Annotated in this window: 58 protein-coding genes, 1 rRNA gene and 1 riboswitch (1 of these 60 cut by a window edge); of the genes, 40 read left to right on the top strand and 19 right to left on the bottom strand. The window is 59.4% G+C overall.

Annotation, left to right across the window (positions count from 1 at the left end; genetic code table 11):
* Together OJHNALOF_RS00295 and OJHNALOF_RS00290 are read left to right on the top strand one after the other, a co-directional pair.
* Positions 1-1170, top strand: partial view of a PIG-L deacetylase family protein gene (locus OJHNALOF_RS00295; protein WP_165660797.1) — the 3' portion only. Its footprint begins 114 nt before the window's first position; 1170 of the gene's 1284 nt are visible here — the last part of the coding sequence; its start codon lies off the left edge, out of view; the stop codon is at positions 1168-1170.
* A 79-nt stretch (positions 1171-1249) separates the two neighbouring features.
* Positions 1250-1810, top strand: coding sequence for a YrbL family protein (locus OJHNALOF_RS00290; protein WP_165660796.1), 561 nt, complete (start codon positions 1250-1252; stop codon positions 1808-1810).
* A 156-nt stretch (positions 1811-1966) separates the two neighbouring features.
* Here OJHNALOF_RS00290 and OJHNALOF_RS00285 read toward each other — a convergent pair whose 3' ends face one another.
* The 4 genes from OJHNALOF_RS00285 to OJHNALOF_RS00270 form a co-directional block, all read right to left on the bottom strand.
* Complete coding sequence (locus tag OJHNALOF_RS00285; protein WP_206063495.1) at positions 1967-3304, bottom strand: O-antigen ligase; 1338 nt, start codon at positions 3302-3304, stop codon at positions 1967-1969.
* A gap of 45 nt (positions 3305-3349) precedes the next feature.
* Complete coding sequence (locus OJHNALOF_RS00280; RefSeq protein WP_165660795.1) at positions 3350-4372, bottom strand: NAD-dependent epimerase; 1023 nt, start codon at positions 4370-4372, stop codon at positions 3350-3352.
* A 74-nt stretch (positions 4373-4446) separates the two neighbouring features.
* Positions 4447-5799: a UDP-glucose/GDP-mannose dehydrogenase family protein gene (locus OJHNALOF_RS00275; protein ID WP_165660794.1), complete on the bottom strand. Its 1353-nt coding sequence runs from the start codon at positions 5797-5799 to the stop codon at positions 4447-4449.
* Positions 5800-5929: 130 nt separating this feature from the next.
* On the bottom strand, positions 5930-6481 hold the full coding sequence (locus OJHNALOF_RS00270) for a serine acetyltransferase (protein WP_165660793.1): 552 nt from the start codon (positions 6479-6481) through the stop codon (positions 5930-5932).
* Positions 6482-6628: 147 nt separating this feature from the next.
* Here OJHNALOF_RS00270 and OJHNALOF_RS00265 point away from each other — a divergent pair, with 147 nt between their 5' ends.
* Together OJHNALOF_RS00265 and OJHNALOF_RS00260 are read left to right on the top strand one after the other, a co-directional pair.
* Positions 6629-7696 (top strand): glycosyltransferase, encoded by a 1068-nt coding sequence (locus tag OJHNALOF_RS00265; RefSeq protein WP_165660792.1) that lies wholly within the window; start codon positions 6629-6631, stop codon positions 7694-7696.
* Between the two features lie 10 nt (positions 7697-7706).
* Complete coding sequence (locus OJHNALOF_RS00260; RefSeq protein ID WP_165660791.1) at positions 7707-8408, top strand: lipopolysaccharide kinase InaA family protein; 702 nt, start codon at positions 7707-7709, stop codon at positions 8406-8408.
* Between the two features lie 14 nt (positions 8409-8422).
* Here the strand turns inward: OJHNALOF_RS00260 and OJHNALOF_RS00255 are convergent, their stop codons facing one another.
* From OJHNALOF_RS00255 to rfaD, 3 genes are read right to left on the bottom strand one after another with little or no spacing between them, the layout of a single operon-like run.
* Positions 8423-9529: a glycosyltransferase family 4 protein gene (locus OJHNALOF_RS00255; RefSeq protein WP_165660790.1), complete on the bottom strand. Its 1107-nt coding sequence runs from the start codon at positions 9527-9529 to the stop codon at positions 8423-8425.
* On the bottom strand, positions 9519-10262 hold the full coding sequence (locus tag OJHNALOF_RS00250; protein ID WP_165660789.1) for a glycosyltransferase family 2 protein: 744 nt from the start codon (positions 10260-10262) through the stop codon (positions 9519-9521). The genes OJHNALOF_RS00255 and OJHNALOF_RS00250 overlap by 11 nt, the downstream gene beginning before the upstream one ends.
* Positions 10263-10284: 22 nt before the next feature.
* Positions 10285-11241: an ADP-glyceromanno-heptose 6-epimerase gene (gene rfaD, locus OJHNALOF_RS00245; RefSeq protein WP_165660788.1), complete on the bottom strand. Its 957-nt coding sequence runs from the start codon at positions 11239-11241 to the stop codon at positions 10285-10287.
* On the opposite strand from rfaD, the gene OJHNALOF_RS00240 reads away from it, so the two are divergent.
* From OJHNALOF_RS00240 to glpG, 10 genes are all read left to right on the top strand, one after another.
* Entirely contained in the window at positions 11234-12079 is an 846-nt protein-coding gene (locus OJHNALOF_RS00240; protein WP_165660787.1) for a TetR/AcrR family transcriptional regulator, read from the top strand. The two genes, rfaD and OJHNALOF_RS00240, sit on opposite strands and share 8 nt — an antisense overlap.
* A gap of 96 nt (positions 12080-12175) precedes the next feature.
* Positions 12176-13366 (top strand): glycine C-acetyltransferase, encoded by a 1191-nt coding sequence (locus OJHNALOF_RS00235; RefSeq protein ID WP_094200888.1) that lies wholly within the window; start codon positions 12176-12178, stop codon positions 13364-13366.
* A gap of 11 nt (positions 13367-13377) precedes the next feature.
* Positions 13378-14403, top strand: a complete 1026-nt coding sequence (gene tdh, locus OJHNALOF_RS00230) for an L-threonine 3-dehydrogenase (RefSeq protein WP_206063493.1) — start codon at positions 13378-13380, stop codon at positions 14401-14403.
* Positions 14404-14840: 437 nt separating this feature from the next.
* Positions 14841-15956, top strand: a complete 1116-nt coding sequence (locus tag OJHNALOF_RS00225; RefSeq protein WP_370462282.1) for a branched-chain amino acid ABC transporter substrate-binding protein — start codon at positions 14841-14843, stop codon at positions 15954-15956.
* 81 nt (positions 15957-16037) lie between these two features.
* On the top strand, positions 16038-16961 hold the full coding sequence (gene livH, locus OJHNALOF_RS00220; protein ID WP_094200886.1) for a high-affinity branched-chain amino acid ABC transporter permease LivH: 924 nt from the start codon (positions 16038-16040) through the stop codon (positions 16959-16961).
* Positions 16958-18199, top strand: a complete 1242-nt coding sequence (locus OJHNALOF_RS00215; protein WP_165660786.1) for a high-affinity branched-chain amino acid ABC transporter permease LivM — start codon at positions 16958-16960, stop codon at positions 18197-18199. The genes livH and OJHNALOF_RS00215 overlap by 4 nt, the downstream gene beginning before the upstream one ends.
* A complete protein-coding gene (gene livG, locus OJHNALOF_RS00210; protein ID WP_094200884.1) occupies positions 18196-18960 on the top strand; it encodes a high-affinity branched-chain amino acid ABC transporter ATP-binding protein LivG in 765 nt (254 codons plus the stop codon). The genes OJHNALOF_RS00215 and livG overlap by 4 nt, the downstream gene beginning before the upstream one ends.
* Positions 18960-19664, top strand: coding sequence for an ABC transporter ATP-binding protein (locus tag OJHNALOF_RS00205; RefSeq protein ID WP_165660785.1), 705 nt, complete (start codon positions 18960-18962; stop codon positions 19662-19664). Before livG ends, OJHNALOF_RS00205 begins: the two co-directional genes overlap by 1 nt.
* A 44-nt stretch (positions 19665-19708) precedes the next feature.
* A complete protein-coding gene (gene glpE, locus OJHNALOF_RS00200) occupies positions 19709-20029 on the top strand; it encodes a thiosulfate sulfurtransferase GlpE (protein WP_165660784.1) in 321 nt (106 codons plus the stop codon).
* Positions 20026-20874 carry a rhomboid family intramembrane serine protease GlpG gene (gene glpG / locus OJHNALOF_RS00195; protein ID WP_094200881.1) on the top strand — a complete coding sequence of 283 codons (849 nt, stop codon included), beginning with the start codon at positions 20026-20028 and terminating at the stop codon, positions 20872-20874. Before glpE ends, glpG begins: the two co-directional genes overlap by 4 nt.
* Here the strand turns inward: glpG and OJHNALOF_RS00190 are convergent.
* Positions 20852-21253 carry a flagellar basal body-associated FliL family protein gene (locus OJHNALOF_RS00190; protein WP_165660783.1) on the bottom strand — a complete coding sequence of 134 codons (402 nt, stop codon included), beginning with the start codon at positions 21251-21253 and terminating at the stop codon, positions 20852-20854. The two genes, glpG and OJHNALOF_RS00190, sit on opposite strands and share 23 nt — an antisense overlap.
* A 115-nt stretch (positions 21254-21368) precedes the next feature.
* On the opposite strand from OJHNALOF_RS00190, the gene OJHNALOF_RS00185 reads away from it, so the two are divergent.
* The 7 genes from OJHNALOF_RS00185 to OJHNALOF_RS00155 all read left to right on the top strand — a co-directional run bounded on the left by OJHNALOF_RS00185 (position 21369) and on the right by OJHNALOF_RS00155 (position 27893).
* A complete protein-coding gene (locus tag OJHNALOF_RS00185; RefSeq protein ID WP_165660782.1) occupies positions 21369-21956 on the top strand; it encodes a chorismate lyase in 588 nt (195 codons plus the stop codon).
* A complete protein-coding gene (gene ubiA / locus OJHNALOF_RS00180; RefSeq protein WP_165660781.1) occupies positions 21953-22825 on the top strand; it encodes a 4-hydroxybenzoate octaprenyltransferase in 873 nt (290 codons plus the stop codon). The genes OJHNALOF_RS00185 and ubiA overlap by 4 nt, the downstream gene beginning before the upstream one ends.
* Before the next feature lie 78 nt (positions 22826-22903).
* Positions 22904-23518 carry a transcriptional repressor LexA gene (lexA, locus tag OJHNALOF_RS00175; protein ID WP_094200877.1) on the top strand — a complete coding sequence of 205 codons (615 nt, stop codon included), beginning with the start codon at positions 22904-22906 and terminating at the stop codon, positions 23516-23518.
* 205 nt (positions 23519-23723) lie between these two features.
* Positions 23724-24869, top strand: coding sequence for a cytochrome c oxidase subunit II (gene coxB, locus OJHNALOF_RS00170; protein ID WP_165660780.1), 1146 nt, complete (start codon positions 23724-23726; stop codon positions 24867-24869).
* Positions 24870-24887: 18 nt separating this feature from the next.
* Entirely contained in the window at positions 24888-26483 is a 1596-nt protein-coding gene (gene ctaD / locus OJHNALOF_RS00165) for a cytochrome c oxidase subunit I (protein ID WP_206063492.1), read from the top strand.
* A complete protein-coding gene (locus OJHNALOF_RS00160; protein ID WP_094200874.1) occupies positions 26483-27010 on the top strand; it encodes a cytochrome c oxidase assembly protein in 528 nt (175 codons plus the stop codon). Before ctaD ends, OJHNALOF_RS00160 begins: the two co-directional genes overlap by 1 nt.
* Before the next feature lie 13 nt (positions 27011-27023).
* A complete protein-coding gene (locus tag OJHNALOF_RS00155; RefSeq protein WP_094200873.1) occupies positions 27024-27893 on the top strand; it encodes a cytochrome c oxidase subunit 3 in 870 nt (289 codons plus the stop codon).
* A gap of 18 nt (positions 27894-27911) precedes the next feature.
* On the opposite strand, the gene OJHNALOF_RS00150 is transcribed toward OJHNALOF_RS00155, so the two are convergent.
* Complete coding sequence (locus OJHNALOF_RS00150; protein WP_094200872.1) at positions 27912-28115, bottom strand: DUF2909 family protein; 204 nt, start codon at positions 28113-28115, stop codon at positions 27912-27914.
* A 28-nt stretch (positions 28116-28143) separates the two neighbouring features.
* On the opposite strand from OJHNALOF_RS00150, the gene OJHNALOF_RS00145 reads away from it, so the two are divergent.
* From OJHNALOF_RS00145 to OJHNALOF_RS00095, 11 genes are all read left to right on the top strand, one after another.
* Positions 28144-28821 (top strand): SURF1 family protein, encoded by a 678-nt coding sequence (locus OJHNALOF_RS00145; protein WP_165660779.1) that lies wholly within the window; start codon positions 28144-28146, stop codon positions 28819-28821.
* Positions 28811-29242, top strand: a complete 432-nt coding sequence (locus tag OJHNALOF_RS00140; RefSeq protein ID WP_165660778.1) for a hypothetical protein — start codon at positions 28811-28813, stop codon at positions 29240-29242. Before OJHNALOF_RS00145 ends, OJHNALOF_RS00140 begins: the two co-directional genes overlap by 11 nt.
* Before the next feature lie 8 nt (positions 29243-29250).
* Positions 29251-30282, top strand: coding sequence for a heme A synthase (locus OJHNALOF_RS00135; RefSeq protein WP_094200870.1), 1032 nt, complete (start codon positions 29251-29253; stop codon positions 30280-30282).
* On the top strand, positions 30219-31115 hold the full coding sequence (gene cyoE / locus OJHNALOF_RS00130) for a heme o synthase (RefSeq protein ID WP_094200869.1): 897 nt from the start codon (positions 30219-30221) through the stop codon (positions 31113-31115). The genes OJHNALOF_RS00135 and cyoE overlap by 64 nt, the downstream gene beginning before the upstream one ends.
* Entirely contained in the window at positions 31108-31752 is a 645-nt protein-coding gene (locus OJHNALOF_RS00125) for an SCO family protein (RefSeq protein WP_165660777.1), read from the top strand. The genes cyoE and OJHNALOF_RS00125 overlap by 8 nt, the downstream gene beginning before the upstream one ends.
* A gap of 33 nt (positions 31753-31785) precedes the next feature.
* Positions 31786-33147, top strand: coding sequence for an MATE family efflux transporter DinF (gene dinF, locus OJHNALOF_RS00120; RefSeq protein ID WP_094200867.1), 1362 nt, complete (start codon positions 31786-31788; stop codon positions 33145-33147).
* A gap of 4 nt (positions 33148-33151) precedes the next feature.
* Positions 33152-33628: a tRNA (cytidine(34)-2'-O)-methyltransferase gene (locus OJHNALOF_RS00115; RefSeq protein ID WP_094200866.1), complete on the top strand. Its 477-nt coding sequence runs from the start codon at positions 33152-33154 to the stop codon at positions 33626-33628.
* 91 nt (positions 33629-33719) lie between these two features.
* Positions 33720-34013 (top strand): hypothetical protein, encoded by a 294-nt coding sequence (locus tag OJHNALOF_RS00110; RefSeq protein ID WP_094200865.1) that lies wholly within the window; start codon positions 33720-33722, stop codon positions 34011-34013.
* A gap of 94 nt (positions 34014-34107) precedes the next feature.
* On the top strand, positions 34108-35007 hold the full coding sequence (locus OJHNALOF_RS00105; protein WP_094200864.1) for a cation diffusion facilitator family transporter: 900 nt from the start codon (positions 34108-34110) through the stop codon (positions 35005-35007).
* Between the two features lie 26 nt (positions 35008-35033).
* Positions 35034-35816 carry a serine O-acetyltransferase gene (cysE, locus tag OJHNALOF_RS00100; protein WP_094200863.1) on the top strand — a complete coding sequence of 261 codons (783 nt, stop codon included), beginning with the start codon at positions 35034-35036 and terminating at the stop codon, positions 35814-35816.
* A 142-nt stretch (positions 35817-35958) separates the two neighbouring features.
* Positions 35959-36168: a cell division protein ZapB gene (locus OJHNALOF_RS00095; protein WP_094200862.1), complete on the top strand. Its 210-nt coding sequence runs from the start codon at positions 35959-35961 to the stop codon at positions 36166-36168.
* Between the two features lie 73 nt (positions 36169-36241).
* On the opposite strand, the gene rraA is transcribed toward OJHNALOF_RS00095, so the two are convergent.
* From rraA to argS, 5 genes are all read right to left on the bottom strand, one after another.
* Positions 36242-36727: a ribonuclease E activity regulator RraA gene (gene rraA, locus OJHNALOF_RS00090; RefSeq protein WP_094200861.1), complete on the bottom strand. Its 486-nt coding sequence runs from the start codon at positions 36725-36727 to the stop codon at positions 36242-36244.
* Between the two features lie 97 nt (positions 36728-36824).
* Positions 36825-38153, bottom strand: a complete 1329-nt coding sequence (gene hslU / locus OJHNALOF_RS00085; protein ID WP_094200860.1) for an HslU--HslV peptidase ATPase subunit — start codon at positions 38151-38153, stop codon at positions 36825-36827.
* 27 nt (positions 38154-38180) lie between these two features.
* Positions 38181-38711, bottom strand: coding sequence for an ATP-dependent protease subunit HslV (gene hslV, locus OJHNALOF_RS00080; RefSeq protein ID WP_094200859.1), 531 nt, complete (start codon positions 38709-38711; stop codon positions 38181-38183).
* A 266-nt stretch (positions 38712-38977) separates the two neighbouring features.
* Entirely contained in the window at positions 38978-39559 is a 582-nt protein-coding gene (locus tag OJHNALOF_RS00075) for an SPOR domain-containing protein (RefSeq protein WP_094200858.1), read from the bottom strand.
* 3 nt (positions 39560-39562) lie between these two features.
* Positions 39563-41317 carry an arginine--tRNA ligase gene (gene argS, locus OJHNALOF_RS00070; protein ID WP_165660776.1) on the bottom strand — a complete coding sequence of 585 codons (1755 nt, stop codon included), beginning with the start codon at positions 41315-41317 and terminating at the stop codon, positions 39563-39565.
* 237 nt (positions 41318-41554) lie between these two features.
* On the opposite strand from argS, the gene OJHNALOF_RS00065 reads away from it, so the two are divergent.
* Complete coding sequence (locus OJHNALOF_RS00065; protein WP_165660775.1) at positions 41555-42145, top strand: LON peptidase substrate-binding domain-containing protein; 591 nt, start codon at positions 41555-41557, stop codon at positions 42143-42145.
* 7 nt (positions 42146-42152) lie between these two features.
* Here the strand turns inward: OJHNALOF_RS00065 and priA are convergent, their stop codons facing one another.
* Positions 42153-44363, bottom strand: a complete 2211-nt coding sequence (gene priA / locus OJHNALOF_RS00060; RefSeq protein WP_165660774.1) for a primosomal protein N' — start codon at positions 44361-44363, stop codon at positions 42153-42155.
* A gap of 125 nt (positions 44364-44488) precedes the next feature.
* Between priA and rpmE the strand changes: the two genes are divergently transcribed.
* The 3 genes from rpmE (at position 44489) to OJHNALOF_RS00045 (ending at position 46920) form a co-directional block, all read left to right on the top strand.
* Entirely contained in the window at positions 44489-44704 is a 216-nt protein-coding gene (gene rpmE / locus OJHNALOF_RS00055) for a 50S ribosomal protein L31 (RefSeq protein WP_094200854.1), read from the top strand.
* A 113-nt stretch (positions 44705-44817) separates the two neighbouring features.
* Positions 44818-45555 carry a thermonuclease family protein gene (locus tag OJHNALOF_RS00050; RefSeq protein ID WP_240919601.1) on the top strand — a complete coding sequence of 246 codons (738 nt, stop codon included), beginning with the start codon at positions 44818-44820 and terminating at the stop codon, positions 45553-45555.
* Between the two features lie 120 nt (positions 45556-45675).
* Entirely contained in the window at positions 45676-46920 is a 1245-nt protein-coding gene (locus tag OJHNALOF_RS00045) for a malic enzyme-like NAD(P)-binding protein (RefSeq protein ID WP_094200852.1), read from the top strand.
* Positions 46921-47046: 126 nt separating this feature from the next.
* Here the strand turns inward: OJHNALOF_RS00045 and trmA are convergent, their stop codons facing one another.
* Entirely contained in the window at positions 47047-48147 is a 1101-nt protein-coding gene (gene trmA, locus OJHNALOF_RS00040; protein WP_165660772.1) for a tRNA (uridine(54)-C5)-methyltransferase TrmA, read from the bottom strand.
* Between the two features lie 135 nt (positions 48148-48282).
* Here trmA and OJHNALOF_RS00035 point away from each other — a divergent pair, with 135 nt between their 5' ends.
* A complete protein-coding gene (locus tag OJHNALOF_RS00035; protein WP_165660771.1) occupies positions 48283-48810 on the top strand; it encodes an ATP--cob(I)alamin adenosyltransferase in 528 nt (175 codons plus the stop codon).
* Here OJHNALOF_RS00035 and OJHNALOF_RS00030 read toward each other — a convergent pair.
* Positions 48804-49169: a hypothetical protein gene (locus OJHNALOF_RS00030; protein WP_165660770.1), complete on the bottom strand. Its 366-nt coding sequence runs from the start codon at positions 49167-49169 to the stop codon at positions 48804-48806. The genes OJHNALOF_RS00035 and OJHNALOF_RS00030 overlap by 7 nt on opposite strands.
* 9 nt (positions 49170-49178) lie before the next feature.
* Positions 49179-50519, bottom strand: a complete 1341-nt coding sequence (locus OJHNALOF_RS00025; RefSeq protein WP_165660769.1) for a sulfite oxidase — start codon at positions 50517-50519, stop codon at positions 49179-49181.
* A gap of 178 nt (positions 50520-50697) precedes the next feature.
* Positions 50698-50895, top strand: a riboswitch (cobalamin riboswitch).
* A gap of 34 nt (positions 50896-50929) precedes the next feature.
* Here OJHNALOF_RS00025 and OJHNALOF_RS00020 point away from each other — a divergent pair.
* Positions 50930-52729: a TonB-dependent receptor domain-containing protein gene (locus OJHNALOF_RS00020; protein ID WP_165660768.1), complete on the top strand. Its 1800-nt coding sequence runs from the start codon at positions 50930-50932 to the stop codon at positions 52727-52729.
* A 312-nt stretch (positions 52730-53041) separates the two neighbouring features.
* Entirely contained in the window at positions 53042-53845 is an 804-nt protein-coding gene (murI, locus tag OJHNALOF_RS00015; RefSeq protein WP_165660767.1) for a glutamate racemase, read from the top strand.
* Positions 53846-53851: 6 nt separating this feature from the next.
* On the opposite strand, the gene OJHNALOF_RS00010 is transcribed toward murI, so the two are convergent.
* The gene (locus OJHNALOF_RS00010) at positions 53852-54319 is read right to left on the bottom strand and encodes an RNA-binding protein (RefSeq protein WP_165660766.1); all 468 of its coding nucleotides are present in this window, start codon (positions 54317-54319) and stop codon (positions 53852-53854) included.
* 573 nt (positions 54320-54892) lie between these two features.
* On the opposite strand from OJHNALOF_RS00010, the gene OJHNALOF_RS00005 reads away from it, so the two are divergent.
* Positions 54893-54961: ribosomal RNA gene (locus OJHNALOF_RS00005) — 16S ribosomal RNA — on the top strand; the annotation flags it as partial.

Genomic DNA, 54961 nt, shown 5'->3' with positions numbered 1-54961 from the left:
TGGAGCTGGTTTCTGGAGGTTGAATACCAGGCCACGAGCCGCAATGCGTTGCCTGCTATTGTTACCTGGAGCAACGGGCAAGCACTTTATACCCAGTATTTTGAGGCTGGGCAGGCGGGGAAACGACTCCTGAGCCTGACGGGAGTGAGAGAGCCGGGTGATGTCCGTATTGAGCTGCAGCGTTGTTGTCTTATTGGCAAAACCACTCTGCTGGGGTTCAGGGCGCGGGCGCTGGAACAGGACGGCCCTGTGTTGATCGTTGCGCCGCATCCGGATGATGCAGAGCTGGCGGCTTTTGGTCTGTACCGCAAGCAGAAGGATAACGTCTGGATCGTGACCGTTACCGCGGGTGAGACGCAAAAGCGCCTGGATCGGCAGTATATTCCATCGCTGGACAAGGACTCCAAAAGCGCCGGGCGTCGCAAGGGCATGATTCGCAGCTGGAACAGTGCTACCACGCCGCTGCTGGCGGGGGTGCCTTTTGAACGTAATATCATGCTGGGGTACTTCAACGATACCCTGCCTGCGCTGTTGGCCGATCCCGCCAGCCGAGTGCCTTCGACCATGGATGAGCAACTCAGGCCCGGCGATTTTAGGGGGCTGAACCGAATGGCGCTGAGTACGGATCCTGCGCCGGAGAACTGTGGTGAGCATTTGCTTCGGGATCTGCAGGCGCTGATCGAGCACATCAAACCTGGAGTGCTGGTGGTCACTCACCCTGAAGTGGATCCGCACCCGGATCATGTCGCCACCGCGCGGGCCTGTGCCCTGGCCATGCAACAATCCAGTCACCGGCCGAGGCGGGTGCTGATGTACGCCAACCACCTGGCCGGCGAGCGTGGTTTTCCCCGCGGGCCGGCTCATGCGGCGGCAGGTATCTGGCCCTGGAACCGGAACGACTCGGTACTGGGGAGCTGGCAGTTGTACAGCGAGTATCTGGATATGGAGCTGCAACGTGAAAAAGTGCTGGCACTGGACAGCATGCATGACCTGCGGGCATCACTCAAATTGGATAAGCGGCTCAAGCGTTGGTTTCGGCGCCTGCGCAGTGGTGTGCCCCTTGCTGAATGGAAAGACTATGGCGCCCACGATTACTTCCAGACCCATATCAAGGCTCATGAGGTGTTTGCTGTGGTGTCGGCGACGGCCTTTATCGCTGGATTGGTGTAGGGGCTGCCAAATGCACCGGGTAATTATGATGAATAATGCCGAGTGGCGTAAAAACTGTTGAATTGATCGAGATTTAGAAATGCTTGTGTTGAAGAAAGAAAACTTTGTAGGTAAAGGTAACGAACGCGCGTGTTATATACACCCTGGCGATGCAAACAAAGCGGTGAAAATAACTTACGAAGGGAATAATAGAAAAAAGAGCAAGCAAACCAATCTCGAAATTAAGTCCTACCAAGAGCTGGCCGAGCGCGGCCTGTCCGACTGGAGCAGTTTGCCCCGATATTTTGGTACGGTAAACACCAATAAGGGCGAGGGTATCATTGTTGAGGTGGTTCGGGACTATGATGGAAAAATATCAAAGACGCTTGAATATTATCTGGATCGCGATGGGACGGCCGCTTATGCCAAGGAACTCAATGAATATCGGGATTTTTTCTTAAGAAACAAAGTCATATTTAATTATGGGATGATGCCCAACAACATTCTGGTGAGAAAGAACAGTGAAAATGATCGCGATCTGGTTCTGATTGATGGTCTCGGTGATGTTGCGTATTTCACTTTTCCTAACAAGATTGCTTATTTTGCCCGGCGTAAAATAAAGCGGCGCTGGAATAAGTTTGTTGGGAAATACCTGTCGTAGTAACGGCGAGGCGCTCAATGTCATAAAGATGGATCTAAAAGGATACCGTCTCGGCAACTTGTTCAACCGTTATCACTTCTTAAGAAGTGATAACGGTTTTATGTGTGACTGCTGAGCTATAAAAAGATCGGAATGATGCGTTTCATCCGGAATCAATTATGTGGAGGAGCCATTTTTCTGTGAACTTGGTCGGCGTGCCCGCCAAATGTGAGTCGTCAGGCCCGCAAGGATCAGGTTGAACACGAACACGCCGGAACCGAAGGAGTTGTAGGACTCAAACTGATTGACGATCACCCAGTAGACAAAAAAAGCGAGGGAGAATAACGCCATGTCATTGGGTAACACACCACTCCGCCAGGCCAGCCAGCTGCCCTGGCCGATCCAGAATGCCAGGGCGGCAAACAGACCAAGGCCGAGTGCACCGTAGGCAACCCACACTTCCAGAAAATAGTTATGGAGATGTCCAAAATCCTCACGCACAAAGTTCGGCAACCAGGCGGTTTCCTTGACGGCCAGGCTGCGGCCGTTGCTGCTCCAACCGGTGAGCGGGCGTTCGGCAATCCACTCGCTGGCTGCCCGCCATGTTTGTATACGAATGCCTACGCTGGTATAGGGTACGTCTGCAAGGTCGCCGGCCATCACGGCCTGGATCACTTCCGACTCCGCACTCAGGCGATGGGTGATGATTCCGTTCGCGGCCCAAAGTGAGCCTGCGATCAGGAGTATCAGCGCTCCCCCTCCCAGAGTCATGTTTCTGCCGGAAACGGTCTGGCGATATCTGAACCGGTGCAGCACCCATGCCAGCACCACAACTACCAGTGCAAAGCTGGTGGCCAGCCAGATCGCCCGAGTCTGGGTGATCAAAAGACCCGTCAGGCAGAGGATGGTTAGCAGTAACCAGACAGCCCGCCACATAAGGGCGGAATGACCCGCCTTCAACATGCGTGGACTGAAGCAGATCATGCCCAGCAGAACGGTGCCAAAAAACATGGCGGTATGCTGGGCATTGCGCATGTCAAAGTCGACACGCTGTCCGTTAAGGCCATGTAGCCAGTCGGTGGCATGACCCTGTACAAAAGTGGCCAGCATAAAGCCAAGAGCAGCGCTCAGCCACAGGATCAGGGTGTTGCGGGTACTTCCGCTCAACAGCCAGGCAAAGGCGATAAACATGAACAGTTTGCCCAGTCGGTCGAGCCTGGGGTTGTCGGGAATCCACTCCGGGTGGTGAAAGTAGCCCAGTACCCAGGACAGGCTTTGAATGCCTAGGGCGGCGATAAGCAGCCATACCGGAAAGGTGGCTCTGTGTTCCTTTCCCCAGGTAAAAAAAGCAATTAAGCCCAGAGCGACGGCGGGTATCTGCATTAGCTTGCCGGCATCTGGCCACAAGAGGTTAAAAAAACCATAAGCCAGCAGTGCCATAAAGCCGGCATATTCCATCCATCTGGGATGGCTTGAGAAGGCGTCCCTGCTCCAGTCGTTATAATTAATGATCATGACAATTCACTTCCGAGCGTAATCACGGCCTGTGCCGCATTTTTATTAGTGCTGATAAAAATCCTGGTACCAGGTGACAAAGCGTTTTACACCTTCTTCCACCGCGGTGGTCGGCTGATAGCCCACCAGGCGGTGAAGCTCCGAGCTGTCCGCAAAGGTATCGGGTACATCGCCGGGTTGCAGGGGCAGATACTCCTTAACGGCCTTGATGCCAAGTGCGTTTTCAATGGCTGCGATAAAGTTACCCAGGTGAACCGGGTTATTGTTGCCGATATTGAACAACCGATAAGGGGCCGAGCTCTGATGTGGCGCGGGGGCATTGCTGTCCCAGTCCGGAGCGGGTGTGGCGATGTGATCGCTGGCCAGCAAAATGCCCTGGACAATGTCATCAATAAAGGTGAAGTCACGGCTGTGGTTGCCATGGTTAAACACCTGAATGGGCTGTCCTTCGGCGATACGTTGGGTAAATTTGAAGGGCGCCATATCCGGGCGCCCCCAAGGGCCGTAAACCGTAAAAAACCGCAGCCCCGTGGTTGGCAAGCCGAACAGATGGCTGTAGCTGTGTGCCATCAGCTCGTTGGCGCGCTTGGTGGCCGCGTAGAATTGCAAGGGATGATTGACGCCGTGCTCTTCCCGGAACGGCATCTGGGTATTGGCGCCGTAGACGCTGCTGGTGCTGGCATAGGTGAGGTGGTCAACCTTGTGGTGGCGACAGGCTTCCAGAATGTTGGTAAAGGCGACCAGGTTGCTTTCCACATAGCTGTGCGGGTTTTCCAGCGAGTAACGCACACCGGCCTGGGCGGCCAGGTGAATGACCCGATCAAACCGGTGTTGTTCAAAGCACTCGTTCACGCGCGAGAGGTCGGCCAGGTTGGCTCGAATAAAGTGATAGCGGCCACCGGTACGCACCGCGGTTTCCTGCAACTGCGCCAGGCGGGCTTCCTTCAGCGCCGGGTCGTAGTAGTCATTGACGTTGTCAAAGCCGACAACCTCGTCGCCTCGTTCAAGCAGGGTGCTGGCAACATGGTAGCCGATAAAACCGGCGCTGCCTGTAACAAGTACTTTCATATCAATTCGTTCTCTTGCTGGCCGCAGTACAGCTCGGCCGGAATGACCCGGCCATCATGGGCCGGGTGTGGATATCAGGGCTGAGAGCTTGCTGTCTGACGACCGACTGAATGGTAGACGAAGCCTTTTTTATGCATGCGTGCCGGTTCGAACAGGTTACGGCCGTCAAAGATTAACGGCTGACGCAACTGCTGGCGCAGCAAGTCAAAGTCCGGGGCGCGAAAACTTTGCCATTCGGTGACGATCAGCAGAGCCTCGGCCTGGTTCAGGGTCGCTTCCTTGGTACCGCACAGGATCAACTGTCCGTTGCGGGTTTGCTCTCCATAGATGCGCTGGGTTTCCTCCATCGCTTCCGGGTCAAAGGCCTGAACTCGAGCGCCGGCCTGCCACAGGGCTTCCATCAACACCCGGCTGGGCGCTTCACGCATGTCGTCGGTATTGGGCTTAAAGGCCAACCCCCAGAGGGCAAAGGTCTTGCCGGCCACATCCCCGTCAAAATGACGATGAACTTTCTGAAAGAGGGTGGTCTTTTGCTGCTGGTTACGGGCTTCTACCGCCTTTAGTACTTGAGCGTCAAAACCGATGCCATCGGCGGTGCGGATCAAGGCCTGTACATCCTTGGGAAAGCAGGAACCGCCATAGCCGGCACCGGGGTAGATGAAGTGGTAACCGATACGGGGATCACTGCCGATGCCCTGGCGTACCATTTCGATATCGGCGCCCAGCTGCTCGGCCAGGTTGGCCATTTCATTCATGAAACTGATTTTGGTGGCCAGCATGCAGTTTGCTGCATACTTGGTGAGCTCGGCACTCCGCACATCCATAACGATAATTTTTTCATGGTTGCGATTAAAGGGGGCATAGAGTTCACGCATGACTTCTTCGGCATGAGGGCTGTCGGTGCCGATGATGATGCGGTCTGGTCGCATGCAGTCGGCCACTGCCGAGCCTTCCTTGAGAAATTCTGGGTTGGAAACCACGTCAAATGTCAGGCTTTCCTTGCCCATGCCACCGAGGCGCTGGTTAATTTGCGCCACGACTTTGTCTGCAGTGCCCACAGGCACGGTGGATTTGTCTACCACTATGGTGTGACGTTGCATATGGGTAGCGATGGTATCGGCCACCGCTAGCACATATTGCAAATCGGCAGAGCCGTCTTCGTCCGGCGGGGTACCGACGGCGATAAACTGAATATCACCGTGGGTGACGCCCAGGCCGGCGTCCACGGTGAAATCAAGCCTGCCGGCCTCATGATTCTGCTTGACCAGATTTTCAAGCCCGGGCTCATAAATGGGGATGACGCCGTTCTTAAGGGCTGCGACCTTTTGCTCATCCACATCTACACAAAGCACGTCGTGCCCGGCTTCCGCCAGTACGGCTCCCTGTACCAGGCCGACATAGCCGGTGCCGAATACGGTTACTTTCATATCTTTATACCGTTTGGTTTACGCCGCCGGTGAGCGGGCGAGTAATGGGTGTTGTGAGATTTTACGCTATTTGACTTTCATTGCCAGATTCTGCCGAGGTATCGGGCCCGGCATCACCACCCGACTGGTTTCACTGGCGGCCTTCCGAAGGAGAAAGGTGCTTTATAATGCGGGCAGGGGCGCCGGCAATCACCATATTGTCGCCAAAGGCCCTGGTGACCACAGAGTTGGCGCCAATGATGACATTGTTGCCAACTTTGCCTGCCCCGATGATCTTGGTGCCAGGATAAATGGTCACATTGTTACCCACACGGGGCATTAGCCCGGTGTGGGCATTGGGGGCGCCAGCCAAAGTAACCTGCTGGTATATACGGCAATTTTTTCCAAGACTCAGGCCGCCGCCGATGACAATTGAGGAGGGATGCGGCAAATGTAAACCTTCGCCGATTTCCGTTCTGGACGAGAGAAAAACGCCAAAACGAGTGGCAAGGATGAAATGCTGTCGTTGGGCAAGTCGGGTCAGTCCATGACTGCGGTAAAACTGGACAAGGCGCAAGCGTAACACGGCCTGTCTGGATGTGTCGGTTGCCCACAGGCATCGAAATAGCCGAAAAAACAGCAGGGAGTCACGTGAGCGAAGGACCTCGACGCGACAGTATTGAAGAAACTGTTTCCATGACATCACGTTAATTCATTACCGAAAGTAGAATTTTTATCTTTGTTGATACGGCTATCTTGCTGATTAAAAACAAGATAAACAGGTTTCTTGCCCGTGTTAGGCCTTTGCGCTAGCATGCCAGGTTATTTTATTCCGCCTCAGGAGCTTGCCGTGCACCACAAAAGATTTGCCTTTGTGATCGAAGATCTTTACGGCGGAGGCGCCCAGAAGTCGTTGATTTATACCGCAGACCAGCTGCGCCAGCGCGGTCACGCGGTGATCGTATTTACTCTTAGAGAGCTGGTTGAGCACAGGGTTCCCGAGGAGCTTGAAGTGATTAACCTGGCGGTGGTCACCCGTTTCACCAAGGCTACCAGCACGGTGCTGACCGAGAAATGGCAGGCTCGTCGGATTGCTCGTGCCCTGAAGGAATGGCGCCCCGATGTCACCATCTCCTGCTCCTGTGACAAAATTACTCGCCACCTGAACCAGCCCAACCTGTATTTCTGGATCAAGTCCGATGTATCCGCCAAGTTCAGCGATGTGGCAAAGCGGGAGAAGGCCTTTGCCAAGGTTCGTCGTTTCTACCAAGGGCGCCAGGTCATCGCCGTGTCCCACGGGGTGAAGGAAAACCTGGAACAGGTAGTGGGGCTGAAGGCCGAACGCATCATTCCCATCTATAACCCCTACGAGCGTGAGCCCTTTGTGGACATGGCCGGCGAAGCCGCCGTCCTGCCGGATCACGACTTCTTTCTGTGCGTGGCCGCGCTGGAGCCGCGCAAGTGCCACGACCGTTTGCTCAAGGCCTATAAGGCGAGCGGCGTGAACACACCCCTGCTTATCATGGGTAAGGGCAAGCCCGAAAACGAAGCCGCCATTCACCGCCAGATTGACGAACTGGGCCTGCAGGACAAGGTTCAGATGGTGGGTTACCACCATAATCCCTATCCCTGGATCGCGCGGGCAAAGGCCATGATATTGACGTCCGATGCGGAAGGCCTGCCGCGGGTACTTATCGAATCCCTATTGCTGCATACCCCGGTGATCAGTGTGGACTGCCCCAGCGGTCCAAAAGAGATACTGACCCAGGAGCTGGCCGATTTTCTGCTGGCTCGGGACGATACCGCCGGCCTGGCTGCGGCCATTCGCCGTATGGAAGAAACGCCCGTGGTGATCGAGCCCCGTCACTACCAGCAGTTCCTGAAGGAAACCGTGCTGCCCCAGTTCGAAGCGCTGTGACGACAACCTCATGCAGCGAATTGAAATTTTGTTAGGTGGGGAGTGCTGGTCGTACTGGCTGTTCGCCGGCCGGTTAACAGAAGCATTGCGGCTGGCATCCTCGACGGTGACCGCCCAGTTTGAAGCGGCGGGCAGTAGTCGTTTTTACCTGTCTGAAGACGGTGCCATTCTGGGCAAGGTGTGCACCGACAAGTACTCCCGTCATCAGCAGCCGGTCAAGTGGCTGCTGCACGATTACCTGGAAAAACGGTGGTTGTTGCAGACGGATGCGGCCAAGGAATATCGCAGCCTGCGAGTATTGCAGCGGGCGGGCCTGCGTACGCCCCGCTGTTTTGGTTGGGGCGTGTCGCTGCAGCCGGGCAATGTCGGCGGCTCCCTGTTGCTGATGGAGCGGGTGCAGGATGCCAGGTCTGGCGGCCACTGTTTCGAGGACATGAATGAGGCCGAACGGTTGGAGTTCCTGACCCGGTTCAGTCAAGAGGTTGCGGCCCTGGCTCGGGCCGGTTTTGTGCATCGCGACCTGCACTATGACAATCTGTTGCTGGACCCGCAGGGGAACATCATCTGGATCGATGCGCATGTACGCCGGCTGCCCCGTCGGCGGGACCGGCACTGGGCCGCCATTCAAGCATCACTCACGGTGAACAAGCTCAGGGGTGAGCACTATCGGGCCTTTGTGGAGCAGCGGTTACGCGAACAGCTGCCGGCCTGAGACCGGCACAGTGCTCACAAGCCGTCGAGCAGAAGACCCAGTTGCCGAAAATGCTTTCCGTTGTCGAACTGGCGCGCCGCCTTATCCCGTCCGGCGGCGGCCAGCCGGGTACGCAGCGCTTGGTCTGCATATAACTGCTCTATCTTGCTCGCCAGATCCTTGGCGTCACCGCTTTCAAATAACAGGCCGTCCCGGCCGTCCTCGATGATTTCCAACGGGCCGCCGCTGTTGGCGCCGATCACGGCGGTGCCGCAGCGCATGGCCTCCACCGTTACCAGGCCGAAGGTCTCGTTGCGGGAGGTGGTCAGCATCAGGTCGCAGGCCTGCATAAAGGCATGAGGCTGGTCGGTGAAGCCAAGGAAGCGAATGCGATCCTGCAGCCCGAGCGCCGCCACCCTTTGTTTCAGCCCTTCCAGGTATTCCTCGCGCATGGCGTGGCCAACGATCAGGGCGTGCAGCTCGGCGTGGCGGGGCGCCAGTTGCGCCATGGCCTCGATCAGCAGGTGCTGGCCCTTGGCCTGATTGATGCGGCCAACCAGGCCGATCAGAAAGGTATCTTCCCCCCCCAGTTGCCGGCGCAGGGCCTGCCGCTCGGCCTCGGCAAGGGGCTCGACCTCATCGGCTCCCGGGTAAAGCACAGTCGTGCCCGGGCGAATATCGGCGGGAATGAAGGTATTTATCTGGTCGGCCACCGCCTGGGTGACGCACAGCAGGTGGTCGACATGGCGGTACAGGAAGCGATGGAAAGGGTCGCCCTTGAACCGGGTCATGGTCATGTGGCGGCTCTGCACCAGCAGGGGCTTGCGGCGGGACAGCCGTTTGGCCAGCACGGCGATGGGCATGTCCTTGGTCCAGTGGAAATGGACCAGATCCACCTGTTGTTCGTCGATCAGGCGGGCCAGGCGCCAGGCGGTACGCAAAGAGAAGCGGCCGCCGGTTTTCAGCACTTGTGCCTCGCCGCCTTGCTCGGCAAAGCGTGCTACCAGGCGGGCGCCCTCGGCGATCACCGGCACGACCTGATGCTGCTCGCCGAGGGCCAGGCTGCAGCGGTGCATATAAAGCTCCAATCCGCCCAGGTCCGGCGACAGGCAGAGCTCGAGCACCTTTTTGTTACTGCTCATCTTTCTGCATGTCCAGCATGACGGCGTATTTCATGTAGGAGCTGAAGGCGGAAATAATCGCCACGTTCCAGCCATTGATGCCGTGAAACAGGCCACCCTTGAGGATCAGCGCCTTGAACAGGGCGGCAAGGCCGTGGGTAAAGGGATCCCAGGCCTTGGCTCGCTTGCCGTCTTCCAGTGCCAGCACGGCACCGCGCTTGATGAACTTCTCGGTGGTACGCACCATGTGGGCGTAGTCATCGTAGGAATAGTGCAACAGGTTGGCATTAAGCTGGTGAATGTTGCCGGCTTCCACCTTGGCATGTCCCTTCTTGGCCGAGAAGCCGCACCGGCGGCGATCGTACAGACGGGTAACCCTATCCGGGTACCACAGCCGAATAAAGTTCTTGCCCACAAAGGTTTTGCGGCAGAACGAAAAGGCGTCGTGGGGCGTATTGGCCAGATTCAAGGCTCGAATGGCGGCGATGGCATCGTCGTCGAGCCGCTCGTCTGCGTCCAGGCTCAGGATCCAGTCGTTGCTGGCGTACTGGACTCCAAAGGCCTTTTGTGGACCATCGCCGAGGTAGGCCTGCTTGATCACCCGGGCGCCCATGGACTCGGCGATCTCGCAGGTCCGGTCGGTGCTGAGGGAGTCGACCACGATGATTTCATCGCACACCGCCCTGACCGATTCGATCACGGCGGAGATGTTGTCTTCCTCGTTGAGGGTGATGATGTTGGCGGTAATGTTCAAGGGGTTGACCTCGCGATGCCCATCAGGCCTTGTTCAGCCAGCTCATGTACTCGGCCACGCCCTCGGCCACGGTCTTGAACTCGTGGGGGTAACCGGCGGCACGCAGCTTGGTGAGATCGGCCTCGGTAAAGCTCTGATAGCGGCCCTTCAGGTGGTCGGGAAAGGGAATGTATTCCACCTGGCCCTTGCCGTGAAAGTCGATGACGGCATCGGCCACGTTCTGGAAGGGTTCGGCACGGCCGGTGCCGCAGTTGAAGATGCCGGACACGTCCGGGTTTTGCCAGAACCAGAGGTTGACCTTGCACACGTCGCCCACATAGATGAAGTCGCGCATCTGGCCGCCGTCTCCGTAGCCGTCACAGCCGGCGAACAGCTTGGGGTTTTCGCCCTTGTGCAACTGGGTGTTGAGATGAAAGGCCACGCTCGACATGCTGCCCTTGTGCTGCTCTCGGGGGCCGTATACGTTGAAGTACTTGAGGCCGACGACCTGAGAGTTGATTTCCGGCATCAGGCGGCGCACATACTGGTCAAACAGCTGTTTGGAGTAGCCGTATACGTTGAGCGGCTGCTCGTATTGCGGTTCTTCGATGAAGTTGTCGTTGCGACCGCCGTAGGTGGCGGCGGAAGAGGCGTAGATAAACGGAATTTCCCGCTCCAGGCAGTAGTGCAGCAGATCCTTGGAGTACTCGTAGTTGTTCTCCATCATGAACTTGCCGTCCCACTCGGTGGTGGCGGAGCAGGCGCCTTCGTGGAAGATCACCTCAATGCCACCCCACTCCTCGAACTCGTCGCCGGACACGATGCGATGCAGAAACTCGTCCTTGTCCAGATAGTCGGCGATGGTCAGATCGACCAGGTTGACGAACTTGGTGCCGTCGGTCAGATCGTCGATCACCACCACGTCGGTGCGGCCTTGCTCGTTCAGGGTTTTTACCAGGTTGCTGCCGATAAAGCCGGCACCGCCAGTTACAATGATCATCGTTGTTCGCCTCTTGCTGGCCGAACCCGGGTTCGGCAATTCGAAGAAAAGTGGGCGCAAGTTTACCATGCCCTGCGGCCAGAAAACTAACCCGCTGCCGGCGACGGGTGTGGCGGCGGCACTGTGTTACTATTCAGTTATCATTTCGTTGTTATTGCGTGCCGTGGCTATCCCCAAGAAAACCCGGGACCGCATTCTGGCTGCCGCCCTTGAACTGTTTAATGAGCGGGGCGAAGCCCGGGTGACCACCAATCATATTGCCGCCTACCTGGGCATCAGCCCGGGCAACCTCTACTATCACTTTCGCAACAAGAACGACATTGTTCGCTGTATTTTCAAACAGTATTGCGCACATTTAACCAAAAGCTTCACGCCGGCCACCGGCTCGGCCAGCGCCAGCCCGGCACTTTGGTTTCATTACCTGGATGCGGTGTTTTATGTGATGTGGGAGTTCCGTTTTTTTCACGCCAATCTCGAGGACATTCTGCGGCGGGATCCACAACTGCACGCACAATACCTCGAGGTGCAGCGGCGGCTGGAGGGCCATTTGCAGGCGCAGCTGCGGGAATTCAATGCTCGGCAAGTGCTGGCCGTGCCCGAGCAAGACATCGCCACCCTGGCGCAAACCCTGACATTGATGGTGTCCTGCTGGGTGAGTTACCGGCGCATGCAGTTGCTTCAGCCCTGCATCATCCAGGCGGTGCTTTATGAGGGAATGGTGCGTGTACTGATCCTGCTCAAGCCCTATTTCCATGAGAATAAAGGACTCGAGCTAGACCAGATTCTGGCACATTATCACGCCCTGGCCGCCAGCCCCGGTGATCCCTTTCACAAATAGCCGAAGAAGGTGGAATAAGTTATGAGTATCACCCAATGAGGTAGTAAAATGGTCTGAATTGAACCCAGATAGCCACATGGAAAACGGGAGTTTGTTATGTCGTCGGCATTTTATGCTTACTTAACCGAGCAGTTGGAAAACACCAAGGCAGAAGGCCTTTTTAAGAAGGAGCGGGTGATCAGCTCTCCTCAGAGCGCCGCCATTCGCGTGGGCGAACAGGAGGTTATCAACTTCTGCGCCAACAACTATCTGGGACTGGCCAACCATGAGCAACTGGTTGAGGCGGCGCAGCAGGGCCTGCAAAGCCATGGCTTTGGCATGGCTTCGGTGCGTTTTATCTGTGGCACCCAGGATCTGCACAAGCGGCTGGAAACTGCCTTGTCTTCCTTCCTCGGCATGGAAGACACCATTCTCTACACCTCCTGTTTTGATGCCAATGCCGGCCTGTTTGAAACCCTGTTGGGCCCGGAAGACGCCATTATTTCCGATGCGCTGAACCATGCTTCCATCATCGACGGCGTGCGCCTGTGCAAGGCCAAACGCTACCGCTATGCCAACAACGACATGGCCGAGCTGGAAAGCCGGCTGCAGCAGGCCGAGGCCGACGGCGCTCGCTTCAAGCTGATTGCCACCGACGGCGTTTTCTCCATGGACGGTGTCATCGCCAACCTGAAGGGCATCTGCGATCTGGCCGATCAGTACAATGCTCTGGTGATGGTGGACGACTCTCACGCCGTCGGTTTTGTTGGCGAGCAAGGCCGGGGTACCCATGAATACTGCGAGGTGATGGACAGAGTCGATATCATTACCGGCACCCTTGGCAAGGCCCTGGGTGGTGCCTCCGGCGGTTACACCTCGGGCAAGAAGGAAGTGATCGACTGGCTGCGCCAGCGCTCCCGGCCCTACCTGTTCTCCAACTCGGTGGCGCCGGCCATCGTCGCCGCCTCGATCAAGGTGCTGGAAATGCTGGAGAACGGCGACGCTCTGCGGCAAAAGGTGCGGGAAAACAGCGACTACTTCAGAGAGCAAATGACCGCCGCCGGCTTTACCCTGGCCGGTAAGGATCACGCCATTATTCCGGTGATGCTGGGCGACGCCGCCCTGGCGGCGCAAATGGCCGACAAGCTGCTGGAAAAAGGCATTTATGTTATCGGTTTCTCTTTCCCGGTGGTGCCCAAGGGCCAGGCCCGCATTCGCACTCAGATGTCGGCGGCCCACAGTCGTGAGCAGCTGGATCGGGCCATTGCGGCCTTTACCGAAGTGGGTCGAGAACTGGGCGTGATCTGAGGAGAATCAACATGAAAGCACTGGCAAAACTCAAGGCCGAACCGGGCATTTGGATGACCGAGGTGGCCGAACCGGAACTGGGTCACAACGATCTGCTGATCAAAATCCGTAAAACCGCCATCTGCGGCACCGACATTCATATCTACAACTGGGATGACTGGTCGCAAAAGACCATTCCGGTGCCCATGGTGGTGGGCCACGAATACGTGGGAGAGGTGGTAGCCATCGGTCAGGAAGTGCGCGGCTTTGCCATCGGCGACCGGGTTTCCGGCGAGGGTCACATCACCTGTGGCCATTGCCGCAACTGCCGTGGCGGCCGTACCCACCTGTGCCGTAACACCGTAGGCGTGGGCGTGAACCGGGAAGGGGCCTTTGCCGAATATCTGGTGATTCCGGCCTATAACGCCTTCAAATTGCCCGATGAAATCTCCGACGATCTGGCGTCCATCTTCGACCCCTTTGGCAACGCCGTGCACACCGCGCTGTCGTTCGATCTGGTGGGCGAAGACGTGCTGATCACCGGCGCCGGCCCCATCGGCATCATGGCCGCCGCCGTGGCCCGCCATGTGGGCGCGCGCCACGTGGTGATCACCGACGTTAACGAATATCGCCTCGATCTGGCCCGCAGCATGGGCGTGACCCGGGCGGTCAACGTGGCCACCGACAACCTGAGTGATGTTATGGCCGAGCTGGGCATGACCGAGGGCTTTGACGTGGGCCTGGAAATGTCCGGCGTGCCGGCGGCGTTTCAGGACATGCTGGCCAAGATGAACCACGGCGGCAAAATCGCCATGCTCGGAATTCCCCCGTCCGACATGGCCATTGACTGGAACCAGGTGATCTTCAAGGGGCTGGTGCTCAAGGGCATTTACGGCCGGGAAATGTTTGAAACCTGGTACAAGATGGCCAGCCTGATCCAGTCCGGCCTGGATCTGAGCCCCATCATCACCCACCACTTCAAGGTGGACGACTTCCAGCAGGGCTTTGACACCATGCGCTCCGGCCAGTCCGGCAAGGTGATCCTTGACTGGCAGTAAGCCTGGCGTGCCTGACATACCGCAGTAAGTCGGCCAAAGGGCACTGCCTCACGACACGCCGTACACCCTTCCATGGGGGCTCCGCTGCGCCATCCCTGGCGCAGAGGGTCGTGATGCAGTTGCCCTTTAACTTCCTCGCCAGCACATCAGTTGTTTGTCCGGCTGGCTCTTGCCAGCTGAAGCTCGCACTGAATGATACTGCCCGTCTCCCGTCTCCCGTCTCCCGTCTCCCGTCTCCCGTCTCCCGTCTCCCGTCTCCCGTCTCCCGTCTCCCGTCCCCAGTTCACCTGTCCTCCAGCTCATCCATTCCGATTCACAAATCCACCCGGTCCCATACGAAGCATTTTCCCCTTGTGCTAATTTCGTACAAGGGTTAGAACAGAGAAGACGGCCGAAGCCCCTTCGGCGGTACCCGATTTCGAATAGAGGATGTTCGTATGGTGACAAGGAATAAAAAGGTGGTGGCCATGGCGGTGTTTGCCGCCCTGGGATACGGCGCGGCGTTTTCTGCCCAGGCCGACAACATCAAGATTGCCATTGCCGGCCCCATTACCGGCCCGGTGGCTCAGTATGGCGACATGCAGTTTACCGGCGGCCGCATGGCGGCGGAGCTGATCAACAAATCCGGCCGGCTGGGTGAGCACACCCTGGAAGTGGTGGAGTTCGACGACGCCTGTGATCCCAAGCAGGCGGTGGCGGTGGCCAACCGCATCGTCAATGACGGCATTCAGTTTGTGGCCGGTCATCTGTGCTCCGACAGTACCCTGCCGGCGTCCGACGTCTACGACGACGAAGGCATTCTCATGGTGACCCCGGCGGCCACCAGTCCCACCATTACCGAGCGGGGCCTGGAATTCGTCATGCGCACCATCGGCCTCGACAGTGATCAGGGCCCCACCGCGGCGCGTCACATCGTCGACAAGGTCAAGCCTGAGCGCATCGCCATTATTCACGACAAGAAGCAATACGGCGAAGGCCTGGCTTCCAGCGTGCGCGACGCCCTGAAAGACGCCGGCGCCAATGTGGTGGCCTATGAGGGCATTACCTCCGGCGACAAGGACTTCTCGGCGCTGATCGCCAAGCTGCAGCGGGAGCAGGTGGATTTCGTCTATTACGGCGGCTATCACCCTGAGCTGGGGCTGATTTTGCGTCAGTCAGCCGAAAAGGGCTTCAAGGCACGCTTTATGGGGCCGGAAGGGGTGGGCCACAAGGATATTACCTCCATCGCCGGTGACGCCTCGGAAGGCCTGCTGGTGACCCTGCCCAAGAAGTACGATCTGGATCCGGCCAACGCCGATATCGTGGCCGCCATTCAGGCCAAGGGCGAAGACCCCACCGGGCCTTTTGTGTGGACCACCTATGCGGCGGTGGAAGCCATTGCCGAGGGCATTAAACGGGTCGGCGCCGACCCGGAAGCGGTGGCCACCGCGCTGCGGGCCGAGCCGGTCGACACCGTGATGGGCCCACTGGCCTGGGACGACAAGGGCGATCTTACGGGCTTTGAGTTCGGCGTGTTTGAATGGCACAAGGACGGCTCCTCCACCCAGCTGTAACGGGCCGTTACTCCATCGTCAGCAGGCGGGGGTGCCCCGCCTGCTGACGGCGCTCATCGTGCTACGACAAGGAAAGGTTGTATGTCCGAGCCCCTTCTTTACTTTATTCAGCAGCTGCTTAACGGCCTGACCATCGGCAGCACCTATGCCCTGATCGCCATCGGCTACACCATGGTGTACGGCATTATCGGCATGATTAACTTCGCCCACGGCGAGGTGTACATGATCGGCGCCTACGCCGCCTTTATGGTGATGACGGCGCTGACCATGGCCGGCATCGACAGCACCGCCCTGCTGTTATGCGGTGCCTTCGCGGTGAGCATAGTGCTGACCAGCGTCTACGGCTATTCCATCGAGCGGGTCGCCTACCGGCCGCTGCGCCACAGCAAACGGCTGATTGCGCTGATTTCCGCCATCGGCATGTCCATTTTTCTGCAGAACATGATGCGCCTGGCGCAAGGTTCCCGGGATATCGCCATTCCGCCCCTGCTGCCCGGCGGCTGGAGCTTTGGCGGCGAGGGCTTTCAGGCCACCCTGTCCTATATGCAGCTGATCATCTTCGTGGTCACCTTTATTGCCATGACCCTGCTGTCGCTGTTTATTTCCCGCTCGCGCATGGGTCGGGCCTGCCGGGCTTGTGCCGAAGATCTGAAAATGGCCAACCTGCTCGGTATCAACAGCAACAGCATCATCGCCCTCACCTTTGTCATCGGTGCCGCCCTGGCGGCGGTGGCCGGGGTGTTGCTGGGTTCCTACTACGGCGTCATCAACCCCTACATCGGCTTTATCGCCGGGCTCAAGGCCTTTACCGCGGCCGTGCTCGGCGGCATTGGCAGCATTCCCGGGGCCGTACTCGGTGGCCTGCTGCTGGGGGTGACCGAGGCCATGACCGGCGCCTATTTCAGCACCGAATACAAGGACGTGGTGTCCTTTGGCCTGCTGATCTTCGTGCTGCTGTTCATGCCCACCGGCATTCTGGGCAAACCGGAGGTGGAAAAGGTATGAGCAAACTGAAACCTGCACTCATTGCCGCCGCCCTGTTTCTGCTGCTGGCGGGCTGGCTGCTTGGTCTGCGGTTGGAAACCGAAGGCACTCGGCTGGTGGTGGCCAACCGGCTCGACGCCAGTTGGCAGTGGCTGGCACTGGGCGCCGGCCTGGTGTTTCTGGCCCAGCTGTTTGCCGAGCAGTGGCGCAAACCCTTTCGTTTTCTGGCGGATCGCAAGGGCGGCTTTGCCCTGCCGGCGCCGGAAGAGCAGCCCTGGCTGTATCGCATTGTGTCCGTGCTGGTGCTGGCGGCCCTGCTGGTGTGGCCCTTTATGGGCTCGCGCGGCGCGGTGGATCTGGCCACGTTAACCCTGATTTACGTCATGCTGGGGCTGGGCCTCAACGTGGTGGTGGGCCTGGCCGGCCTGCTCGATCTGGGCTACGTCGCCTTTTACGCAGTGGGGGCCTACAGCTATGCCCTGCTCAATGCCTATTTTGGCCTGGATTTCTGGACCTGCCTGCTGCTGGGCGGCGCCCTGGCGGCGCTGTTCGGGTTTTTGCTGGGCTTTCCGGTGCTGCGGCTGCGGGGGGACTACCTGGCCATCGTGACCCTGGGATTTGGCGAGATTATTCGTATATTACTCAACAACATGACCGAGATCACCGGCGGCCCTAACGGTATTGCCGGCATTCCCAAACCCACGCTATTCGGACTGGAGTTCGACCGTCGCGGCGACAACACCTTTCACGAGTTTTTTGGCATCGCCTACAACTCGGGCTACAAGGTGATCTTTCTTTACCTGCTGGCGCTGGTGCTGGTGGTGCTGACCATTTTTATTATCAACCGGCTGCTGCGCATGCCCCTGGGACGGGCCTGGGAGGCGTTGCGGGAAGACGAAATCGCCTGCCGCTCACTGGGCCTCAACCCCACCCTTATCAAGCTCAGTGCCTTTACCATTGGCGCGGCCTTTGCCGGCTTTGCCGGCTGCTTCTTTGCTGCCCGGCAGGGCTTTATCAGCCCCGAGTCCTTTGTGTTTATCGAGTCGGCCATCATTCTGGCCATCGTGGTGCTGGGGGGCATGGGCTCGCAGATTGGTGTGGTGTTGGCGGCCATCATCATGACCATACTGCCGGAGCTGACCCGGGAATTTAACGAATACCGCATGTTGCTGTTTGGCCTGTTGATGGTGCTGATGATGATCTGGCGGCCGCAAGGGCTGCTGCCCATGCACCGCCCTCACATGGAGCTGAAATCATGAGTGAATTGCTGAACGTATCCGGCCTCACCATGCGTTTTGGCGGCCTGGTGGCGGTAGACGGAGTGGCGCTCACCATGGCGGAGCGGCAAATTGTGTCTATCATCGGCCCCAACGGCGCCGGCAAGACCACGGTATTCAACTGCCTGTCGGGATTTTACCGGCCGAGCGGCGGTACGGTGCGCTTTCGCGGCCAGGCCATTGCCGGCCTGCCGGGCCACAAAATCTCCCGCCTGGGCATGGTGCGTACCTTTCAGCATGTGCGCCTGTTCAGGGAAATGACGGTGCTGGAAAACCTGCTGGTGGCCCAGCATGCCCATCTCAACACCAATTTTCTCGCCGGCCTGCTGAAGACCCCGGGTTTTCGCCGGGCCGAGCGGGAAGGGCTGGAGCGGGCCCATTACTGGCTGGAGAAGGTCAACCTGACCGAGTTTGCCAACCGCGCCGCCGGCAACCTGGCCTATGGCCAGCAGCGCCGCCTGGAGATCGCCCGCTGCATGGCGGCACGACCGGCCCTGTTGATGCTCGACGAGCCGGCGGCGGGGCTCAACCCCAACGAGACTCAGGAACTGAACCGGCTGATTCAGGATCTGCGTGATAACGAAGGCGTCAGCGTGCTGCTGATTGAACACGACATGAAGCTGGTAATGGACATTTCCGACCATATTTACGTGGTCAATCAGGGCCGCCCCCTGGCCGACGGCGACCCCGACGCGGTGCGCAGCCACCCGGACGTGATCAACGCCTACCTGGGAGAAGCCTGATGCTGCATGTCGACAATATTTGCGCCCATTACGGCAAGATTCGCGCCCTGGAAGACGTTACCGTGCACATTGAGCAGGGGGAAATCGTCACCCTTATCGGCGCCAACGGCGCCGGCAAGACCACATTAATGATGAGCATCTGCGGCGATCCCCGGCCGTCTCGGGGCAGGGTGCTGTATGAAGGCCAGGATCTGTCCGGGCTGGATACCGCCGCCATCATGCGCCGGGACATCGCCATCGTGCCGGAAGGGCGGCGCATCTTCGCCCGGCTCACGGTGGAAGAAAACCTGCACATGGGTGCCTTTTTCGTGGACAAACGCGAGCACGCCGGGCTGATGGCCGAGGTGTTTGCCATGTTCCCCCGGCTCAAGGAGCGCCGCCACCAGCGTGCCGGTACCATGTCCGGCGGCGAGCAGCAGATGCTGGCCATCGGCCGGGCGCTGATGAGCAAGCCCCGGCTGCTGCTGCTGGACGAGCCCTCGCTGGGGCTGGCGCCCATTATCATCAATCAGATCTTTGACACCATTGCTCAGTTGCGGGAAGAAAAGGGCATGACCATCTTTCTGGTGGAGCAGAACGCCAATCAGGCGCTCAAGCTGGCCGACCGGGGCTATGTGCTGGAAAACGGCCGGGTGGTGCTGGCCGACACCGGCGCCGCCCTGCTGGTGAACGAACGGGTACGCAACGCCTATCTGGGCGGCTGAGGCTGAATTGGGTACACTGGCGCCACATTAATGAGGAGGAATTCATGGATCAGTTTGCCCATATTTCGGTGGATGAAGCCCACGTCATGCTGAGCGAGGGCCGGGCCCGGCTGGTGGATATTCGCGATCCCCAGTCCTTTGCCCTGGCCCACGCCGAGGGAGCCTTTCACCTTACCAACGACAGCCTGGTGAGCTTTACCAACGAGGTGGATTACGAGATGCCGGTGATCGTGATGTGCTATCACGGCATCAGCAGTCAGGGCGCGGCCCAGTACCTGATCAATCAGGGCTTTGAGGAAGTCTACAGCCTGGACGGCGGCTTTGAGGCCTGGCGGCGCAGTCAGGCGGTGGTCGGCCAGTCGTGAAGGCGCTGCTGGTGCTCGACGATCCGCGCCGGGCCCAGGCCTTTGTGGACTACCTGAGTGAGCTCGGCCTGCACTGTGAGCTCACCCAGGACGACGACGGTAATGTGCATATCTGGCTGGTGGACGAGTCTCGTTATGAGCAGGCCCACCGGGAAGTCAAACGCTTTCTCGCCGAACCCTTTCACCCCCGCTATCAGGAGGCGTCCTGGAAGCGGGGAGACAGTCATGCCCGCTTTGCCGATGGTCCCCGGCAAGCCGGCTGGATCAGCGATCTGCTGCGCCAGACCGGTCCGGTCAACCTGCTGGTGCTGCTGGCCTGCCTGCTGGTCTATGGCCTGAGCTGGCTGGGGCTGCCCATGTTCGGCGTGCTGTCTTTCCCGCCCCGGGCAGAATGGCTGCTGGGGGTGGAATTCTGGCGCGCCTTTACTCCGGCGCTGATGCATTTCTCCCTGATGCACCTGGTGTTCAACCTGTTCTGGTGGTGGTATCTGGGCGGCATGGTGGAGCGACGGCTGGGCAGCGGCAAGCTGCTGGTGCTGCTGCTGGTGGCGGCGGTGCTGCCCAACCTGCTGCAGTTCTGGGCCAGCGGGCCGCGTTTCGGTGGTCTGTCGGGGGTGGTGTATGCGCTGCTGGCCTACGTCTGGTTCAGCGGCCGGCTCAACCCGGCCCGGGGCATCGGCCTGCCCGACGGCATGGCGGTCTTCATGGTGGTGTGGCTGGTGCTGGGCTTTGCCGATCTGCTGGGCACGCCGGTGGCCAATATGGCCCACCTGGGCGGCGCCCTGATCGGCCTGCTTCAGGCCTGGCTCGACAACCGCCGCACTACTGGTAAAGAAAGGTCGTAAACAGCAGACGACGCACCGGGGTCTGGCCGGTTTCCTCGAGCAGCAGTTCGTTGAGCCGCTCCCGGCCCTGATCGGCCAGCTCGGTGCGGGCCGGCAGGGAGCGGATTTCCTGCCGGCTTTTCTGGGCCAGCAGATCATTCAGCGCGTCCCGCAGCAGCGGCATATTCTCTTCCACCACCGCCAGCTGATCCGGTCGTTCCAGCATCAGATCCACCGCCACTCGCACATAGCCCAGGTTTTGTCCTGAGTTCTGGTAGTTGGTAATAATGTCCGGTGTCATGGTGTAGTATATGGGCCCGGCAGGCGCCGCCGGTTCATCCTGGGCGCTGAGCGGGCCTGCGCTGACCAGCAGCAGGCAGAGGGCAACAAACCGAAACATGTGAGTCTCCGACGAGTAAGCGAGCGGGCATTGTTTAAATATTTGCCGGCCAAGTCAATCGGCGGGTGCCCGGTGAGGCCGGGCTGTGACCGGAGCAGGACCAGAAAGCAATTGTATGTCTTTGTTGTTTGATGAACAAAACACGGCCTCCAGCGCCGATCACCTCTGGCGCTGGGGAAGCGAAACGCCGGCTGCGCCGGTGCTGAATGCCTGGCTGCATGACACCGGGTCACTGACCCGGCTATTGCGCCGGCACTGCCGGCAGTTTGAGGTGCAGCTGTTGAGCGATGCCAGCCTGCGGTCGCTCACACCGACCCAGGCGGAACTGCTCGGCTGTGACCAGGCCTTTTGTCGAGAGGTATTGCTGTGCTGTGACGGCCGGCCCTGGGTCTATGCCAGCTCGCTCTATTCTTCCGCCACGCAACGGGCGCTGCCGGCGCTGGCCGGGCTGGGCTCCCGGGCGCTGGGTGAGCTGATGTTCGAGGCGCCGGATCTGGAGCGCACGCCCTTTGAGTTCGCGCGCCTGAATGCTACTGAATATCGGCGACTGGCCGAGCGTACCGGGCTGAACGCCGGCTTTGCCCCTGCGCCCTGGGCGCGCCGCTCCACCCTCAGCACCGGCGCCGCCCGAGTGCTGGTGACCGAACTCTTTTTGCCGGCTTCGGCTCTCTATCAGGACACAATGCAGGACACGACCTCATGACCACCCTGACTTCTCCTTCCCGACCGCGCTGGCGCGCCTACATGGCCCTGGCCCGGCTCGACAAGCCCATTGGCACCCTGCTGCTGCTGTGGCCCACCCTGTGGGCACTGTGGATTGCCGCCGACGGGTTACCGTCACCCTGGCTGCTGCTGGTGTTCGTGGCCGGGGTGTTTTCCATGCGCTCCGCCGGCTGTGTGATCAACGACTACGCCGACCGCCATATCGACGGTCATGTCAAGCGCACCCAGGCCCGGCCGCTGCCCGCCGGTGAACTCACCGAGCGCCAGGCGCTGGGCTTTTTTGCCCTGCTGGTGGGCATTTCCTTTGTGCTGGTGCTGACCACCAATGCCTTTACCATTGGCCTGGCCTTTGCGGGTCTGTTCTGGGCGGCGCTCTATCCCTTTATGAAGCGCTTTACCAACCTGCCTCAGCTGTTTCTCGGCATCGCGTTTTCCTGGGCCATTCCCATGGCCTTTGCCGCCCAGAGCAACAGCCTGCCCGCCGGCCTCTGGTTGCTGTTTGCCGCTAACCTGACCTGGACCGTGGCCTACGACACCATGTATGCCATGGTGGATCGGGACGACGACCTCAGAATCGGCGTCAAGTCCACCGCCATTCTGTTTGGCCGGCGCGACAAGCTGATTGTGGGCCTGCTGCAACTGGCTACCCTGTTGCTGCTGGTGGCGGCGGGCCGAGCGTTTGAACTGGCCGCCCCCTTTTACTGGGGCCTGCTGGCGGTGGCCGGCCTGTTTGTGTATCAGCAGCGCTTGATTCGCGATCGGGAGCGCATGCCCTGCTTTCGCGCCTTTCTCAACAACAACTACGCCGGCATGGCGGTGTTCGCCGGCCTGGTGCTGGCGCTGTGGTAAGTGGAAGGCTTTGGGGCTTGCTCTGGACTCATTACTGGATATACTGACAGTTAACTGTATAAACAGACAGGTTTCATCATGAAGGCCCTTACTCCCCGCCAGTCGCAGGTGCTGGACATTATCAAGGAACACATTCAGCAAACCGGCATGCCGCCCACCCGGGTGGAAATTGCCAAGGTGCTGGGGTTCAAGTCCGCCAATGCGGCGGAAGAGCACCTCAAGGCGCTGGCCAAGAAGGGCGTGATTGAAATCATGCCCGGCACTTCCCGGGGCATTCGCCTGGCCGGGGAAGAGGCGGAAGAAGAACAGGGCCTGCCGCTGGTGGGCCGGGTGGCCGCCGGTGAACCCATATTGGCGCAACAGCACATCGAGAGCCATTACCGGCTTGATCCTGGCTTGTTCCACCCCTCTGCCGACTTTCTGTTGCGGGTGCAGGGCATGAGCATGAAGAACATCGGCATCATGGACGGCGACCTGCTGGCGGTGCACAAAACCCAGGAGGTTCGCAACGGCCAGGTGGTGGTGGCCCGGCTCGACGACGAAGTGACCGTCAAGCGCTTTCAGCGTACGGGCAGCAAGGTCAGCCTGATCCCGGAAAACGAAGAGCTCTCGCCCATTGAAGTGGATCTGCGCAGCCAGGAGCTCACCATTGAAGGCCTGGCCGTGGGCGTGATCCGCAACGGTGATTTCTAACGTCGTCGTTTCAACCGGCAGGCCCCTGCCTGCCGGTCCTTTCTTCACTCAGCTCCCGTTACAACCCCTATTCCCCCATCCTCAGTCCTAAAATCTTTATATTTTACATTTCCTTGAGTGCTGCTTTACTTAGAGTCAGCCGAGCCTAAGGGATGTAGTCGTTCGGCACACATTCATTCCAGACTTGAGTACTCCGGGTGACAGGATGAAACGATTGGGGGTGCGCGTGAAGCCGATTCTGCTGTTGCTATTGTCCTTGCTGGTCTGCCTGCCTGCGCGGGCGCAGACCCGTCTTAACATGACCGAAGGGGTCACCGAGATCAGCCAGCAGGTTTACGGCCTGCACATGACCATCCTCATTATCTGTGCCGTTATCGGCCTGGTGGTGTTCGGGGTCATGTTCTGGGCCATTATTCACCATCGCAAGTCAAAAGGGGCCAAGGCCGCCCAGTTTCACGAAAGCACCAAGGTCGAGATCCTCTGGACCATTATTCCCTTTCTCATTCTGGTGGCCATGGCCATTCCCGCCACCAAAACCCTGGTGGCGATGGAAGACGCGTCCGAACCCGATCTCACCGTGCAGGTCACCGGCTCTCAGTGGAAGTGGCATTACCGCTACTTCGACGAAGACGTCGAATTTTTCAGCCTGCTGGCCACCATGCCCCAGCAGATTGCTGGCACGGTGACCAAGGGAGACAACTACCTGCTGGAGGTGGATTATCCCCTGGTGCTGCCCACGGATCGCAAGGTGCGTTTCCTGATCACCTCCGACGACGTCATTCACTCCTGGTGGGTGCCGGCCTTTGCGGTGAAAAAGGACGCCGTGCCCGGCTTTATCAACGAGGCCTGGACCCGCATTAACGAGCCCGGCCTGTACCGGGGTCAGTGCGCCGAGCTGTGCGGCAAGGATCACGGCTTTATGCCCATCGTTGTGGATGCCCGCTCACCCGAGGAATTTGATGGCTGGCTGGCTCAGGTCAGGGCCGAACAGGCCGAGGCCAGGGCCGCCGAGCAGGAACTGCTGGCCATGAACATGAGCCGGGAGGAGCTGATGACCCTGGGCGAGCAGGTTTACCAGAAAGCCTGCGCCGCCTGTCACCAGGCCAATGGCGAAGGCATTCCCGGTGCCTTTCCAGCCCTTACAGGCAGCGACATGGTGCTCAATGACAGGGCTGGCCATATCAACATAGTGCTGTACGGCAAGGCGGGCACCGCCATGCAGAGCTTTGACAAGCAGCTGGCGCTCAAGGAGCTGGCGGCGGTGATCACCTATGAACGCAATGCCTGGGGCAACGACACCGGGGATCTGGTACAGCCCAAGGACATTCATCAGGCCAGACAGGGACAATAGGGGGCAGTGATGGCGCAGATGGATCGCACTGAAACCGCGGACATTCACCTGGTGGGAGAGGAGCATCATCACGGCCCCGCCCGGGGACTGGGCCGCTGGCTGTTTACCACCAACCACAAGGACATCGGCAGCCTCTACCTGCTGTTCAGCCTGACCATGTTCCTGCTGGGGGGCGCCATGGCCATGGTGATTCGGGCCGAGCTGTTTCAGCCCGGGCTGCAACTGGTGGAGCCCAACTTCTTTAACCAGATGACCACCATGCACGGACTTATCATGGTGTTCGGCGCCGTCATGCCCGCCTTTGTGGGCCTGGCCAACTGGATGATTCCCATGATGATAGGGGCGCCCGACATGGCGCTGCCGCGCATGAACAACTGGAGTTTCTGGATACTGCCCTTTGCCTTTGTGCTGATGCTGAGCTCGCTGTTTGTGCCCGGCGGCGGCCCCAATTTCGGCTGGACCTTCTATGCACCGCTGTCGACTACCTATGGTCCCGACAGCACCGCCCTGTTTGTGTTTGCCATTCACATCATGGGCATCAGTTCCATCATGGGGGCGATCAATGTCATTGTAACCATATGGAATCTTAGGGCGCCGGGAATGACCTGGATGAAGTTGCCGCTGTTCTGCTGGACCTGGTTGATCACCGCCTTTCTGCTGATTGCGGTGATGCCGGTGCTGGCCGGCGCCGTGACCATGGTGCTGACCGACAAGTATTTCGGCACCAGCTTCTTTGAGGCAGCCGGGGGCGGGGATCCGGTGATGTTCCAGCATATTTTCTGGTTCTTTGGCCATCCCGAGGTATACATCATGATATTGCCGAGTTTCGGCATTATCTCGGCCATCATTCCCGCTTTCAGCCGCAAGCCGCTGTTTGGCTACGCCTCCATGGTGTATGCCACCGCCTCCATCGCCGGGCTCAGCTTTCTGGTGTGGGCCCACCACATGTTCACCGTGGGCATGCCGGTGGCGGCGGAGCTGTTCTTCATGTACTGCACCATGCTGATTTCGGTGCCCACCGGGGTCAAGGTGTTCAACTGGGTGGCCACCATGTGGCGGGGCTCCATCAGCTTTGAAGTGCCCATGCTGTTCGCCCTGGCTTTTATCGTGCTATTTACCATGGGGGGCTTCAGCGGCCTGATGCTGGCCATTACTCCGGCCGACTTTCAGTATCACGACACCTACTTCGTGGTGGCCCATTTCCACTATGTGCTGGTGTCGGGTGCCATCTTCTCCATCATGGCGGCGGCCTATTACTGGCTGCCCAAGTGGACCGGTCACATGTTCGATGAGCGCCTGGCCAAATGGCACTTCTGGTGCTCCGTGGTATCGGTCAACCTGCTGTTCTTTCCCATGCACTTTCTCGGCCTGGGCGGCATGCCCCGGCGCATTCCCGATTATTCGCTGCAGTTTGCCGACATCAATGCCCTGGTCAGCATCGGCGGCTTTGCCTTTGGCCTGTCCCAGCTGATCTTCGTGGCGGTGCTGGTGAAGTGCATTCGCGGCGGCGAGCGGGCCCAGGCCAAACCCTGGGAGGGCGCCGAAGGGCTGGAGTGGACGGTGCCGTCGCCGGCACCCTACCACACCTTTGAAACGCCGCCGGAGGTGAAGTGATGGATCACGGCAGGAAGGCCCTGCGGCTGGGCGGACTGGCCCTGGCCATGTTCGGCTTTGGTTTTGCCCTGGTGCCCTTGTATGACGTGTTCTGCGACATCACCGGGCTGAACGGCAAGACTGACACCACGGCGGCGGTAGCGGCGAAACGGGTGGATGAACAGCGGCTGGTCACGGTGGAGTTCATCACCTATCAGAACACCGGCCTGGGCGGTGAATTTTCCCCTTCGGTGCGTCGGCTGAAAGTGCATCCGGGCGAGATGCACAGGGTGGACTTTACCGTGACCAATCCGGGGGTGGACAACCGGGTGCTGCGGGCCATTCCCTCGGTGTCACCGGGGAGGGCGGCGGGTTACCTGCGCAAGACCGAGTGTTTCTGCTTTGAGGAGCAGCCCCTTGATGGCCTGGCGCGAGCGGTAATGCCCATGAGTTTTTACGTGGACGAGGCGCTGCCCGACGATATTGAGGTATTCACCCTGTCCTACACCCTTTACGACATCAGCGAGCAGGTGGCCAGCGAAGGCTGACAAGGAGGCTAGCATGGCGGTCAAGACGGAAAAATATTATGTACCGGCGCAAAGTCCCTGGCCCATTGTCGGCGCCGTTGGCCTGTTTTTGCTGGCCTCGGGGGCAGGTATGTGGGCCGCCGGCATTGCCGGCATTGCCGGGCCTGTGGTGTTTGCCGCCGGCACCCTGGTCATGACGGTCATGCTGTTTGGCTGGTTTTCCAATGTGATCAGCGAATCCCATCAGGGCCTGTACAGCGAACAGATGGACAGATCCTTTCGTCAGGGCATGACCTGGTTCATCTTTTCCGAAGTGATGTTTTTTGGCGCTTTCTTTGGCGCCCTGTTTTATGCCCGCATTCTGGCGGTGCCCTGGCTGGGGGGAGCCGGCAACAACGCCATGACCCACGAGGTGCTGTGGCCGCAGTTTCAGCCTATCTGGCCGCTGCTGACCACCCCGGGGGGCATGGAAACCACCGCCATGGGCTGGCTGGGATTGCCGCTGATCAACACCGTTATCCTGTTGACCTCGTCGGTGACGGCGCACCTGGCCCACCTGGCCCTGCTGCAGGAGCAGCGTGACCGAATCAAGGCCTGGCTGGGTGCCACCGTGCTGCTGGGGGTGTTGTTTCTGGCGCTGCAGATCTGGGAGTACGTGCATGCCTACCAGGATCTCGGCCTGCGGCTCGACTCCGGCATTTACGGCAATACCTTCTTTCTGCTCACCGGCTTTCACGGCGCCCACGTTACCCTGGGTACCCTGATGTTGTTCATTATGTGGCTCAGGGTTAACAAGGGACACTTTACACCGGCTCAGCATTTTGGCTTTCAGGCCAGCAGCTGGTACTGGCACTTTGTGGACGTGGTCTGGCTGTGTCTCTTCGTTTTTGTCTATATTTTGTAGTGTCTCGATTGAATCTTATTATGGCGTGGGGTTGGGGGTCAGCAGGCCGGTGGCCAGGGCAAGAATCAACAGTATGACGATGATCACCGCAAACAGCAGCCGCCGGCCAATGTAGCGCGCCATCAGTGCCGGGTCCCGCCGGCTGAGCAGGGCCCCCAGCCCCAGCGCCAGGTTACCGATCATCAGCAATAACAACAGCACAATCAGCAGTTTGAGCAGCATGTATCACGCGTATGAAAAGGATGGAACCTTGATTATAGGTAAGCGTGGCGGATTACTGGTGCTGACCGCGGCCATCAGTGCCCTGATGGTGTTCATGGGGATGTGGCAGTTGTCCCGGGCCGACGAAAAGCGCCAGCTATTGCAGGAGTGGCAGCAACGCAGCCAGATGGAGCTTGAGCTGAAAGAGGCCCTGGCCATGCACAGCCCCTTTGGCTACCGGCTGCGGACCAGCGGTGTCTATCTTGCCGGCGGCGAGTTGTTTCTGGACAACCAGATTGAGCAAGGCCGGGCTGGCTACCGGCTGATTCGGCCGTTGCAGACGCCTCAGGGCCTGCTGGCGGTGGACAGCGGCTGGTGGCCGGCCAGTGCCGATCGTTCCCGCCTGCCAGCGGTCAACCCTCCCGATGACCATGCCCTGGAGCTCACCGGCGTGCTGGTGCGTCCCTGGCAGCCGCCGCTGTCACTGGGGAGGGAGCGGGATGCCCATCCTCGGCGCATTTCCAGCCTGGAGCCGGCCCTGCTGACCGAGCGCTGGGGGCAGCCGGTGTTGCCGGTGGTGCTGAAAACCGACGGCGGTGGCGATGGTTGGCAGCCGGTGGTAATGGGGCCGGAAAAGCACTTGGGCTACGCGGTACAGTGGTTCACCATGACAGTAGCCATCTGGCTGGCAGCCTGGTGGTGGTATCGGAGGGGATATGAAGCATAAACCGGTATTGGCCCTGGTGGGGGTTTTTGTGTTACCTGTGGCGCTGGCCTGGCTGGTGCTGGCTCAGGGCTGGTTTACCCCCGGCGTGCGCGGTCACGGCGAATGGGTGGAAGGACATATCGATGCGGCGACGCAGTGGCGGCTGGTAATGGTCACGCCTGCGCACTGTGATTACTGCGCGTCGGCCACCGAGCTGCTCAATAACCTGGATCTGGCCTTGGGTCGGGACGGGGACCGGGTCCGAGTGGAACAACAGGCCGCCGGTGAAGGGCTGGTGCCGGGATTTGTCTATATTGCCGATCCACCGGGCATGCTGGTGATGCGCTACCCGATGGGTGCGAACGAGGTGCAAAACCGCGAGACCGGCAGAGATCTGCTGAACGATCTGCGCCGGTTGCTGAAATATTCCCGGGCCGGCTAGGAGGTGCCATGCAGAAGCTTTGTGGCGTTGCCTTTATTCTGACCCTGGTGGTGGTGGTGTTGGGTGCCTGGACGCGGCTCACCGACGCCGGGCTGGGCTGTCCCGACTGGCCCGGTTGTTACGGCTTCAATTATGTGCCGGCCACGCCGGGAGAGCATGCCCTGGCCGCCGAGCGTTTTCCCGATGCGCCGCTGGAAGTGACCAAGGCGCGTAATGAAATGATCCATCGTTATGCCGCCGGTACCCTTGGGCTGACCATACTGCTGATGGCGGTGGGCTCGCTCAGGCGGGCCCACCGCCACTACCGGGCGCCGGCATGGCTGTTGCTGGCCATGGTCACGGGGCAGGCAACCCTGGGTATGCTCACCGTGACCCTCAATTTGTTGCCCTTCGTGGTGATGGGACATCTGCTGGGCGGCTTCAGCATTCTGGCGCTGCTGTTCTGGCTCTTGTGCCGAGGGCAGCGCAGTGCCCAGAGGCATTCACTGGATCGTAGCCTGGCGCCCTGGTTCTGGGCGGCACTGCTGGCGCTGGTGGTACAGATTGCCCTGGGAGGCTGGACCGCGGCCAATTACGCGGCCATGGCCTGCACCGAGCTGCCGGTGTGCCAGGGAGACTGGGTCGGCCAGTGGCAATGGAGCGCCTTTCACCCCCACGGCATGCCCGCCGAGACCTATCAGTATGGCGTGCTCAGCCAGGCGGAGCGGGCCACCATTCATGCCGCCCACCGGTTGTGGGCCATGGTAACCGTGGTGCTGCTGCTGGTGCTGGCGTGGCGGCTACTGCGCCAACCCGGGTTGCGCAACTGGGGAGTTATGCTGGCGATTATGGTCATGGTGCAGCTGATGCTGGGAGTGGCCAACGTGGTGTTGCACCTGCCGCTGTGGGTGGCAGTGGCCCATAACGGCGGCGCGGCCGTGTTGTTGCTGATTTTGACGGGAACAGGAACACGCCTGTGGCGTGGCAGGGAGGCAAAATGGCACGAAGCGAGTTACTGTCCGCCCACCGGACCCTGGTCTGGCGGGATTACTTCGCGCTGACCAAACCCAAGGTGGTGGCGCTGATACTGCTCACCGCCGTGGTCGGCATGTTTTTAACCGAGGCGTTGCCGTCTGCGCTGACGGTGTTGGCGTCCACCCTGGGCATTGGCCTGATGGCGGGGGGGGCGGCGGCCATCAACCATGTGCTGGACCGACGTATCGATCTCAAGATGGCTCGTACCCACCACAGGCCGGTGGCCCAGGGTAGAGTGGCCACCGGGCCGGCACTGGCCTTTGCGCTGGCGCTGTCGGCCAGCGGACTGGCAGTGCTGCTGGTGCTGGTCAATGCCCTGACCGCCTGGCTGACCCTGGCGTCCCTGCTGGGTTATGCGGTGGTATACACCGTCTGGCTCAAGCGGGCAACGCCCCAGAATATTGTCATTGGCGGCTTGGCCGGAGCCATGCCGCCACTGCTCGGCTGGACCGCGGTCAGCGGCGAGTTTCACGGGCATGCGCTGTTGCTGGTGATGATCATCTTTACCTGGACGCCGCCCCACTTCTGGGCCCTGGCCATTCACCGCCGGGACGATTATGCCAAGGCAGAGATTCCCATGCTGCCGGTGACCCACGGCATTGAGTTCACCAAAACCTGTGTGTTGCTCTATACCCTGTTGCTGACCCTGGTGTGCCTGCTGCCCTGGGTGGTGAGCATGTCGGGGCCGGCCTACTTGCTGGGCTCGCTGGCGCTCAATCTGCGCTTTGTGCAGTGGGCCTGGCGGCTCAAGTTTAGACCCGGGCCGCAAACCGCATTACAATGCTTCCGCTTTTCCATCAGTCACCTGATGTGGCTCTTTGTCCTTATTCTGGCGGATCACTGGATCGATTATGGCTAACACAAGCAAGCTGATTTGGCTGCTGGCACTGACCCTGCTGGTAGTGGGGACCCTGAGCGGTACGGCCTGGTACCAGGGCAGGAATACCCTGACCGAGGCGGCAGTGGTCTATCCCGAACCCCGTCCCCTGGCGCCCATGGCGCTGACCGACGCCTATGGCCGGCCCTTTACCGAGCGGCAGTTTCGTGAACACTGGAGCCTGGTGTTTCTGGGTTACACCTTTTGTCCGGATATCTGCCCCACCACCCTGGCGGATCTGGCCCGGGTTTACCCGCAACTCAGGCAACTGAGTGACAAGGCCCAGGTGGTGTTTGTCTCCGCCGATCCCGGCCGGGATACGCCCGATCGGCTAAAAGCTTATACCGCCCACTTCAGCCCGGAGTTTATTGCCGCCACCGCCGACCACAGCACCCTGATGCCGGCGGTGCAACAGCTGGGGCTGATTTACGGTGTGCACGAGCGGGGTGAGCAGGACTACCTGGTGGATCATTCCGCTTCCATCGCCCTGATTAACCCTAACGGTGAGCTGCACGCGTCATTTCGTCCGGTGTTTGACGAGGGCAGCGGCATCCCGCTGGTGGATTCCCAACTGCTGCTGCAGGACTTCAAGCGTATCGTCGGCCGCTGGCGCGGCTGATGTTTTCACCTTCTTTTTCTGTTTGAGTCGTTCTTGAAAACCTCCTTTTTCAATGCCGCCCGGCATCGCCGGGTCTTTGCCCTGGCCCTGCCCATGGTGCTGTCCAACATCACCGTGCCGCTGCTGGGGCTGGTCGATACCATGGTGATCGGTCACCTGGAGCAGGCGTATTACCTGGGCGGCGTGGCGGTGGGTGCCACCATCATCAGCCTGCTGTTTTTTCTGCTGGGTTTTTTGCGCATGTCCACCACCGGGCTGGCGGCTCAGGCCTTTGGCGCTCGGGATGAGCAACGACTGCTAAGCGTACTGGCCCGGGCGCTGTTGCTGGCCTGGGGGCTGGCCTTGCTGCTGTTGTTGCTGCAAACGCCCATTATCGAACTGGCCTTTTCCCTGGCCGGCGCCAGTGCCGAGGTGGAAACCTATGGCCGCCAGTATGTGAACGTACGCATCTGGAGCGCGCCGGCGGCGCTCACCAACCTGGTACTGCTGGGCTGGTTGCTGGGCAACCAGAATGCCAGGGCGCCCATGTGGCTGCTGATCCTGGGCAACGGCGCCAATATTGTGCTCGATATCTGGTTTGTGGTGGGACTGGGCTGGCAGGTACAGGGCGCCGCCGCCGCCTCCGTGCTGGCAGACTACGCCGCCACCGCCCTCGGTGCCTGGCTGGTATGGCGTACCCTGGACCGGCGCGGGCTGCGGCCGGCCCCCGGGTTCTGGCGCGACGCCCTGAACGGCGCGGCCTTTCGCCGCCTGCTGGGGCTGAACCGGGACATTTTCATTCGGGCGCTGTGCCTGCAGCTGACCTTTGTCTTCATGACCTTTCAGGGCGCCCGGCTGGGGGACCAGGTGGTGGCGGCCAACGCCGTGCTGATGAACTTTCTGATGTTTATCTCCTACGGCATGGATGGCTTTGCCTATGCCGCCGAAGCCATGGTGGGCAAGGCCATCGGCCGGGGCAGCCAAGTGCGTTTTCGGCTGGCCTGTGGACTCAATCTGTTCTGGGGCGCCCTGGTGGCGGTGGCGTTTACCCTGGTGTTCGCCCTGGCCGGGGATGCCTTGGTGCATCGCATCACCACCATTGCCGAAGTGCGCGAACAGGCCGGCCGGTTCCTGCCCTGGCTGGTGGCCATGCCGCTGGTGTCCTGCTGGTGCTTTGTGCTGGACGGCATCTTTATCGGCGCCACTCAGGGCCGGGCCATGCGCAATATGATGCTGGTTTCCACCCTGGGGGTGTTCTTTCCGGTGTGGTGGCTGGGCCAGGGGCTGGGCAACCACGCCCTGTGGCTGGCCATGCTGTGTTTTATGGGGGCCCGGGGCTTGACCCTGGCTTGGGCCTGGTGGCAGCTGGATGGCCGACGCGCCTTTGTTCCCGACGTTTTGCCCGCGGAGAAATAACGCCATGTTTGAGATCGCCCTTTACGAGCCGGAAATCGCACCCAATACCGGTAATATCATGCGGCTGGTGCGCAACAACGGTTGCCGCCTGCACCTGATTGAGCCGCTCGGCTTTAGCCTGGATGAAAAGCGGCTGCGCCGGGCCGGGCTGGACTACGCGGATTACGGTCGGATTAGCGTGCATGAAAGCTACGGCGCCTTTTTGCAGGCCATGGCCGGGCGGCGCATCTTTGCCTGCACCACCAAGGGCAGCCGCCACCATCACGAGGTGGCCTATCAGCCCGGCGACGTGCTGCTGTTTGGTCCCGAGACCCGGGGGCTGCCCGAGGCCGTGCTGACGGAAGTGGCCCCCGACTTTCGAATTCGTATTCCCATGCAGGCCGACAGCCGCAGCCTCAACCTGTCCAATGCGGTGGCGGTGATCAGTTACGAAGCCTGGCGTCAGCAAGGGTTTGCGGGGGCCATTTCGGCCTTATCTTGAATAAAAATGACACGCAATTAATTGTGGTTGTTTATTGAGCAGTCTGGCCTACACTTGGTGACGGTATGTCGTCAACCAGGAGGAGAGTGCCATGCTGAACAGACGATTTAACTGTACCCTGATGGATGCCGAACACCCAATGGCAAAAATGGTATTGCATCCCACGGGCGAACTGGAAGTGGATGTGGCCGAGCGGCGGCAGCACTTTTCGGTCGATATCGATCATGTATTGTTTCGCCGCAGTGAACAAAGCATGGAGCTGGTCTGTGAGGAAACGGCCGGTGTTCCATTTTGCCTGGCGCTGTCGGCACAGGACGCCTTTGCGCTTTATCACCTGATGGAGGACAGCCGCGAAGAGCTGGAAGAGCTGATGAGCGACCTTTAAGGTTCATCGGCGCACAAACAACAAGCACCGGGAAAACATCACGGCCGGTGCAGGTGAGCGCTATAATGGCGCAAATCCCTGCACCGGCCGACTCATGTCTTCATCCTATTCTCGCCTGGTTACCACCGCCGCCACGGCGGCCACCCTGGTGGCCGGCCTGCTTATCATCATCAAACTGGTGGCCTGGTTTTATACCGGCTCCGCCAGCATGCTGGCCTCGCTAACCGACTCGCTGCTGGATATCAGCGCGTCGCTGATTAACCTGATGGCCATTCGCTACGCCCTGGCGCCGCCCGATGAGGAGCATCGTTTCGGTCACGGCAAGGCGGAGTCTCTGGCCGGCCTGGCCCAGTCGGCCTTTATCTGCGGCTCGGCGCTGTTTTTGCTGTTCAACGGCGTGGCCCACCTGCTCAACCCTGCTCCGGTGGCCAACGCGGCCACCGGCATCGGGGTAACGCTGTTTTCCCTGGCCCTGACCGGCCTGCTGCTGCTGTATCAGCGTTATGTGATTCGGAAAACCCGGTCACTGGCGATTCAGGCCGATCAGCTGCACTATCGGGCCGACCTGCTGCTCAACCTGGCGGTATTGCTGGCCATAATGCTCTCCGGCTGGGGTTGGTATCGCGCCGACGGCCTGTTTGCGGTGCTTATCGGTGGTTATATTTTGGCCGGCGCCCTGAGAATAGGTTACGATTCCGTGCAGATGTTGCTCGACAGACGGTTGCCGGATGAAGAGCAAAAGCGCATTATTGAATGCTGTCTGGCGGTGGAGGGAGTGCAGGGGCTGCACGCGCTGCGCACTCGGCGGTCGGGCCGGACCCGCTTTATTCAGCTTCACCTGGAGCTGGATGATCACCTGCCCCTGGTGCGCGCCCACCGCATCGCCGACACGGCAGAGCGAACCCTGAGACAGCAGTTCGCCGATGCCGACATTATCATCCATATGGATCCTGTCTCGGTAGTGCCTTTCGGAAGCCGGTCCGAAAGCAAGTGAACATACATTTTAAACAAGGTTTACCCATGGAAGACGGCATACAATCCAGAACCTGGCTGCGCATTCGTGAAGAAGCCAAACGCATGATTGTGGAAGAGCCCATGCTCGGCAGCTTTTTTCACTCCACCATCCTTAACCACGACACCCTCAAGTGTGCCCTGAGTTTCATTCTCGCCAACAAGCTGGAAAGCCTGGTCATGCCGGCGATTTCGCTGCGGGAAGTCATCGAGGTGGCGCTGGACGAGGAGCCCGCCATTCTGGACATGGTGGCCACCGATATCTGCGCGGTGCAGGAGCGGGATCCGGCGGTTGAGCTGTTTTCCACCCCTCTGCTCTATCTCAAGGGGTTTCATGCCCTGCAGGGCTATCGCATTTCCAACTGGCTGTGGCGCCATGGTCGCCGTTCCCTCGCCACCTATCTGCAAAACCAGATTTCCGTGGTGTTTGGGGTGGATGTGCATCCGGCGGCCCGTATCGGCAAGGGCATCATGTTTGATCACGCCACCGGCATAGTGGTGGGGGAAACCGCGGTGATCGAGAATGATGTGTCCATTCTGCAGGGGGTAACCCTGGGTGGCACCGGCAAGGAGTGCGGTGATCGCCATCCCAAGATTCGCGAAGGCGTGATGATAGGGGCCGGTGCCAAGATTCTGGGTAATATCGAGGTGGGCGAGGGCGCCAAGATTGGTGCCGGCAGCGTGGTGCTGGAGCCGGTGCCGGCCCACACCACGGTGGCCGGTGTGCCGGCCCGGGTGGTGGGTCGGCCGGGCTCGGACAAGCCTTCCCTCGACATGAGTCAGAATATCTGACGCAGGGATTTGACCTAACCGGCATAATTTTGCGGCAAACGACGTTCCGCCCGGTGCGGCGTCTTGTTGTCGGTGCGGGCCCAAGGTATGCTCGGGCTTGTGGGCCGGATGGCCGGTAAACGTGAATTACAGGGGTTAGCACATGTCTTTTGATGTACTGGAAAAGCTGGAAGCCAAGATCCAGACCGCGGTTGACACCATCTCTTTGCTGCAGATGGAAGTGGACGAGCTGAAAGAACAAAACGGCAAGCTGGACGACGAAAACCAGCAACTGCGTCAGCAGCATCAGGCCTGGCAGGATCGCCTGCAGGCACTGCTGGGCAAGATTGATCAGGTGGAAGAAAGCGCCTGAGCGGGCATCACGCACGCATAAAAAACGCCGGCGCTTGCCGGCGTTTTTTATGCGTGCGCATTCATGTCGAACACTATTCGATATCCAGCGCTTCCGGCGACAGAATAATGCCGGTGGTATCGGCGTAAAGGTGATCTTCCGGCAGGAAGGTGACGCCGCCGAAGTTGACCGGTACGTCCATCTCGCCAATGTCGTTGTCGTCAGCCCCCACCGGAATGGAAGCCAGCGCCTGAATGCCAATATCGGTGTCTTCCAGTGCGTCCACCTCGCGCACGCAGCCATAGCAGACAATGCCTTCCCAGCCGTTTTCCGCCGCGGTCTCGGCGATTTCGGCATCGATCAGCGCCCGGCGCAATGAGCCGCCGCCGTCAACCAGCAATACCCGGCCCACGCCGCTTTGCTTTACCGCCTCGAGGATCAATCCGTTGGACTCAAAGCATTTGATGGTGGAGATCATGCCACCAAAGGAGCTGCGGCCCCCAAAGGTGGAAAACATGGGCTCGACCACGTCGACCATATCAATGTAGGTATCGCACAGTTCAGAAGTATTGTATTCCATGGAGTCAGCCACGTCTGAAGACAAGGTATCTTCCAGTATAAGGGGGCGGGAGCGGTTTTCAATCACAATGATGTGACCGCTCCCGGAATCATATGAATCAGAGGATAAAGCGACTCAGATCCTCGTCTTCCACCAGATCCTTGAGGTAGCGATCCACGTAATCCGCGTCCACGGTGATGGTTTCACCGGACTTGTCTGAAGCCTCGAACGACAGCTCGTCCAGCAACCGCTCCATCACGGTGTGCAGGCGGCGGGCGCCGATGTTCTCGGTGGTCTCGTTGACCCGCCAGGCGGCATCGGCCAGGCGGCGAATGCCTTCGTCGGTAAACTCGACATGCACATTCTCGGTGGCCAGCAGTGCCTTGTATTGCTCGGTCAGCGAGGCGCTGGGCTCGGTGAGAATACGCTCGAAGTCTTCGGTGGTGAGCGAGCTCAGCTCCACTCTAATGGGCAGGCGGCCCTGCAGCTCGGGGATCAGATCAGAGGGGCGGGCCACCTGAAACGCGCCGGAAGCGATAAACAGCATGTGATCGGTGCGCACCATGCCGTGCTTGGTGTTGACGGTGCTGCCTTCGATCAGCGGCAGCAGATCCCGCTGCACGCCTTCCCGGGACACATCGGGACCGGAGCTCTCGCCGCGCTTGCAGATCTTGTCGAATTCATCGATAAACACGATGCCGTGGTTTTCCACCGCGTGAATGGCCTGCTCCTTCAGCTCTTCCGGATTGACCAGTTTGGCGGCTTCTTCCTCCACCAGCAGCTTGAAGGCATCCTTGATCTTCATCTTGCGCTGTTTGCTGGTATTGCCCGCCAGGTTCTGGAACATGCCCTGCAGCTGGTTGGTCATTTCCTCCATGCCGGGAGGGGCCATGATTTCCACACCCATCTGCGGTGCGGACACGTTGATCTCGATTTCCTTGTCGTCGAGCTGACCCTCACGCAGCTTCTTGCGAAAGATCTGCCGGCTGCCGCTGTTGTCGGCCTTTTCTTCCTCACCCCAGCCGTTGCGGGGGTTGGGCAGCAGGGCGTCGAGCACCCGCTCCTCGGCGGCTTCCTCGGCGCGGTGGCGGTATTTATCCATCTGTTGCTCGCGCACCATTTTCATGGCGATGTCGGTGAGATCGCGAATGATAGAGTCCACTTCCTTGCCCACATAGCCTACTTCGGTGAACTTGGTCGCTTCCACCTTGATAAAGGGTGCATTGGCCAGCTTGGCCAGACGACGGGCGATCTCGGTCTTGCCGACGCCGGTGGGGCCAATCATCAGAATGTTCTTGGGGGTCACTTCCTGGCGCAGCTCGGGCTCTAGCTGCATGCGCCGCCAGCGGTTGCGCAGGGCAATGGCCACGGCGCGCTTGGCATCGGCCTGGCCGACAATGTGGCGGTCCAGCTCGTGGACGATTTCTCTCGGGGTCATTTCAGACATAATTCAATCCTGTTGCAGCGGCCCGCCTCAGCGGCCGTAGTCGAGTTCTTCGATGGTCTGGTTGCCATTGGTGTAGACGCAGATATCGCCGGCGATGGTCAGCGCCTTTTCCACGATATCGTGCGCATCCATGTCGGTGTTTTCCAGCAGGGCGCGGGCGGCGGACTGGGCAAAAGCGCCGCCGGAGCCGATGGCGATCAGATCCTGTTCGGGCTGCACCACGTCGCCGTTACCGGTAATGATAAAGGAATGCTTTTCATCGGCCACCGCCAGCAGAGCCTCGAGCCGGCGCAGGGCACGGTCGGTTCGCCAGTCCTTGGCCAGCGCCACGGCGGCGCGCTCCAGGTTGCCCTGATGGGCCTGCAGTTTGGCCTCAAAGCGTTCCAGCAGGGTAAAGGCGTCGGCGGTGCCACCGGCAAAGCCGGCCAGCACCTTGCCGTTGAACAGGCGGTGTACCTTGCGGGCGTTGCCCTTCATCACGGTATTGCCCAGGGAAACCTGGCCATCGCCACCGATAACCACCTTGCCGTTACGGCGTACTGAAACGATTGTTGTCACTGTGAACCTCACTTGACGGTGTTGCCGGCCGGGCCGACGAGAATGTCATGTTCACGGAGATGGGGGCGAGTAAGAAAAACTTCAACCCTGTTGCCGGACTCTTGGTGTCAGGCCGGCCGCCATAGGTCTCATGCGAAGCAACGGTGGGGGTGCTCGGCCGTTATGTCGGGGAAAATGTACGTCGTGGGCAATGCCACAGGTAGGAAAGGTTGGGATTCGCTGTGCCTATCGCCAACCTTGCCATTGGATTAAAGAGAAAGCGACTGTCAGCCCTGCAACACGATGCAGCTGGTGTTGATACGGCCCATTTTGTGTTTTTCCTGGTCGGCCTTGCGCTTGCTGTCGTAGGGGCCCATCACCACTCGGTACCAGATGCCGTTGCTGCCTTCGCTGCGTTTGACTTCCGAGGCCAGGCCCTGAAAGGCGATGCGGGCCTTGAGTTGCTCCGCCTGTGCCGAGGAGCGGAACGAGCCGCACTGCATATAATAAATTTTGGGCGGAGCGGCATCGGGCTTCTTACGTTCATTGGCGGGGGTAGGCACACTCACCACCACTTCCTTGTTTTCCAGCTGCTCGATATAGCGCCACTTCTCCACCGGTTTTTGGTCGATGGGGTTGACCTTTTTGGCTGGTGCCGCCTGTTCGGCGGCGGGCTCGGCGGCTCGGCGGGTGTCCGCCGAGCCCTTGATCAGCAGGATCAGATAACCGAGTCCGGCCAGTAGCGTCAGGGCGAGCAGTATGGCCAGCCAGGGAGTACGCCGCTCCGGTGCCCGGCCACGGCTGGCGGAGCGCTGCTGGGTACCGCCCCTTTTTTTGGGCGGGCTGCGGCGAACGTAATCCCTGGCCATGGCTTACATGCGCTCCAGGGTATCGATGCCGAGCAGAGACAGGCCCTGCTGCAGCACCTTGGCGGTAGCGGCGCACAGGCGCAGGCGGCTGGCCCGGGCCTCGGCGGACACGCCTTCCTTGTTGATGGGGCAGGCTTCGTAGAAGCTCATAAAGGCACCGGACAGCTCGTACAGATACAGGCATAGCAGGTGCGGCATGCCTTTGTCGGCCACCGATTTGACGGTGTCGTTGAACTGCACCAGCTTCTGGGCCAGGGCTTCTTCCGCCGGGGCCTCGATGACCACGCTGCCGGTCAGGGCATCGGCGCTGACGTCGGCCTTGCGGAAGATGGACTGCACGCGAGTGTAGGCATACTGCAGGTAGGGGGCGGTGTTGCCCTCGAACGACAGCATGTTGTCCCAGTCGAAGATGTAATCTGTGGTGCGGCTCTTGGACAGATCGGCGTATTTCACCGCGGCCATGGCCACCCGTTTCGCGACCTGGGCCTTTTCTTCGGCGCTGAGATCGGTCTGCTTCTGTTCCAGCAGGGCGGTGGCACGCTCTTCGGCTTCATCCAGCAGGTCCACCAGCTTGATGGTGCCGCCGGAGCGGGTCTTGAACGGCCGGCCGTCCTTGCCCAGCATCATGCCAAAGGCGTGATGCTCCAGGCTCATGGTGTCGGGGATATAGCCGGCCTTGCGCACTATGGTCCAGGCCTGCATCAGGTGCTGGTGCTGGCGGGAGTCGATAAAATACAGCGCCCGATCGGCACCCAGTTGCTCATAACGGTATTTGGCGCAGGCGATGTCGGTGGTGGTGTAAAGGAAACCGCCGTCCTTCTTGCGCACAATGACGCCCATGGGGTCGCCGTCCTTGTTCTTGTATTCGTCGAGGTACACCACCAGGGCACCCTCGTCTTCCACCGCCAGGCCCTGTTGCTGCAGATCGGCGACGATGTCGTTGAGCATGGGGTTGTACATGCTCTCGCCCATGACGTTGGCCGGGGTCAGGGACACACCCAGACGGTCATACACGGCCTGGTTGTGCTGCAGGGTAATGTCTACCAGCTTTTGCCACATATTCAGGCAGTAGGCGTCGCCGCCCTGCAGTTTCACCACGTAGTTACGGGCACGTTCGGCAAAGCCGGCGTCGGCGTCGTACTGCTGCTTGGACTCCCGGTAGAATTGCTCCAGATCCGACAGACCCGACGATAGCACGTCCGGGTTTTCCTGCTCCAGCTTTTCCAGGTAGGCGATCAGCATGCCGAACTGAGTGCCCCAGTCGCCGATGTGGTTGGCGCGAATCACCTTGTGGCCGAGAAACTCCAGGGTGCGTACCACGGCATCACCGATAATGGTGGAACGCAGGTGACCCACGTGCATTTCCTTGGCCACATTGGGCGCGGAATAGTCCACCACCACGGTTTGCGGCTGCTCGGCAGCAGGCACATTGGCGCGCTCGTCGGCCACCATGGCGTCGATCTGGCGGGCCAGCCAGGCACTGTCGAGGAAGAAGTTGATAAAGCCGGGGCCGGCCAGCTCGGTTTTGGCCACCAGCTCGGAGGCGGGCAGGTTGTCGACCAGCAGTTGGGCCAGGGCACGGGGATTCTGGCCGGCGGGCTTGGCCAGCAACAGCGCCAGGTTGGTGGCCAGATCGCCATGGGCCTTGTCTTTGGTGCGGTCTACCTGGATGCGGGGCTCCAGCTCGGCAGGCAGCTTGCCCTGTTGTTTGAGAGTAGAGACCGTCTGCTCAAGCAGCGCTTGAATATGTTCTTTCATTGTCAGTTCACCAAAGTTTGAGACAAGGTCGAAGAAAACCCGAGGGGCACAAATTCTACTCATAACCAGCCTCAAAAACTACCGTTCAAGGCCGGCGCCGGCGCCTTGCTGAAAGCGTGGCCAGTCAGGGCGGGTCCCCTTGATGGTATGGCATGTTTGAAATCGGTACTCAAATTGCCCCCGGTGGCAAAGTAAGCGTTTCCCGTTCATGCTGAATAAAGCAACAAGGAGCGGCCCATGAGACTGGCACTGTTACCGCTGACCCTGCACCTGCTGCCGGAAGGCAGGGTGCCGTTGCGTATTTTTGAACCCAAGTATGTGCGCATGGTGGCCGAAGCCGGCAAGGACGACAGGGGCTTTGGCATCGGCATGCTGGAAGAACCCGACGACGGCGGCAAGGGCGATCTTTACATGCTGGGCGCCCGAGTGAAAATTGTGGACTTCTATACCCTGGACGACGGCCTGCTCGGTATTACCGTGGAGGCCACCGAGCGTTTTCGCATACGCCGGCTGGAGCAGGAGGCCGACGGCCTGCTGCAGGCCGAAGTGGATCTGCTCGACAACTGGCGGTCCCGTTCACTGGCGCCGGTGGAGCAGGTGCTGGCCGACAAGCTGCAGGAGGTCTTTGTGGAATACCCGGAGCTGGCGGATCTGCATCCGGATCCCCGTTGGCAGGACGCCACCTGGGTGACCCAGCGCTGGCTGGAAGTACTGCCCATCAAGAACGACTACACTCAGCTGCTGATGAGTGAACCCAGCTGCCACCGGGCGCTGACCTTTCTGCTGTCGATGATCACCCCCGAATCCCGCCGAGGCCAGCGGCACTGAGCCGGCGTTACCACAATTCCTGCGGATCCATATCCAGCGACCATCTTACCTTGCGGGCCGCCGGCAGCGTGTCGGCAATGGCCAGTGCTCGCCGGCAGGCACTGGCCAGATCCCGCCGGTTACTCGCCTGCAGCAGCATCTGATAACGGTACTGACCGGCTTTGCGCTCCATGCGGGCGCTAAAGGGGCCCAGGCACAGCACGGAGGCGGGCAGGGCGGGAGCCAGCTGCTGTGCCAGGGGCACCAGAAACTCCCGGCAGGCTTCCCCCTGCGTGGCCTGACAGCGAAACAACGCCTGATAGCTGTAGGGCGGCAGGCCGGCCTGATGGCGCTCCTGCAGGGCGGTGTGGGCGAAATGGCGATAGCCCTGGTTGGCCAAGTCCTGCAACAGGGCGTGATCCGGGTGGTGAGTCTGCAGTATGACCCGGCCCGGCTTGCTGGCCCGTCCGGCCCTTCCGGCCACCTGAATATACAGCTGGGCCAGCCGCTCGGCGGCCCGAAAATCCCCGGCAAAGAGGGCGCCGTCCACGTCCAGCATGGCCACCAGGGTGACGTCGGGAAAATGATGGCCCTTGGCCAGCATCTGGGTGCCGATCAGGATCTGGTACTTGCCGGCGCGAATGCCTTCCAGGTGCTGCTCAAAACTGCCCTTGCGCCGCGTGTTGTCCCGGTCAATACGAATGGTGCTGTACTGGGGAAACAACATGGCCAGGGCCTGCTCCACCTGCTCGGTGCCGAGGCCGGTGCCTACCAGATGGGTACTGCCGCAGTGGGGGCAGCGGGGCGGCCGGGCGCGTTGGTGATCGCAGTGATGACAATGCAGCCGGTTGCCACTCTTGTGCCAGGTGTAGTGGGCATCGCAGCGTTCACAGTCCGCCACCCAGCCGCAGTCGTGACACAGCAGCGCCGGCGCATAGCCCCGACGGTTGAGAAACAGCATCACCTGGTTGCCCTTTTCCAGTTCTTCGGCCATCAGCTGCTGCAGCTGGGGTGAAAGCCCGGCCTCCAGCTGTACGTGACGGCTGTCCAGCAACAGGTGCTCGGCCAGGGTGGCACTACCGGGGCGCTGGCTCAGGGTGAGCAGCCGATATTTGCCGCTGGCGGCATTGTGCAGGCTTTCAAAGCTGGGGGTGGCCGAGCCCAGCACGATGGGAATGTGCAGCTGCTGAGCGCGCAGCAGCGCCAGATCCCGGGCATGATAGCGAAAGCCGTCCTGCTGTTTGAACGAGCCGTCATGCTCTTCGTCGATAATAATGAGCCCCAGTCGGGCAAAGGGCGTGAGCAGGGCCGAGCGGGTGCCGATCACGATGGCGGCGCTGCCGTCCTTGCAGGCCAGCCAGGCGTCGAGCCGTTCTCGCTCGTTCATGGCCGAGTGCAGGGTACACACGGGTAGCGAAAAGCGGCGCTGAAAGCGGGAGATGGTCTGGGGAGTGAGGCCGATTTCCGGCACCATTACCAATACCTGCCTGCCGGCCTTGAGCACCGGCTCCATGGCCTGCAAATAGACTTCGGTCTTGCCCGAGCCGGTGATGCCTTCCAGCAGAAAGGGGCTGAAGCCCTCGGCCTGTTGCAACAGGCTTACCGCCAGCGCCTGCTCCGTGGTCAGGCGGGGTTTGCCGTCCTCATTGATGGTCACTTCACCGCGCCAGTCGGTGGGGGTGGGTAGGGTTTGCCGTTTTTCCGCCAGGCCTTTTTTGGCCAGGGCGTTGAGGGTGGCGGAGGTCACGCCCCGGGCTGCCAGCTCACCCGGGGGCATGGCTCCCTGAGTGAGCAGCGCCAAGGCCTGCTGTTGCTTGATGGCCCGGGCCAGGGGGGCGCTGTCACCGTCCAGGGCATGCCAGACTTCCACCGGTTTGTAGCCGGCGGGCTCGCCCTTGCGCAGCAGGGTGGGCAGGGCCTGAAAATACACTTCACCTGGCGGGTGCAGATAGTATTGCGCTGCCCAGGCCAGCAGCTGGCGTTCGGCCCCACCCAGCACCGGGGTGTCGTCGAGCACGGCGGTGACCGGCTTGATGCGGGAGAGATCAAACTCGGTGTGTTCGGGATGGGACACCACCAGCCCCACGAGGGTTCGGTTGCCAAAAGGCACACTCACTCGACAGCCGGGAGCAGGCAAGGGTTGCGGGCAGAGGTAATCGAATTCCCGGCGCAGCGGAACGGGCAGCACAACCCGCAGCAAAGCCTGTTGCGCCTGTGGGGGTGTTGCTGGTTTTTTCATCCGCATTTTCCTTGCCTGAAAAAAGGCGATCCTATATTATTCGCACCCTTCACAAAACGTGTATCACTCGTGTGGTGTCTGGCTCAGGATCAGATAGCGACACGGCCTACTGACAGAGGTTGTCCATGAAACAAGGTATCCATCCGGAATACAAAGAAATTGTTGCCAAATGTTCTTGCGGTAACGAGATCAAGACCCGCTCTACCCTGGGCCATGATCTGAACCTGGACGTTTGCTCCGCTTGCCACCCCTTCTTCACCGGCAAGCAGAAGATCGTTGACACCGGCGGCCGTGTTGATCGCTTCAACAAGCGTTTCGGCATGCTGGGCAGCAAAAAGTAAGCTGCTTCGGTTTCGAAAAAAGCGCCTGCGGGCGCTTTTTTGTTGCCCGTTATTTGCCTCCTCCCGCTTTCTTTACCATGGTTAACCGGCCTGCCTGAATCCGGTGCGTCGACATGCTGCTTCGACTCTGTGTTGCCCTGCTCGTTTTTTCTCCCTTCTCGGCGGCCTTCGCCTGTCCACAATTCAGCCAGTATGAAACCGTGAATGTTAAAAAAGTAATAGACGGAGATACTGTCCTTCTCTTCGATGGTAGACGCATTCGCTTTGTGGGAATAGATACACCGGAATTATACAAAAAGGGCCGTCTCGCCCCCGAGCCGGGCGCGCTGGCGGCCCGGCGCTGGCTGCGCAATAAAATACCAGAAAGGAGTCAAATGAAACTGGTTTTTGCCATGGAAAGGCGTGATGATTATGGACGCCTCTTGGCTCATCCCCTGACCGCAGACGGTCGGCTGCTGGTAAAAAGTATGCTGACGGCGGGCCTGGGTGAGCTGTTGCTGATCCCGCCCAATCACGGCTACTGGCACTGTCTGCTGCAGGCAGAAAGCATAGCTTACGGCCGACGGCTGGGGATCTGGTCGCAAAACCTGCCGCGGGTGCCGGCGCGCACCGGCTGGCAACGGCTGCGGTTTCAGGTGCACGAGGTGCACCAGGGTCGCGGCGGAGTGACCATACGGGCCGCGGGTGGACTTAAGGTTCGCACCGGCAAGCGTCTGTCCGCGCAATCTCGTCGGGCTCTGGGCCGGCTGCAGGCCGGCGAGCACCTGTTTGTGCGTGGCCATGCGCGAAAAACCGCCGATGGCTGGCTGCTGTGGATTAACCATCCCTGGCAGTTTCACCGAGAAAAATAGCGGGATCGGGCTGGGCAAGGTGAAAAAAGTTGATTAGTATCACATTGTATAAACATTGTGATAAACTTGTTCACAGTGTAATCGAATAAATGTCTACAATTGCATCAGGGTACTTGCAAAATGACCGACTTCCGTCAAAAAGCGCTCGACTATCATGCTTTCCCCAAGCCGGGCAAAATCTCCGTTGAAATCAGCAAGCCGGCAGAAACCGCCAAGGATCTGTCCCTGGCCTACAGCCCGGGTGTAGCCGAGCCGGTGCGCGAAATCGCCGCCGATCCGGAAAACGCCTACAAGTACACCGCCAAAGGCAACCTGGTCGCGGTTATCTCCAACGGTACCGCCATTCTGGGTCTGGGTAACCTGGGTCCGCTGGCTTCCAAGCCGGTCATGGAAGGCAAGGCGTTGCTGTTCAAGCGCTTCGCCGGCCTCGACTCCGTGGACATCGAAGTCAAGCACCGCACCACCGAAGAGTTCATTCAGACCGTGGAAGCCATCGCCGACACCTTTGGCGGCATTAACCTGGAAGACATCAAGGCCCCCGAGTGCTTTGAAATCGAGCGCGAGCTGATCGAACGCTGCAACGTGCCGGTATTCCACGACGACCAGCACGGCACCGCCATCGTGACCGCCGCGGGTCTGATCAACTCCCTGGAAGTGCAGGGCAAGGACATCGCCGAAGCCCGCATCGTGTGCATGGGCGCCGGTGCCGCCGCCGTGGCTTGTATGGAGCTGCTGATCAAGTGTGGCGCCCAGCGTGAAAACATCTACATGCTGGACCGCAACGGTGTGATCCACACTCGCCGTGACGATCTGAACGAGTACAAGGCGCTGTTTGCCAACAACACCGACAAGCGTACCCTGGAAGACGTGATCACCGACGCCGACGTATTTGTGGGCGTATCCGGCCCCGACGTACTGCCGGCCGAGGCCGTCAAGCTGATGGCGCCGAACCCGGTTATCTTTGCCTGCTCCAACCCGGATCCGGAAATCAAGCCCGAGCTGGCTCATGCCACTCGTGACGATCTGGTCATGGGTACCGGTCGTTCCGACTACCCCAATCAGGTGAACAACGTACTGTGCTTCCCCTTCATCTTCCGCGGTGCCCTGGACGTGCGTGCCACCCGCATCAACGACGAAATGAAAGTGGCCGCCGTTGACGCCATTCGTGCCCTGGCCAAGGAGCCGGTTCCCCAGGAAGTGCTGGTTGCGTCCGGTTACGACTCGCTCGAGTTCGGCAAGGACTACGTGATTCCGAAGCCGATGGATCCGCGCCTGCTGCCGCGTGTTGCCCGCGCCGTGGCCGTGGCCGCCGTGGAGTCCGGTGTGGCCCGCATTGCGCTGCCGGAAAACTACATGCAGGACTGAGTGTCGGCCCATGCATGAAAAAGGGGAGCTTCGGCTCCCCTTTTTGATCCCTTTTTTGTGAGGGGAAAGGCGTGAGGGGAGAGGGGTGGATACTCTTTATACCAATCCCCCCTTACTCCTCACACCTTACTTGCGGCGAGTCAGATAGACCCCGGCTTCCATATGGTGGGTGTAGGGAAACTGATCAAACAGCGCAAAGCGGCTGATGTGGTGGGTCTGACCCAGGGTGTCCAGGTTCTGGCGCAGCGTGTCCGGGTTGCAGGAGATATAGACGATATTGTCGTAGTCCTGCACCAGTTTCACGGTGTCTTCGTCCAGTCCGGCCCGGGGCGGATCCACCAGTATGGTGTTGCACTCGTAGCTTTGCAGATCCACGCCTTTTAACCGGCGAAACTCGCGTACGCCACGCATGGCCTGGGTGAACTCTTCCGCCGACATGCGCAGTATGGTGACGTTGTCGATGGCATTTTCGGCAATGTTGTACTGGGCCGACTTCACCGACGAGCTGGAAATCTCGGTGGCCAGCACGCGGCGAAAGTTTCGCGCCAGGGCCAGGGAGAAGTTGCCGTTACCGCAATACAGCTCCAGCAGATCACCACTGGCTCCTTGAGTCACGTCCAGGGCCCAGGCCAGCATGTGCTCGTTCATACGACCATTGGGTTGGGTAAAGCTGTTTTCCACCTGCTGGTAAATGAGCTCTTTGCCGGCCACGTTCAGCCGCTCCACCACATAATCACAGTCGTGCACCAGCTTCTGCTTTTTGGCGCGGCCGATAATATGGGCGCTGATGCCTTGTTCTTTCAGCCGGGCGCGCAAATGCTGCACCTCGGCCTGCCAGTCTTCACCGAGCTGGCGATGGTAGAGCAGGCTGATCACCAGCTCGTTGCTCAAAGACGACAGAAAGTCCACCTGAAACAGCTTGCGGCGCAATACCAGGTTGGGCTTGAGCGCCTCCAGTAGCAACGGCATGGCGGTGTTAATCAGGCGTGAGGCGGCCGGGAACTGCTCAACCCGGTATTTTTCCCGCGAGGCCTGGTCGAACATGATGTAGTAGAGGTCATCGCCTTCGTGCCACACTCGAAACTCGGCCCGCATGCGGTAATGCTCGGGCTCGGACGCAAACACTTCCAGCCGGGGCGGGCTAAAGGGAGCAAAGGTCTGCTCCAGCCGGGCGGCCTTTTCGTCCAGTTGGGTCTGGTAGCTGTGCGGGGTGACCTGGGTGCTCATGACGTGCCTCACTTTAAAACGGAGCGCAAATTCTACGGGTTGTAGTGAATTTGTCCAGTTGGCCGGCCTGTGCTGGTGGCGGTGAGGGCTTTTTGCCAGACTGAGTGCCAGTATTCAGACTTCAGGAGCAAGCCCATGCGGCGACCCAAGCCGGACGATTTGCGGGAGTGGTGTTACCCCTTTATTTATGAAACTCGTCTGACCTGCGACTACGAAATTCTTACCGACGAACTGTGCTGCCATATTGGCGTGGTGCTGGCGGCGCTGCCTGAGGGGTGTGATGACATACGGGCCGATCTCGAACAACTGCAGCCGCTGATTTATAACCTGAACGGCTCGGTGCGGGGTAGAAACGGCATTTTTGAGCAGGACATCAAGTGGCTGAAAGGGCGTTACAGCCATTATCAGCAGCAAACCGAGGGCAGGGTCACGGGCTTTGTGTTGCCACGGGGGCCGGCGCCGGTGCCGCAGTTGCACCTGTGCCGTTGTACCGGCAAGAAGATAGTGCGCATGCTGGTGCGGTTGGAGGAAGAAGGCAGGCGTTTCGCAGAAACCCTGCCCCGTTTTGCCAATGTGCTGGCCAACTTCTTCTTTGTGCTTACCGTGGCCATCAAGGCCAGGCTCAACGTGGAAGAGGTGCCCTATATCAGCGTGAACTACTGAGCCTTGGTTGGCTGCCGGTAAGGGTTTTCCGGCAGCTGGTCGGGCCGAAGCGGTGGCCGGCGGGCGCCTTCCTTTGGTCCGTAGGCGGTGCTCAGGTAGTCAAGAATGGTCTCCTCGGTCTGGGCATCAAAGGGCCACAACCCCTGCTTTTCCTGCATCCAGCGGATCAGAGACAGCCAGTGTTCCCGGCTGCCGCTGTTCTGGGTGACCAGCTTGGGTGAATGACAGGCGATGCAGTTGTTGCGCACCGTCTCCCAGCCCGGGGCGATAATAAAGCCGGTTTGCGGGTCCAGCTCGGCGGTCGACGCGGGCGCCGCCGTCAGGCCCAGCAGCAGCGCCAATGCAGCTGTGCGTATCATGCTCACCTCCTAGACAATTTGCACCGCAATGCGATGGCAGGCGTTGTTGAGATACCCCTTGGGGTTCCAGCCCGGCACTACCATGGGCTGAGCATGGCCTTCGCTGTCTACCGCTTTGGCCCACACCTCGTAATAGCCCTTCTCGGGAAAGGTCAGCTCGCTTTGCCAGTGCTGCCAGGCCAGCCGGTTGGCCGGTGCCCGCAGTTCGGCCTTGTGCCAGGTGGCGCCAAAGTCGATGGACAGATGCAGCTCGGTCACTTCCAGATCGCCGGCCCAGGCATGGCCACGGACCTTCAGTGGCTGGCCCAATTGGTGACTGATACCGGTTTTGGGAAAGGTGATCAGCGACTTGATTGGCATGGATTCGATGATTTCCATATCTTCGTTCGGCACTTGAGTGCCCGGAGCCACCGGATATTTGGGCACACTGTAAGAGGGCGCGGCCATCTTGTTGCCGTCGTGAATCTGGTTGCGAATCACGATCTTCTTCAGCCACTTGCCCGAGGTAGAAGCGGGCCAGCCGCCGCACACCAGCCGCAGCGGGTGGCCGTTGAGTACTGGAATGTCTTCATCGTTCATGGCCCAGGCAATCAGGGTTTCGTCTTCCAGCGCCTTGGACATGGGCACCCCACGGGAAATGGCCGCCTTGCTCGGATCCCCACTGGGGTGCAAATCACCACCGTAGTAGCCAATGTAAACGGCGTCTTTCTTGATGCCACAGGCTTCCAGTACGTCCCGCAGGCGAACCCCGGTGAATTTGGGGCTGGCGACGGCGCCCGTGGTCCACTGGTTGCCGCTGGCCGCCGGCACGTATTCACTGCGGCCGTTGCCGCCGCACTCCACCGTGAGTTGATAGCTGTGGTGCTTAAAGCGCTCCTTGAGCTCGGCAATGGTAAAGGTGGTGGGGTTCTCGCAGGACTCGCCGGCGATCTCCAGGGTCCATTTATTCGGATCCAGGGCTTCTATATTGGGCAACAGGCCATTGTTGCGCACAAACATGTGTTTGGCCGGAGTGATTTCGTCATCCAGCAGATGAGGCGGGGTTTCGGCGTTAATGGGCCTGTCGTTAAGAATGGTCAGCCCTTCCTTGCCAGGCAGGGTAAAAGGCTCATCGGACTGGGCAAAGGCCGCCGGAATCAGCCCGGCGGGCATGTTTTTGGCAAAGGGAATGCTGGCTCCCAGCGCCGTGGCCATGGCCAGCAGACCGCTGCGTTTTAAAAAACCGCGCCGGCTGCCGGGGTCGGTTTCCCGGCCCCAGAGCTGCTCGTCGGCCTTGATGGGATCTTCCCGGTAAAGTTCATGCAGCCCTCGCTGCCGTGGCTTCTGGTCGTGATTTGAATCGCTGGCCATGGTGTTCTCTCCTTGTTACGTGTGGCAATGACAAAGACCCGAATGAGCAGGCTATCAAAGGGTAGAAGGTTAAATATATGTGATATTTATGTAATTGGGAGGGCGCTCATGTTTTATAGCCTAGTTTTCGATGCGTTTAGTCTCATTAATCATGCATATACATGCAGTTAACCTTTTCCTATAATTCCCGCGCTTTGGTGCCGACAGGCGTAAACGGGAATCCGGTGCAAATCCGGAACTGGCGCGCAGCGGTAAGAAGGAACGAAGGCGACACGGAAAACTCCAGGCACTGCCGCAAGGTGGGAAGCCGTCGCCCTAGGTGAGCATGGGCTCGTGCCTTCAAGTCCGAAAACCTGCCAAAGAGAGAGTCACAAGGCCTGTGGGCCTCACTACGCGAACTAGGGAAGAACATGTCCAACAAGCTGTTGGCAGCCGCTTTGCTGCCATGGGCCGCTTTTGCCCAGAATTCAACCGATCCCACCTCTATCACCATCTACAACCGGGTAGAGCAGCCGCTTACCAGCGCCCTGGCACCGGTGGAAGTGATCACCAAGGCCGATATTGAACGCCGCCAGCCTCGCTCCCTTGTCGACCTGCTGGAAACCCTGCCGGGCATGCAGTTTGGCAGCCAGAACGGTGGCATTGGTCAGAGCAGCAGCCTGTTTGTGCGCGGCACCAATTCCGATCATGTGCTGGTGTTGCTGAATGGTCGTCCGATGGCGCAAATGGTGTCCAGCAATGTGGATTTCAGCCAGCTGCCGGTCAATAACGTGCAGCGTATCGAGTATATTCGGGGCCCTCGCGCCGCTATCTATGGCTCCCGTGCCATTGGTGGCGTGGTCAATATCATTACCACTTCACAGGTTAATGATGCCACTGTGGGCGTGACCACCGGCAGCAATGATTACTATGCCGCCAATGCTTCAATCAACCAGTGGGTTAGCGATGCTACTCGCCTGCAGTTGGCGACCGGCTATCGGGAAACCCGTGGGTATGATGTTGTACCTAGCAACAGTCAGAACGACAGGGATGGCTTTGACAGTAAAAACCTGACTTTGGGTATTGAACATCAGCTGAATCAGAATTGGACACTGGATGCCAACTTTAACGGCTGGGAGAACAATCTGGAATATGATTTTTATGAGCCGGTTTGGGGTACACCTGGCTCAGATAAAAATCATACAGAGGCCTATCAGTTAGACACCGGACTGAAATACACGAGTGACCAATTATCCGGTCAGCTTAATGCCAGCTACGGTGAGTATGAAGCCGAAGACTGGAATAAGGAGAGTGGTCGACATACTGCCAGCATTACCAACACGTCAACAACACGGCTTGATGGATTGGTTCAGTACCACTATTCCGAGCAAGGCTATGTTTTGACCGGTATGGATTGGGACAGAGACCGACTGAAGGCAAAAACTACGGGCACTCGTGCTCCCGACCGAGATAATACCGGTGTTTACGCATCTGTGTATCATACCTGGGCACCAGTATCCTTTGAGTTGACGGGACGAGTAGATGATAACGAGCAGTTTGGTACCCATGACACTTGGCAGAGTGCATTATCTTTGGCTCTTCCCATGCGGCACAAGGCAACCCTGAGTTATGGCACGGCCTTCAAGGCACCGACCTTCAGTCATCTGTATGGGTTTGGTGGTAACAAGGATCTGAAGCCCGAAGAGTCTGAAAACTGGGAGTTTGGCCTGGCCGGCGACTACGAGCTGATGGATTGGCAGGTTAACTTTTATCGCAATAAAATCGATGACCTGATTGTTTATCAGGGCGGTTACATTAACTCGACCAAGAATACCGATGCACTCATCAGGGGCATTGAGTTGGTTGCCAATGTTGAAACCGGGCCTGTACATCATGCCTTTAGTTATGATTACACCGATGCCGAAAATGAAAACAATAACGGTCGCCAGCTGCTCCGTCGTGCCAAGCGCAAATTCAGCTGGACCGGTGATATAGATGTAGCGAGTGCCAGTCTGTTTGCTCAGGTGCTGTATGTGGGAGAAAGAACAGATGTTGGCGATGTAATGTTGCCCTCTTACACCATCTGGAATATCGGAGCCCGTTATCCGCTCACCAGCAACCTGACCCTGAACGGCAAGGTAAACAACCTGTTCGACAAGGACTATCAGGTAGTTGATGGCTACGATGCCCCCGATATGGAGTTCTACGTCGGCGCCGACTACCGGTTCTGAGTGAGTGATATTCTTCACGCCCTAGAGTTGGCAGGGCATGAAGAAGGACAAGGTGTTCCCAAAGCCAACCGTCGATGGCAGGGCTGCCATCGTCGAGCATGCATGGGCGAGCTTGCTCGCTAGTACCGAGTTTGTTGCCTGATCGAACTTCCTGTGAAAGTTCGCGGCAGGCGACAAGCGAAGGTGGCACTTAATGCTGCGTGTTGGTGTGGGATACCTTGTCCTGATTGATGCAAGCCGGCCCTTGCGCCGGCTTTTTTCTTTTTCAGCCGTTGGCGTTATCATGACGCCCTTGCACAGCGAGGGCAGCCAGTGGCAAATATTCTTATCTTCGACTCCGGCATGGGAGGCCTTTCCGTCTACCGGGAAGTCCGCAGGTCCTTGCCAACGCACCAGTACTTCTATCTCTTCGATAACGCCTGCTTTCCCTATGGTGAGCTGGGCGAAACACGGCTGGTGGAGCGGGTGCTGGAGCTGCTGACTAACTTTGTGCCAAAACATGACATAGACATTGTAGTGATCGCCTGCAACACCGCCAGCACCCATGTGTTGCCGGCCCTGCGTGAGCGTCTGCATATACCTGTGGTGGGCGTGGTGCCGGCCATCAAGCCGGCGGCGGAATATTGCCGTTTGCACGGGTTTACTCATATTGGCCTGCTGGCCACGCCGGGCACGGTGTCCCGCAGTTATACTGCCGAGCTGGTGCAAAGTTTTGCCGCCGATATGCAGGTATCCATGCTGGGTACCACCGAGCTGGTAAAAATGGCGGAAGACAAGCTGGCCGGCCTTCCCGTCGATATGACCAGGCTTGCCCGCGTGCTGGCTCCCTGGCGAAGTGATGACGGGCCCAGCGCATTGGTGCTGGGCTGCACCCACTTTCCGCTGCTGGCCCAGGAGCTGAGCCAATGCCTGCCAGGAGTGAAACTGGTGGACTCCGGCCAGGCTATTGCCCGGCGCGTGGCCAGCCTGTTACTGCAGGCGCCCGCAGCCGAAGCGGGCGATGAGCAGGGAGTGTTCGGGCACGTTTACTGCACCGAACTTACCGCAAAAGCGCAGGCTCAATCAGGGGCCTTTCTAGGTGAAGGCTTCGCGGGGTTGAAGACCTTCGTGATTTGAGGCCGCTTATGACGCGGCTTCGTTATCACCGTCGTCGTCCTTACGCTCATTGGCCTCCCGCACCTTGAGGGTACGCTGCTGAAATTCGGTGTCGTTTAGCGCGGTCCTTGCCGCTTCCGCCGCGTCTGCCGGCATCTCCACAAAGCCAAAGCCCCGGCGTTTGCCGGTTTGCCTGTCTTTCATCAGGCGCACCGACAATACCTGCCCAAATTCTTCAAACAGGCTTCTTACCGTGGCCTCATTGGCCCGGTAGGGCAGGTTACCCACATAAAGGGTGGTGGTCGCCAGGGTTCCGGCCGCCGGCGACCGCACCAGCAGTGGCACTACTATGCCGCCCAGCAGCACGCCCAGCGAAAAGAAGAGGCCCAGGTAAAAAGAAGACGATGCCCAGGTGACGAGGGCCAGGCCCGGTACAGCCAGCAGCATGGCCAGCAGAACAGCCTGAACGGGAACGGGTTGCTGAAATACTTTCATTGATGATCGCGTCTCGAAAAATGAAAAAGAATAAATCACGCCGCAGGTTCAGTCCGGCGTATCGATCACAGCATAGCTTCAATCGGGCATCCTGACTCGGTATCTGTTTTGGCTGCGGTGTTTCCCCTGCCATCATGCCTCCCAAAAGTGAATGAAAAATGTACTCGTGGTTATTCCAACCTTTACACATTGTGTATAACTCTGTGGTTAATGTGTGGTTTTGCTGGGTTGTTGAGCTGTTGGTGCGAAAGGGCGAGTTTTTTACAAAAAAGCCCTTGCGCAAAATCGGCGGCTCCCTATAATGCGCCCTCACTGACACGGCGGAACACGCCGACGGTCACCAGGGTTGAAACAACACGAAACAAAGTTTGATTCAGCGCTTGACGAACACCAAGGATTGCGTAGAATACGCAGCCCTGACCCGCTGAAGGGTCAACGCTCTTTAACAATTTATCAAGCAAACTGTGTGGGCACTCGCAGGATGTTGGGAAACAAAAAAATATTGTTTTTCAATGTTGTGTGAAGTGCACTAGAAATAGCAGCAATTCAGATATTCATTGAGCATCAAATCTTTAATTGAAGAGTTTGATCATGGCTCAGATTGAACGCTGGCGGCAGGCCTAACACATGCAAGTCGAGCGG

The sequence above is a fragment of the Oceanimonas sp. MB9 genome (assembly GCF_011319775.1).
GTDB classification, from domain to species: Bacteria; Pseudomonadota; Gammaproteobacteria; order Enterobacterales; family Aeromonadaceae; genus Oceanimonas; species Oceanimonas doudoroffii.
This window is presented reverse-complemented; position numbering and strand designations above follow the sequence as displayed.

Coding starts and splice junctions, on each gene's coding strand:
- OJHNALOF_RS00260 (WP_165660791.1), top strand. CDS start 7,707: ATGCAGCGAATTGAAATTTTGTTAGGTGGGGAGTGCTGGTCGTACTGG.
- coxB (WP_165660780.1), top strand. CDS start 23,724: ATGAAACGATTGGGGGTGCGCGTGAAGCCGATTCTGCTGTTGCTATTG.
- OJHNALOF_RS00215 (WP_165660786.1), top strand. CDS start 16,958: ATGAGCAAACTGAAACCTGCACTCATTGCCGCCGCCCTGTTTCTGCTG.
- OJHNALOF_RS00290 (WP_165660796.1), top strand. CDS start 1,250: ATGCTTGTGTTGAAGAAAGAAAACTTTGTAGGTAAAGGTAACGAACGC.
- OJHNALOF_RS00160 (WP_094200874.1), top strand. CDS start 26,483: ATGGATCACGGCAGGAAGGCCCTGCGGCTGGGCGGACTGGCCCTGGCC.
- hslU (WP_094200860.1), bottom strand. CDS start 38,153: ATGTCTGAAATGACCCCGAGAGAAATCGTCCACGAGCTGGACCGCCAC.
- argS (WP_165660776.1), bottom strand. CDS start 41,317: ATGAAAGAACATATTCAAGCGCTGCTTGAGCAGACGGTCTCTACTCTC.
- OJHNALOF_RS00240 (WP_165660787.1), top strand. CDS start 11,234: ATGATCATCGTTGTTCGCCTCTTGCTGGCCGAACCCGGGTTCGGCAAT.
- OJHNALOF_RS00115 (WP_094200866.1), top strand. CDS start 33,152: ATGTTTGAGATCGCCCTTTACGAGCCGGAAATCGCACCCAATACCGGT.
- livG (WP_094200884.1), top strand. CDS start 18,196: ATGAGTGAATTGCTGAACGTATCCGGCCTCACCATGCGTTTTGGCGGC.
- rraA (WP_094200861.1), bottom strand. CDS start 36,727: ATGGAATACAATACTTCTGAACTGTGCGATACCTACATTGATATGGTC.
- OJHNALOF_RS00030 (WP_165660770.1), bottom strand. CDS start 49,169: ATGATACGCACAGCTGCATTGGCGCTGCTGCTGGGCCTGACGGCGGCG.
- OJHNALOF_RS00225 (WP_370462282.1), top strand. CDS start 14,841: ATGGTGACAAGGAATAAAAAGGTGGTGGCCATGGCGGTGTTTGCCGCC.
- OJHNALOF_RS00050 (WP_240919601.1), top strand. CDS start 44,818: ATGCTGCTTCGACTCTGTGTTGCCCTGCTCGTTTTTTCTCCCTTCTCG.
- glpE (WP_165660784.1), top strand. CDS start 19,709: ATGGATCAGTTTGCCCATATTTCGGTGGATGAAGCCCACGTCATGCTG.
- OJHNALOF_RS00285 (WP_206063495.1), bottom strand. CDS start 3,304: ATGATCATTAATTATAACGACTGGAGCAGGGACGCCTTCTCAAGCCAT.
- OJHNALOF_RS00025 (WP_165660769.1), bottom strand. CDS start 50,519: ATGGCCAGCGATTCAAATCACGACCAGAAGCCACGGCAGCGAGGGCTG.
- OJHNALOF_RS00155 (WP_094200873.1), top strand. CDS start 27,024: ATGGCGGTCAAGACGGAAAAATATTATGTACCGGCGCAAAGTCCCTGG.
- OJHNALOF_RS00125 (WP_165660777.1), top strand. CDS start 31,108: ATGGCTAACACAAGCAAGCTGATTTGGCTGCTGGCACTGACCCTGCTG.
- OJHNALOF_RS00235 (WP_094200888.1), top strand. CDS start 12,176: ATGTCGTCGGCATTTTATGCTTACTTAACCGAGCAGTTGGAAAACACC.
- cysE (WP_094200863.1), top strand. CDS start 35,034: ATGGAAGACGGCATACAATCCAGAACCTGGCTGCGCATTCGTGAAGAA.
- ctaD (WP_206063492.1), top strand. CDS start 24,888: ATGGATCGCACTGAAACCGCGGACATTCACCTGGTGGGAGAGGAGCAT.
- OJHNALOF_RS00045 (WP_094200852.1), top strand. CDS start 45,676: ATGACCGACTTCCGTCAAAAAGCGCTCGACTATCATGCTTTCCCCAAG.
- OJHNALOF_RS00190 (WP_165660783.1), bottom strand. CDS start 21,253: ATGTTTCGGTTTGTTGCCCTCTGCCTGCTGCTGGTCAGCGCAGGCCCG.
- OJHNALOF_RS00255 (WP_165660790.1), bottom strand. CDS start 9,529: ATGAGCAGTAACAAAAAGGTGCTCGAGCTCTGCCTGTCGCCGGACCTG.
- OJHNALOF_RS00075 (WP_094200858.1), bottom strand. CDS start 39,559: ATGGCCAGGGATTACGTTCGCCGCAGCCCGCCCAAAAAAAGGGGCGGT.
- OJHNALOF_RS00280 (WP_165660795.1), bottom strand. CDS start 4,372: ATGAAAGTACTTGTTACAGGCAGCGCCGGTTTTATCGGCTACCATGTT.
- rpmE (WP_094200854.1), top strand. CDS start 44,489: ATGAAACAAGGTATCCATCCGGAATACAAAGAAATTGTTGCCAAATGT.
- OJHNALOF_RS00065 (WP_165660775.1), top strand. CDS start 41,555: ATGAGACTGGCACTGTTACCGCTGACCCTGCACCTGCTGCCGGAAGGC.
- OJHNALOF_RS00150 (WP_094200872.1), bottom strand. CDS start 28,115: ATGCTGCTCAAACTGCTGATTGTGCTGTTGTTATTGCTGATGATCGGT.
- OJHNALOF_RS00275 (WP_165660794.1), bottom strand. CDS start 5,799: ATGAAAGTAACCGTATTCGGCACCGGCTATGTCGGCCTGGTACAGGGA.
- lexA (WP_094200877.1), top strand. CDS start 22,904: ATGAAGGCCCTTACTCCCCGCCAGTCGCAGGTGCTGGACATTATCAAG.
- OJHNALOF_RS00135 (WP_094200870.1), top strand. CDS start 29,251: ATGCAGAAGCTTTGTGGCGTTGCCTTTATTCTGACCCTGGTGGTGGTG.
- rfaD (WP_165660788.1), bottom strand. CDS start 11,241: ATGATCATTGTAACTGGCGGTGCCGGCTTTATCGGCAGCAACCTGGTA.
- OJHNALOF_RS00270 (WP_165660793.1), bottom strand. CDS start 6,481: ATGTCATGGAAACAGTTTCTTCAATACTGTCGCGTCGAGGTCCTTCGC.
- OJHNALOF_RS00140 (WP_165660778.1), top strand. CDS start 28,811: ATGAAGCATAAACCGGTATTGGCCCTGGTGGGGGTTTTTGTGTTACCT.
- OJHNALOF_RS00010 (WP_165660766.1), bottom strand. CDS start 54,319: ATGAAAGTATTTCAGCAACCCGTTCCCGTTCAGGCTGTTCTGCTGGCC.
- OJHNALOF_RS00105 (WP_094200864.1), top strand. CDS start 34,108: ATGTCTTCATCCTATTCTCGCCTGGTTACCACCGCCGCCACGGCGGCC.
- OJHNALOF_RS00185 (WP_165660782.1), top strand. CDS start 21,369: ATGTCTTTGTTGTTTGATGAACAAAACACGGCCTCCAGCGCCGATCAC.
- ubiA (WP_165660781.1), top strand. CDS start 21,953: ATGACCACCCTGACTTCTCCTTCCCGACCGCGCTGGCGCGCCTACATG.
- OJHNALOF_RS00020 (WP_165660768.1), top strand. CDS start 50,930: ATGTCCAACAAGCTGTTGGCAGCCGCTTTGCTGCCATGGGCCGCTTTT.
- priA (WP_165660774.1), bottom strand. CDS start 44,363: ATGAAAAAACCAGCAACACCCCCACAGGCGCAACAGGCTTTGCTGCGG.
- cyoE (WP_094200869.1), top strand. CDS start 30,219: ATGGCACGAAGCGAGTTACTGTCCGCCCACCGGACCCTGGTCTGGCGG.
- tdh (WP_206063493.1), top strand. CDS start 13,378: ATGAAAGCACTGGCAAAACTCAAGGCCGAACCGGGCATTTGGATGACC.
- OJHNALOF_RS00205 (WP_165660785.1), top strand. CDS start 18,960: ATGCTGCATGTCGACAATATTTGCGCCCATTACGGCAAGATTCGCGCC.
- trmA (WP_165660772.1), bottom strand. CDS start 48,147: ATGAGCACCCAGGTCACCCCGCACAGCTACCAGACCCAACTGGACGAA.
- OJHNALOF_RS00095 (WP_094200862.1), top strand. CDS start 35,959: ATGTCTTTTGATGTACTGGAAAAGCTGGAAGCCAAGATCCAGACCGCG.
- OJHNALOF_RS00110 (WP_094200865.1), top strand. CDS start 33,720: ATGCTGAACAGACGATTTAACTGTACCCTGATGGATGCCGAACACCCA.
- livH (WP_094200886.1), top strand. CDS start 16,038: ATGTCCGAGCCCCTTCTTTACTTTATTCAGCAGCTGCTTAACGGCCTG.
- OJHNALOF_RS00035 (WP_165660771.1), top strand. CDS start 48,283: ATGCGGCGACCCAAGCCGGACGATTTGCGGGAGTGGTGTTACCCCTTT.